The organism is Aeromonas sp. R10-2, assembly GCF_040908445.1.
GTDB lineage: Bacteria > Pseudomonadota > Gammaproteobacteria > Enterobacterales > Aeromonadaceae > Aeromonas > Aeromonas veronii.
In genome coordinates this window covers 1-57671 of sequence record NZ_JBFODS010000064.1, presented here as the reverse complement: position 1 = coordinate 57671, position 57671 = coordinate 1, and the positions used below count along the sequence as shown (strand labels likewise).

Here is a 57671-nt window from a genome sequence, read left to right as displayed (position 1 = left end):
CATCTGCCAGCAATGCTCCGTGGGTTGCAACATCAGCCCGGGTGAGCGTTATGGCGAGCTGCGCCGGATTGAAAACCGCTTCCACGGCAGCGTCAACCACTACTTCCTCTGTGACCGTGGCCGCTTTGGCTATGGCTACGTCAATCTGGCCGACCGTCCGCGCCAACCGCTGCTCAAAGATGGCAACGACCAGCTGACCATCACGGTCGATGGCGCCCTCAACCGCGCCGCCGATGCCCTGCGCACGGCCCGCGGCCTCATCGGCATCGGCTCGCCCCGCGCCTCGCTGGAGAGCAACTTTGCCCTGCGCGAGCTGGTGGGTGAAGCCAACTTCTACGCAGGCGTCGAGCAGGCCGAATGGGCCTGTCAGCTGAAGATGCTGCAGATCCTGCAACAGGGCGGCGTGCCGACTCCGAGCCTGCGGGACATGGAAGAGGCCGACGCCATTCTGCTGCTCGGCGAGGATGTCACCATGAGCGCAGCCCGTATCGCGCTGGCGCTGCGCCAAGCGGTCAAGGGCAAGGCTCGCGAGCTGGCTCGCAAGATGAAGGTGGATCTGTGGCAAGTCGCCGCCGTTCAGACCCTGGGTCAGAACGAGCGCTACCCGCTGCTCATCACCAGCCTCGACACCACCCGTCTGGACGATGTGGCGGCCGACAAGCTGCACGCCCCCTATGCCGATCAGGCGCGCCTTGGCTTTGCCATCGCCCACCTGCTCGACCCGAGTGCACCGGCCGTGAGCGACCTCTGCCCCGAGCAGCAGGCACAAGCGACTCGCTGGGCCGAGCTGCTCGGCAACGCCAGGAAGCCGCTCATTATTGCAGGCTCCACTGCCCGCGATGTGGCGCTGCTTGAGGCGGCCAGCAACATTGCCCGCGCCCTGAAAGGCCGAGGACTGGAAGCCAACATCGCGCTGGTTGGCCAGGAGGCCAACTCGCTGGGGCTGGCCATGCTGGGCGCTCAAACCTTGTCAGACAAGCCGCTCGAAGCCGCCCTTGCGCGTATCGAGTCAGAAGAGGGGTTGGCGCTGGTGACGCTGGAGAACGATCTTTATCGCCGCGCGCCGCGTAACCGGGTGGATGCTGCACTGGCACGGCTGCAGCACCTGCTGGTCATCGACCATCAGGCGACCCCGACCGCCAACAAGGCTGATCTGGTGCTGCCAGCGGCCAGTTTTGCCGAAGCCGATGGCACGCTGGTGAACATGGAAGGGCGCGCCCAGCGCTTCTTCCAGGTCTATGCACCCGCCTTTTACAACGCCGATATTCAGGTGCGTGAAGGGTGGCGCTGGCTGGCGGCGCTGCAAGGGGCGATCGAACGCAAGCCGCTGCGCTGGCAGAACTTCGACCAGGTCAACCATGACTGTGCCACCAGCAATCCGCTGCTGGCTACCATGCTGGAAGCGGCGCCCAATGCAGGCTTGCGGATCCGTGGCATGCGACTGGCCCGTGAGCCGCATCGTTACAGCGGTCGCACCTCCATGCTGGCGGATCAGAACGTCAGCGAGCCGCGGGTAGCGCAAGATCCCGACTCCCCCTTCAACTTCTCCATGGAAGGATATGCCGGAGCCCGTCAGCCACTGCCGCAAGTGCCGTTCGCCTGGGCGCCGGGCTGGAACTCTCCCTCCGCCTGGAACAAGTTCCAGGATGAAGTGGGTGGCAAACTGCGTGCTGGCGATCCGGGTCGCCGTCTGCTGGAAGCAACAGACCCGCAGGCAGAAGGCAAGGAGCTGCTCGGCTGGTTCACCACCATCCCCGCCCCCTTCAAGGCCGCAGAGGCGCTGCAAGTGGTCAATTATGCCCAGCTGTTTGGCGGCGAGGAGCTCTCCGCTCGCAGCCCGGTCATTCAGGCCCGGATGAACGAACCCGAGCTGGTGCTCAATCCCCTTGATGCGCTGCGTCTGGCCCTCCACGGGGGCAGTCAGGTCTCCTTCTCCTGGGGCGGTAGCCACTGGCAACTGCGTCTGCGGCTTAGCGAGCAGCTGAGCGCCGGTCTGGTGGGGCTCCCCCTTGGGGTGAACGGCCTGCCGACGGCCCTGCAACAAGCCTCAATCACTAACCTGCAGGAGGTGATCGCATGAGCGAGTCGCTGATCGATCTGTTGCTGGAGGTGGGCAAGGCACTGATCGTGCTGGTGGGGATCGTGGGGGCCGGCGCCTTCATGAGCTTCATCGAGCGCCGTCTGCTGGCCCTGTGGCAGGATCGCTACGGCCCCAACCGGGTGGGGCCGTTTGGTCTGCTCCAGCTGGCCGCCGACATGATCAAGATGTTCTTCAAGGAGGACTGGATCCCGCCGTTTGCCGATCGGCGGATCTTTATCCTGGCCCCCATCATCGCCTTCACTGCCTTTATTCTGGCGTTTGCGGTGGTGCCCATCACCCCCACCTGGGGCGTGGCGGATCTCAATGTGGGGCTGCTCTACATCCTGGCCATCGCAGGGCTGGCGGTCTATGCGGTGCTGTTCGCCGGCTGGTCGAGCAACAACAAATACTCATTGCTCGGCAGCTTGCGCGCCTCGGCCCAGACCCTCTCCTACGAGGTGTTTCTCGGGCTATCCCTGATGGGGATCGTGATCCAGACCGGCAGTTTCAACCTGCGGGATATCGTCGAGGCACAGGCAGACTTGTGGAACGTGGTGCCCCAGATCCTGGGCTTTGTCACCTTCCTGTTTGCCGGTGTCGCCGTCACTCACCGTCACCCGTTTGACCAGCCAGAAGCCGAGCAGGAGCTCGCCGACGGCTATCACATCGAGTATGCGGGGATGAAGTGGGGTCTCTTCTTCGTGGGCGAATATATCGGCATCGTGCTGATCTCCTCGCTCATCGTGACCCTCTTCTTCGGTGGCTGGCACGGCCCCTGGCTGCCCCCCTTCATCTGGTTTGCCCTGAAGACCGCCTGTTTCATGGTGTTCTTCATCCTGCTGCGGGCCTCCCTGCCTCGCCCGCGCTTTGACCAGGTGATGTCGTTTGGCTGGAAAGTCTGCTTGCCGCTGACCCTGATCAATATGCTGGTCACCGCGGCAGTTGTACTGATAAGTACGCAGTGAGGCACTCAATATGAAAATTGTTAGCATTATTCAGGGTGTCGGCACCCAGTTACGCAGTCTGGCCATGGTCTTCTCCCATGCCTGGCGGCCCCGTGAAACCCTCAACTATCCGGAGCAGGCAGTCTATGCGGCCCCCCGCTACCGCGGTCGCATCGTGCTGACCCGCGACCCCGACGGGGACGAGCGCTGCGTGGCCTGCAACCTCTGCGCAGTTGCCTGCCCGGTCGGCTGCATCTCGCTGCAAAAATCCGAGCGGGAAGATGGTCGCTGGTATCCGGAGTTCTTTCGCATCAACTTCTCTCGCTGCATCTTCTGCGGCCTGTGTGAAGAGGCTTGCCCCACCACTGCCATCCAGCTGACACCGGATTTCGAGATGGGTGAGTATCGCCGCCAGGATCTGGTGTACGAGAAGGAGGATCTGCTGATCAGCGGGCCCGGCAAATACCCGGACTACAACTTCTATCGCATGAGCGGGATGGCCATCGACGGCAAGCCGAAAGGGGATGCCGAAAACGAAGCCAAGCCCATCGATGTCAAGAGCCTGCTGCCCTGAGGAGTCAATCATGGAACTGGCATTTTATGCCTCGGCCCTGGTGGCCATTTACAGCACGCTGCGGGTGATCAGCACCAGCAATCCCATGCATGCGCTGCTCAATCTCATCATCTCCCTCATCGCCGTGGCCATGATCTTCTTCTGCCTGGGTGCCGCCTTTGCGGGCGCCCTGCAGGTGATCGTCTACGCCGGCGCCATCATGGTGCTGTTCGTGTTCGTGGTGATGATGCTGAACCTGGGGAGTGCCCAGGCGCAGGAGAAAAAGTGGCTCACCCCCGTGACCTGGGGGGGCCCAGCCCTGCTCTCGCTGATCCTGCTGGGCTTTCTGGCCCACGGCATTCTCGGGGTGACCGGCGGCCTGATCGGAGTGACCGAAGTGACCGCCAAGCAGGTGGGTGTCGAGCTCTTTGGCCCCTATGTGCTGGCGGTGGAGCTTGCCTCCATCCTGCTGCTGGCGGGTCTGGTAACCGCCTATCACCTGGGTCGGGAAGAGAAGAGCGGTGAAGTGCTCTCCGTCCCGCGCTCTGCTTCCCGCTCTGCACAAGAAGGAGGTCAGCAATGAATGGAATCCCTATGGAGCACGGCCTCCTGCTGGCCGCGGTGCTGTTCTGTATCGGCCTGTGCGGTCTGCTGATCCGCCGCAACCTGCTCTACATCCTGATGAGTATCGAGATCATGATGAATGCCTCGGCACTGGCGTTTGTGGTGGCGGGTAGCCGCTGGGCCCAAGCCGATGGCCAGATCATGTATATCCTGGTGATTTCTCTGGCGGCAGCGGAGGCCAGTATCGGCCTTGCCCTGTTACTGCTGCTCTATCGTCGTTACCACACTCTAAACGTGGACACTGTGAGCGAGATGCGCGGATGAGCCTCTTATATCTGACTTTTCTATTTCCGCTGCTGGGATGGCTGGTGCTGGCCTTCTCCCTCGGCCGGTTTGGCGAGCGTACCTCTGCAATGATCGGGGTGGGCTCCATTGGCCTGTCGGCCCTCACTACCCTGTGGGTGGGCATCGACTTTCTGGGCAACCCGCCCGAGGGGGGCGTCTATGTCCAGCGCCTGTGGCAATGGATGGCGGTGGGCAACTTTACCCCGAGCTTCTCGCTGGCACTGGATGGCCTGTCGCTGACCATGCTGGGGGTGGTGACCGGGGTCGGTTTCTTTATCCACCTGTTCGCCTCCTGGTATATGCGCGGTGAAGAGGGCTACTCCCGCTTCTTTACCTACACCAACCTCTTTATCGCCAGCATGCTGTTTCTGGTGCTGGCTGATGACCTGCTGTTTGTCTACCTCGGCTGGGAAGGGGTAGGGCTGTGCAGCTATCTGCTGATCGGCTTCTACTACAAGGATCGCAAGAACGGCGCAGCGGCCCTCAAGGCATTTGTCGTGACCCGGGTGGGTGATGTCTTCCTCGCAATCGGCCTGTTTATCCTCTATCGGGAACTGGGCACCCTCAATATCCACGAGCTGCTGGTGCGCGCACCGACCCTGTTTGCCGAGGGCTCCCCTGCCCTGTCGCTGGCCTGCCTGATGCTCCTGGGCGGCGCGGTCGGCAAATCGGCCCAGCTGCCGCTGCAAACCTGGCTGGCGGATGCGATGGCAGGCCCGACCCCTGTCTCCGCGCTGATCCACGCCGCCACCATGGTGACCGCCGGTGTCTACCTGATTGCCCGTACCCACGGCCTGTTCCTGCTGGCGCCAGAGATCCTCCATCTGGTCGGACTGGTTGGCGCCATCACCCTAGTGCTGGCAGGCTTTGCCGCGCTGGTTCAGACCGATATCAAGCGGATCCTCGCCTACTCCACCATGAGCCAGATTGGCTACATGTTTCTGGCACTGGGTGTCGGCGCATGGGAAGGGGCCATCTTCCACCTGATGACCCACGCCTTCTTCAAGGCGCTGCTGTTCCTCTCCGCCGGTGCCGTCATCGTTGCCTGCCACCATGAGCAGAACATCTTCAAGATGGGTGGCCTGCGCAAGAGTTTGCCGCTGGTCTATGCCTGCTTCCTGGTGGGGGGCTCGGCGCTGGCGGCGTTGCCGCTGGTCACCTCCGGTTTCTACAGTAAGGACGCCATCCTGTGGCAAGTAGAGGCCTCTGGCCAAAGCGCGCTGCTGTGGGCCGGTCTGGCGGGGGCATTCCTCACCTCGCTTTACACCTTCCGGCTGATCTTTATCGCCTTCCATGGCAAAGAGCAGACCAAAGCCCATGCGGGTCACGGTCTGGCTCACCACCTGCCGCTGCTGGTGCTGCTGGTGCTCTCCACCGGCATAGGCGCGCTGATCACTCCACCGCTGGCAGGCGTACTGCCCGCAGGCCCGGGAGATCATATCGAAGAGGGACGCCATGCACTGGAAATCACCTCCGGCATCATTGCCATTGCTGGCATCGCGCTAGCCGCGTTTCTGTTCCTTGGTGAGCGCCGTCTGGCCACCTCCATTGCCAACAGCGCGCCGGGCCGCCTGCTCAGCACCCTCTGGTTCAACGCCTGGGGCTTTGACTGGATCTATGACCAGCTGTGGGTCAAACCCTATCTGCTGGCGACCCGTCTGGTCGGGCAGGACCCGCTGGACTGGATGATGGGCCTGCCCGCCTGGCTTGCCCTGCGTGGCAACCAGCTGCTGGCCTGGACCGTCACCGGCAAGTTGCGCTGGTATGCCGCCTCCATGGGGATCGGCGCCGTGCTGGTGCTGGCGCTATTGCTGCTGGGGTAACGCGATGAACAACCGGACAATCATACAGCCAGGCTGTTTGCTCTCCCTGATGGAACAGGGAGCGCAATCTCATATGAACTTGAACGAGAGCTGATACCGTGACCTTACTCTGGATCTTGCTAATTCCTTTTATCGGCGGCTTGCTCTGCTGGCAGATGGAGCGTCTCGGCGGGCAGTTTGTCCGCTGGGTAGCCCTGCTCTCCATGAGCGCCAGCCTGCTGCTCTCCTGTGCCATCTGGCTAAGTGGAGACTTCTCCCTTGCCACGACCGGCCTCGACAGCGCGGGCGTCTCTGGTGCTGCCTCCGCCTGGGCCGCCGAGTGGCGCCTGCCGTGGATCCCCCGCTTCGGCATCTCTTTGCATCTGGCGGTGGATGGCCTGTCGCTCTTGATGGTGATCCTCACCTGCTTTATCGGGGTACTGGCCATTCTCTGTTCGTGGAAAGAGATCGTGCAGCGCATCGGCTTCTTCCACCTCAACCTGCTCTGGATCCTGGGCGGCGTGCTCGGGGTCTTTATGGCGCTGGACCTGTTCCTCTTCTTCTTCTTCTGGGAGATGATGCTGGTCCCCATGTACTTCCTGATTGCGCTCTGGGGCCACTCGGTCACTGACGGCAAATCCAGGATCAACGCCGCAACCAAGTTCTTCATCTACACCCAGGTTTCGGGCCTTATCATGCTGGTGGCCATCATCGGGCTGGTGCTGACCCACCAGCATGCCACCGGAGTCTTCACCTTCAACTATCTGGAGCTGCTCAATACCCCGATGAGCAAGGGCGTTCAGTGGCTGCTGATGCTGGGCTTCTTTATCGCCTTCGCGGTCAAGATGCCGCTGGTACCGCTGCACGGCTGGCTGCCGGATGCCCACAGTCAGGCGCCGACCGCAGGTTCGGTGGATCTCGCCGGTATTTTGCTGAAAACCGCCGCCTACGGCCTGCTGCGCTTTGCCTTGCCGCTGTTCCCCGAAGCCTCTGCAGAGTTCGCCCCCTACGCCATGGTGCTGGGCCTGATCGGTATCGTCTACGGCGCCATCGTGGCGTTCGGCCAGACCGACATCAAACGGCTGGTGGCCTACACCAGCATCTCCCACATGGGCTTTGTGATGATCGCCATCTACTCGGGTAGCGAAGTGGCCCTGCAGGGCGCCGTTGTGCAGATGATCGCCCACGGTCTCTCTGCTGCCGGTCTCTTTATCCTCTGCGGTCAGCTCTACGAGCGGTTGCATACCCGGGATCTCCGCCAGATGGGCGGCCTGTGGGGACGCCTGCGCTATCTGCCCGGTGTGATGCTCTTCTTCTCGGTGGCGTCACTTGGCATGCCGGGCACCGGCAACTTTGTTGGCGAGTTCCTGATCCTGGTCGGCAGCTTCCAGGTGGCCCCGGTGAGCACGGCGGTCGCCACCTTCGGTCTGGTGCTGGCCTCGGTCTACTCCCTCATCATGTTGCAGCGCGCCTGCTTTGGCCCCGCCAAGGATGAGAGCATGCTCAAGGGACTGGATCGCCGCGAGCTGACCATGATGATGGTGATTGCGGGCCTGCTGGTTCTGCTTGGCCTCTATCCCCAACCCGTGATTGACACCGCCAGCAGCAGCCTTATCAACGTGCTGCACTGGTATCTGCTGCCGACTGCTGGAGCCCTGCAATGACTTTCTCCGCTTCCCAACTGCTGGCACTGCTTCCCCTGCTGTTGACCACCGGGGCCATGGCGGCCCTGATGCTGGCCATCGCCTGGCGCCGCTGTGTCACTACCGCCTTTACCGTGACCATTGTTGGCCTCAACCTGGCGCTGTTCTCGCTGCCCATCGTGATGGCGCAAGGGGATCAGGGGGTCACCCCGCTGCTGCAAGTGGACAGTTACGCCGTCTTCTACATGGGACTGGTGCTCATCGGCGCCCTGGCCACCTGCACCTTCGGTCAATCGTGGCTGAAAGCCTACCCGGACAACCGGGAGGAGTTCTTCCTGCTGCTGCTGATCGCCACCGCTGGTGGTCTGGTGCTGGCCTGCTCCCGTCACCTCGCCTCTCTCTTTATCGGGATCGAGATGCTGACCCTGCCAATGTTCGGTCTGGTGGGTTACGCCTACCGCGAGCGCCACTCGCTGGAAGCCGCGGTGAAATATATGGTGCTCTCTGCCGCCGCCACCGCCTTCCTGCTGTTTGGCATGGCGCTGCTCTATGCGCAGGCAGGCAGCCTGAGCTTTGCCGCCCTGGGGCAGACCCTGGCCGAGAGCCCGGCTCACCATCCGCTGCTGATGGGCGGTTTGGGGTTAATGCTGGTCGGCTTTGCCTTTAAACTCTCCCTGGCCCCCTTCCACCTCTGGAACCCGGATGTCTACGAAGGTGCCCCGGCACCGGTCGCCACCTTCCTCGCCACCGTCAGCAAGGTGGCGGTTTTTGCCGTGCTGCTGCGCTTCTATCTGGCGGTACCGGCGGCGAGCGATCCCATGATCCACTGGCTGCTGGCAGCCATGGCGGTCATATCCATCATGGTCGGCAACCTGCTGGCCCTGGTGCAGACCAACGTCAAACGGATGCTGGGTTACTCCTCCATCTCCCACTTCGGTTACCTGCTGGCGGTGATCGTGGCGAGCCGATTCGGCCAGATGCCGGTGGAAGCGGCCGGGGTCTACCTGCTGATGTATCTCTTCACCAGCCTCGGCGCCTTTGGCGTCGTCAGCATGATGTCGAGCCCCTATCGCGGCAAGGATGCAGACTCCCTGCACAGCTATCGTGGTCTGTTCTGGAAGCGCCCCTATCTGACTGCCGTACTGACGGTGATGATGTTGTCACTCGCGGGCATCCCGATGACCCTCGGCTTTATCGGCAAGTTCTACCTCATCGGCGTCACCGTCGAGGCGCAGCTTTGGTGGCTCTCCGGTGCCATCGTGCTCGGCAGCGCGCTGGGTCTCTACTACTACCTCAAGGTGATGGTGACCCTCTATCTGCGCGAACCGGGTATGCAGCAGCGCGATGCCAGCGCCGACTGGGCTCTCTCCTCCGGTGGTGTGGTAGTGCTGCTCTCTGCCGTGCTGGTGGTGTTGCTGGGGCTCTATCCCCAGCCGGTCATCAGCCTGGTACAAGGGTTCCAGCACGTGGTATTGCAGTAACCTTTACCGTCGCTACCCCTCATTACCCGCAAAACCGGCAGCCTTGGCTGCCGGTTTTCTATTTGCGGACCGACAGCATCGCGCACTCCGCGAGCCAGCAAATGACAGATCAATCAGCGAGGGTGATGCCCATCATGGTTTTTGCCATACAACCAGAACCGGGCGAGATCCTCATACCCTCTTGAATTCCTTATTGATATATTGGTTATATTCTGGAATGGAGTTCAGATTGATGAAGCAACACTACGTTTGCCAATTTAACCCGACAGAACTGGCTGCCACGCTGGCACCCTTGCAAGGAGGCAAGCTGACCATACTGCTGGCCGAACAGGATTGCGCGCAGGTTCCCCTGTTGCAGCAGTTGTGCCGCGACTTCAACATCGCCCTGGATGGAGCCATTTTCCCCCAGCTGATCGGTGCGCAAGTATTGTTGCCGCAAGGGGGCTGGCTACTGCCCAGAGCCAACCCCTATCACGCCACGCTGCTGCCCCTGACACCGCAGGCCAGCGCAGCATCCCTTGCCCACCGGATTGCGGAACAGGTGGAGAGCATGCTGGCCATCTGGCCAACCCCTTCGCCGCCACCAACCCTGTTTCTGACCTTCGACAACCTCATTCCCAATATCGCCTCCATTCTGGATGCGCTTTATCTGCAACTGGCCAATCGCGTCAACTATGCCGGCGCCAATGCAGGCAGCGGCAGCTTCACCCCCCTTGCCTGCCTGTTCGACAATCAACGGCAACTTGCCTACGGGGTCAACTGCACGCTGCTGCCCAGCAACAGCTTTCCCTTTCTGGAACATGGTTACCAACTCTCGGCCCAACCGATGCTTGCCACCAGCAGTGAAGCGAACAAGATTGCCTACATCGATTGGCAACCGGCCTTTCAAAAATATCAGGGGCTGATCCGCCAGCAATTCCAGCACACTATGGTGCGCGAGGAGCTCTACCGTTTCGTGGTGCACATGCCACTGGGCCTGCTGCGGGCCAACGGGGATGTGATTGTCAGGATCCCCGTCGAGGCAAAAGATGACGGCGCCCTGCTCTGCGCCGGCGAGGTAGCGGAGCACAGCATCCTCACTCTGCTGAAGGCACCAGAGAGTGCCACCGAACATGCCTGCTCACTGGCCAGGCGCCTCAACCAGCAACAAACCCTCACCCGGGCACACTTGTTGGAGGTCTACTACTGCGCAGGACGCCAGCTGCACTTCGACCAGCAGACGGTGACCGAGCTGCGCACCCTGCTGACCCACTCGGGGGCCGGCGATCTGGCAGGAGCCCTCTCCCTTGGCGAAATTGGCAGCGTGCGCCACGGGGATTACCCCCAATTTCATAACGGCGCCATTCTCTGTAACGGGGCAGTGATATGAACAACGACCACGCCATGGCCATCGTCTGCGATCTGGCGCTCTGCATCGGGCGTGAAGTGACGCTGGATGCGCTGCTCACCAAGGTACTGCAACGCTTCATGCATCACTGCGCCACGCCGGTTGGCGCGGTATTGCAGCAACAACGGGAGGGATACAAGCTGCTCAAGGTGATCGGCGACGAGCAGTTGCGTCAGCACACCGGCACCACCCTGACCCTGCCTGGGTGGGTCAGCGAGGAGGAGCACTGCCTGCTGCAACAGACGCTCCCCCTGCCGGGCAGCCGCCCCTACCAATTTGCCTATCGGCTCAAGGTTGAAGGGGGTTATCTCATCTTGCTGCTCGCCCCCCAGCCACATCAGCAGATCGTACCGGTCTGCCATCTGTTCAGCCCGGTGCTCGGCAACCTGGCCCGCGCCATTTCCCTCTGCAAGGACAGCGAGCAGCTCGCCCTGCGTCAGCAGGCCGAACTGAAGGATCTGAAACACTTCAACGAATCCCTGCTCAAGGCCATCCCGATCCCGGTGTTCTACAAAGATATCGAAGGACGATTTCTGGGCTGCAACCAGGCCTTCAATCAGGTGATCGGCCTCGGCAAGGAGGCGCTGCTGGGTCGACGGGTCGAGGAGCTGCTGCCAGTCGGGCTTGCCGAGGCCTACAGCATGCGGGAAGCCGAGTTGCTGCGAAGTCGCCAGCCCCAGTGCATCGAACAGCAGTTGCATGACCGCAATGGCATGCGCTATCAGGTCATCTGTTTCAAGGATCTCTTCTATGACCATCAGGGGATGGTTGCCGGCATCATCGGCACCTTGGTCGACATCACCCGCCTCAAGGAGAGCGAGCGCCACCAGCGTGACCTGCTGTTCCAGACCATCAGTGCCCTCGCCAGCGCCATCAGCCACAAGGATCGCAACAGTGCGGGCCATGAGCTGAGGGTGCGCGATTTGGCACTGGCCATCGGGCAGGCCATGCAGCTGCGGCAAGAGCGGCTGGATGCGCTGGGACTGGCGGCCATGGTGCACAATATTGGCCTGCTGCAGATCCCCACCGAGATCATCACTCGCCCCCGTGAATTGCGGCCGGTGGAGTTCGAACTGATCAAGCAGCACCCCCAGGCCGGCCACGATATTCTCAAACAGATCGACTTCCCCTGGCCCATCGCCACCATAGTGCTGCAGCACCACGAAAACCTCGATGGCAGCGGCTATCCGCAGGGGCTGGCGGGCAACGCCATTTCCCTGGAGGCGCGCATTATCCGGGTGGCCGACTCGCTGATCGCCATGACCTCCCATCGCCCGTTCCGCCGGGCCATGCCCCTGAGTGACGCCTTTGCCGAACTGACCCGCTATGCCGGGATCCATTACGATGAAAAAGTGGTCAACAGCTGTATCGTGCTCTGGCAGACCGGCTACCACTTCGGCCCTCCCATCAGTCAACTTGCAGACAAGGCGGGATAAGATGTCCGAACTCCTCACCTCCTGTGCACTCCCCCACCCACTGACCGATGCTCTCCCCTCCTCGGCGCTGTTGCTGACCCAAGTAATGGATCAGCTTCCCTATCGGGTGCTGCTCAAAGACACCCGATTCAGCTACATTGCGGGCAACCGCCTGCTGGCGGCGGATCTCGCCCTCTCCCCAGAGGCACTGGTGGGCAAGAATGACTGCGACTTTTTTCCCCCCGAACTGGTACAGCGCTATCGGGAGGATGACGCCCGAGTCATGCGCGAGGGGATACACCAGCACATCGAAGAGCCCTATCTGAAGGGGGGAGAAGCCCGCTGGCTCAGCACCACCAAGTTTCCCCTGCGTGATGAGGCGGGGAGCATCGTGGGGGTCGGCGTCTTCTTCGAAGACATTACCGAGCAGAAGTGGCAGCAGGAGAAACTGCAACAGTACAGCTGGACCCAGCAGGCGATCAGCCGCGCCCACCACGCCCTGCTCACACCGGGCGATGAGCCGCAACTGCTGCAGGATATCTGCGATGCCATCGCCGTCGATGACCGTTTTCCGCTGGTCGCAGTGCTGCAAGGCCAGCCAGAACTCGCCCAACCGCCGAGGATCGTGGCGCAGGCAGGCAGTGCCGATGCCTCGGAACAAACGCTGTGGTTGAACGATGAGGCCCTCACCCAGGCCATCCTCCACCAGCGGCGCCTCAATCAGGTGATCTTCCACGAGCGGCCCCATACCGGCCGCCACCCGTTGCGCTCCCGCCTACTGATCCCCTTGCCACTGCAGGAGGATCAGGCCGGTGCGCTGATCATTCACAGCGACCAGCCACGGTTGTTCAGCCAGGAGGAGGAGCAGCTCTTCATCCAGCTGACCGACTACCTCACCTATGGCCTGCAGGCGCGCCATACCCAGCAGGCTTATCTGCGCTCGCAACAGGAGAAGATCTTCCATGCCCGCCAGCTGGAGCTGGCACTGGAAGATGCACTGGGTGCCATCGCCGCCGTGCTGGAGCAGCGCGATCCCTATACCGCTGGCCATCAGAAACATGTGGCCAAGCTGGCCCAAGCCATCGGCCGGGAGCTCAGGCTGGAAGAGAAGCGGCTGCGGGGGATCTATCTGGGCGCCATGGTGCACGATATCGGCAAGATCCAGGTACCGGCTGAAATTCTCACCAAACCGGAACGCCTCACGCCACTGGAGTTTGAGCTGGTCAAGGAGCACCCCGCCATCGGCTATCTGGTGCTCAAGGATATCGACTTCCCCTGGCCCATCGCCCGGATGATCCACCAGCACCACGAGTATCTCGATGGCTCCGGCTATCCGCAGGGGCTCAAGGGAGATGAGATCCTGCTGGAGGCCCGCATCCTCACCGTCGCCGATATCGTCGAATCCATGTCCTCGGATCGCCCCTATCGCGCCGCCCTCGGCATTCCCCAGGCCCGTGAGCAGATCATCCAGATGCGCGGCCATCAGCTCGATGCGGATGTGGTGGATGCCTGTCTGCGGATCCTCGACCGGGGAGACTTTATCCCCCAACCGCTCGGCAAGCCGTAACGACACGGATAAAAAAAACCGGCCAATTGGCCGGTTTCTGTTTTTATGCGCTGGCGCTGTCTCTATTAACCCAGACGAACCCGGGCGTTGCGGAACATCCGCATCCAGGCGCCGTCCTCGCCCCAGTTGTCGGGGTGCCAGGAGTTGGCCACGGTGCGGAACACCCGCTCCGGGTGCGGCATCATGATGGTGGCGCGACCGTCGGTGGTGGTCACGGCGGTGATACCATCCGGCGAGCCGTTCGGGTTGGCCGGGTACTGCTCGGTCACGCTGCCGCGATTGTCGACAAAGCGCAGCCCTACCAGACCGCTCTGCTGCAGTGCATTCAGGTGAGCAGCATCTCGCACCTCGACACGCCCTTCCCCGTGGGAAACGGCAATCGGCATCACCGAGCCTGCCATGCCAGCGAAGAAGGCCGATGGGGACTCCTGCACCTCAACCAGACTGAAGCGGGCCTCGAAGCGCTCGGAGCGGTTGCGTACAAAGCGCGGCCAGAGATCGGCACCCGGGATGAGGTCTCGCAGGTTGGACATCATCTGGCAACCGTTGCAGACACCCAGAGAGAGGGTATCGCCGCGCTCGAAGAAGCGCTGGAACTGCTCACGGGCGTTGTCATTGAACAGGATGGACTTGGCCCAGCCTTCCCCCGCCCCCAGCACGTCACCGTAGGAGAAACCGCCACAGGCCACCAGGGTCTGGAACTCCTCCAGCTTGATGCGACCGGAGAGAATGTCGCTCATATGGACATCGACCGCCGCGAAACCGGCACGATCGAACGCCGCCGCCATCTCCACATGGGAGTTGACTCCCTGCTCGCGCAGCACCGCCAGACGGGGGGAGACCCCACGGGCGATATAGGGAGCAGCCACATCCTCGGACGGGTTGTAAGTCAGCTTGGCATGCAGACCCGGATCGGTGGCGTCCTGACGGGCCGCGTGCTCACTGTCGGCGCACTCGGGGTTGTCGCGCAGGCGCTGCATCTGCCAGCTGGTCTCGCCCCAAATGGTGCGAAGGGCGGTGCGGCTGGCACGATAGACCTCCTGACCGCCCCGCTGCAAGGTGATGAGATCCCCTTCGCGCACGGTACCGAGCACATGGGAGCAGGCCGCCAGACCGTGACCGGCCAGCAGGGTCATCACCGCTTCCTTGTCTTCACGACGCACCTGGATGACGGCGCCCAGCTCTTCGTTGAACAGCGCCGGTAGCAGCTCGCCACCGATGCGATCGAGCTGGATGTCGAGGCCGCAGTGGCCGGCAAACGCCATTTCGGTCAGGGTGACGAACAGGCCGCCGTCGGAGCGGTCGTGGTAGGCGATCAGTTTGCGATCAGCCACCAGCGCCTGAATGGCGTTGAAGAAGCCCTTGAGCTGGACCGGATTGTCGAGATCCGGTGCCTTGTCACCCAGCTGGCGATAGACCTGCGCCAACGCCGAGGCGCCGAGGCGCTGCTTGCCATTGCCAAGGTCGATGAGGATAAGGTCGGTTTCACCGAGATCGGTACGCAGTTGCGGCGTGACTGTGTTGCGCACATCCTCGACCCGGGCAAAAGCGGAGATGAGCAGGGAGAGCGGCGAGGTGACGCTGTGCTCCTTGCCATTCTGCTGCCAGCGGGTCTTCATGGACATGGAGTCCTTGCCCACCGGAATGGTGATACCAAGAGCCGGGCAGAGCTCCTCGCCCACCGCTTTGACCGCCTCATAGAGACCGGCATCTTCCCCCGGGTGACCGGCAGCGGCCATCCAGTTGGCGGAGAGCTTGACCCGCTTCAGCGACCCGATATGAGCCGGCGCAAGGTTGGTGAGCGCTTCCGCCACCGCCATACGAGCGGAGGCGGCGTGGGAGAGCAGCGCCACCGGGGTACGCTCGCCCATGGACATGGCTTCGCCGTGATAGCTGTCGTAGGTGGCTGCGGTGACGGCGCAGTCAGCCACCGGGACCTGACAGGGGCCAACCATCTGATCGCGATTGACCAAGCCAGTCACGCTGCGATCGCCGATGGTGATAAGGAAGGACTTCTCCGCTACGGTCGGCAGACGCAGAACCCGCTCGGCCGCGTCACTCAAAGTGATGCCATCGAGCTGGAGCGCTTTGCCCTGTGCTGGGAGGGTCACCACGTCACGGTGCATCTTGGGCGCCTTGCCGAGCAGCACGTCCAGCGGCAGGTCGATGGGCTGGTTGTCAAAGTGTGCATCCGACAGCGTCAGATGTTTCTCTTCGGTAGCAGTGCCGATAACCGCATAGGGTGCGCGCTCACGCTCGCACAGGGCCTTGAACAGCGGCAACTTGTCCTGCGCCACTGCCAGTACGTAACGCTCCTGGGATTCGTTGCACCAGATCTCCAGCGGGCTCATGCCCGGCTCGTCGCTCTGAATGGCGCGCAAATCGAAACGACCGCCACGCTCACCGTCGTTGACCAGCTCCGGCATGGCGTTGGAGAGACCACCCGCCCCCACATCGTGGATAAAGACGATAGGGTTGTCGTCACCCAGCTGCCAGCAGCGATCGATCACCTCCTGGCAACGGCGCTCCATCTCGGGGTTGTCACGCTGCACCGAGGCAAAGTCGAGATCTTCGGCCGACTGGCCGGAGGCCATGGAGGATGCGGCACCACCGCCCAGACCGATGTTCATCGCCGGGCCGCCCAGCACGATCAGCGCCGCGCCGACCGGGATCTCCCCTTTCTGGACATGTTCGCTGCGGATGTTGCCGATGCCGCCTGCCAGCATGATGGGCTTGTGGTAGCCACGCACCTCGACGCCGTTGTGGCTCGGCACCTCCTCTTCGAAGGTACGGAAGTAGCCGAGAATGGCCGGACGGCCGAACTCGTTGTTAAACGCGGCGCCGCCGAGCGGCCCCTCCTGCATGATGTCGAAGGCACTGACGATACGGCTCGGCTTGCCGAAATCCTGCTCCCAGGGCTGCTCGAAGCCGGGAATGCGCAGGTTGGAGACGGAGAAACCGACCAGACCCGCCTTGGGCTTGGCACCGCGACCGGTGGCTCCCTCGTCGCGGATTTCGCCGCCGGAGCCGGTGGCTGCGCCCGGGAACGGGGAGATGGCGGTCGGGTGGTTGTGGGTCTCCACCTTCATCAGGATATCAACCTGTTCCTGGTGATACTGGTATTCGCCGTTGGCCGGGCTCGGGAAGAAGCGGCCCCCCTGGCTCCCTTCCATCACGGCGGCGTTGTCTTTATAGGCAGAGAGGACATGATCCGGCGTCTGCTCGAAGGTGTTCTTGATCATCTTGAACAGCGACTTGGGCTGCTGTTCGCCATCGATGGTCCAGTCGGCATTGAAGATCTTGTGACGGCAGTGTTCGGAGTTCGCCTGGGCGAACATGTAGAGCTCGATGTCGTTGGGGTTGCGACCCAACTTGGTGAAGTTCTCCACCAGATAGTCGATTTCGTCGTCGGCCAGCGCCAGACCGAGCGCCACGTTGGCTTCGGCCAAGGCTGCGCGACCACCGCCCAGCACATCCACCTGGGTGAAGGGGCGCGGCTCGTGGTGAGCAAACAGGGCGGCAGCTTCGCTCATCTCGGCAAACACCACTTCCATCATCCGATCATGGAGCACGGCGGCAATGGCGCTGCGCTGGGCGTCACTCAGCTCACCCTGCCCCTTGATGGTCAGGTAATAGGCAATACCACGCTCCAGCCGCTTGACCTGTTTCAGGCCGCAGTTGTGGGCGATGTCGGTTGCTTTGGAAGACCAGGGAGAGATAGTGCCGGGGCGGGGGGTAACAAGAAACAGCTGACCGCTGGGGGTGTGTTCGGGGATGGTCGGGCCGTAGCGCAAGAGCTGGCCCAAGGTCGCTCGCTCGGGGGGAGAGAGGGGGCTTGTCAGCTCGGCAAAGTGCACAAACTCGGCATAGACATCCTCTATCTCTACTCCGCTCTCTACTCCACTCTCGTTTCTCATCTGTGCGAAGCGTTGCAGCAGTTTTTGGACACGAAAATCAGACAGTGCTGGGGCACCACGCAAGATATCCATATGACCTTTCTCACCAAGTTTTAAAGTGGGGGGGAATTGAGACGCGCGTATTATAGGGATCTGGCTCACAGCGGACAAACGTTTTTCTCACTTCGTGCAGTGTGACTCTGCGCACACTCTCTGGTATAAAGGTGCCTCTTTTTTGACAAATGCCGATTTTTTCAACAAAGGTACTCACCTACTTGCGCTGCATTTTTCGACTGTTTATCGGGCTGTTGTTGACGCTGACACTGGTTGGCTGCGACTTCTATAGCCCCTCCAGCCAGCTGGAGCAGATCCGCCAGCGAGGCGAGATCCGGGTTGGCACCATCTATGGTCCCACCTCCTATTACCAGCGTGACGACCTCGCCCAGGGGTTCGATTACGAGCTGGCGCAAAATTATGCCGACTGGTTGGGGGTGAAACTCACCATCATCCCGGTCGACACCACTGACCAACTGGTCACCCTGCTGAAAAAGGGCAAACTCGATCTGGCGGCTGCCGCCATCATGGTCACCCCCGAACGGCGCGAGCTGTTTCGCTTCGGCCCGGGCTTCTATCAGGTCTCCCCCAAGCTGGTCTACCGCAACGGCAAACCCAAGCCTGCCTCGTTAAACGATATCAAGGGCAAGCTGGTGGTGGCCGCCGGATCCACCGGGGAAGATCTGCTCAAAGAGATGAGCAAAGAAAATCCGAAACTAGCCTGGAGCACCAGCGACAACGCCGATGTGGAGGAGCTGCTCAAACAGGTGGTGGATGGCAAGATTGACTACACGGTGGTGCAGGATACCGTGCTGGCCCGTACCCAGCGCTACTACCCGGAGCTCACCGAGGGGCTGACCCTGGCCCAGAAGCAGACCGTTGCCTGGGCCATGAGCAAGCTGCCCGATGACAGCCTCTATGCCAGCGTGATCGACTTCTTCGGTCAGCGTTTTATGGATGGTGCCATCGCCAAGCTGGACGAGAAGTACTTCGGCCACGTGCAGAACTTCGACTTTGTCGATACCCGCACCTTCCTCAAGCGCGCCAAGAGCCTGCTGCCCAAGTACCAGCCGCTGTTCCAGACTCACGCCAAGAATATCGACTGGCGTCTGCTCGCCGCCATCAGCTATCAGGAGTCTCACTGGGACCCGCAGGCCCGCTCTTACACCGGCGTGCGCGGCATGATGATGCTGACCGAGCCCACCGCCAAGGCGATGGGAGTCAACGACCGGCTTCATCCGGAAGAGAGCATCAAAGGTGGCTCCCTCTATCTGCAACAGATGATGGAGAAGGTGCCGGATTCGGTGCCCGATGACGAGAAGGTGTGGTTTGCCCTCACCGCCTACAACATAGGTTACGGCCACATGATGGACGCCCGCCGCCTGACCAAAGAGCTCGGCAAGAATCCTGACGCCTGGAGCGACGTGAAAGAGGTGCTGCCGCTGCTGCAACAGGCGCGCTGGCACCGCAAGGTGCGTTATGGCTATGCCCGTGGCAGCGAGGCGCGCAACTATGTCAACAACGTGCGCCAGTATTACCAGAGTCTGCTCTGGCTCGACAACGAGCAGCAGAAGGCACATCAGCGGGAGAGTCTCGACAACGACAGCGAGCCCGAGCTGGCCGAGCGCCCCACCGCCATCGCCGAAGTGGTCAATCAGATCACCATGCGCTAACCAGCCATTATTCGGCTGTTTTCACGCAAACTTCTCTGTTACCATCGATTCACATCGGAGCCTATCCGAAATCGCATTGTTTTCATTATGTTGAGAGATTAAATAACAGCAATTTCGGATGGGCTCCATCAATGACCCAAGGCCGGGATGGCCACCTGAGTTGGGAGGAGACCAAGATGCAAAAACGTAGAAAAATCAGTCTGGTCAGAAAAGCGAAGTGCAGCTGGAGCCCCAGACGCAAACTCAAGCTTAATGACATCAAGCGCAACCTGTGGCGCAGAAATCGATCCTATACCCTGCTTATTGCAGAGCACACAGCATAAACCCGGCATTCGCCGGGTTTTTTTATCTTCTTTCTCACCTGATTATCGTCTTACACCAGCGCCGCCTTGAACTGTACCGACCGCTTGGAGATCAGCGAGTTGCAGTGGTTGCAGAAGTAATCCACTGCGCCGCACGCCTTGAGACGCTCCAGCTCCTGCTGGCAGGTGGGGCAGATGGCCGTGACGTGGACATTGGCCTGACACTGACCACAGGTTTGCTCCTTGCTGCGGGTATCCAGTTCAGCCTGGCATGACGGGCAAAGCAGGGCTTCCATAATCAACTCCTCGAAAAGTGGATCTGCCATGGTCTGGCTCCATGGCAGATCCCCCTCCCCTTATTCCTCACCCTAACATGGCGAGGATAACAAAGCGGCTGCCGGTGAGGGCAGCCGCAAGGACTTATTTCTTCTTCATTTTCAGCAGGCGTTTGCGCTGACGTTCCTGACTCAGGGTCATGGTGTTCTTCTTGCCTTCAAACGGGTTGACCGACTCCTGGAACTCGACCCGGATCGGCGAGCCCATGATCTTGAGGGACTTGCGGAAATAGTTGATCAGATACCGCTTGTAGGAGTCCGGCAAGTCGTTCAGCTGGTTGCCGTGGATCACGATGCGCGGCGGGTTGTAGCCACCGGCGTGGGCATACTTGAGCTTGACGCGGCGACCATTGACCATCGGCGGCTGGTGATCTTCCTGCGCCATCTGCATGATGCGGGTCAGCATGGCCGTGCTGGTACGACGGGTGGCGGACTGGTAAGCCTCCTGAATAGATTCAAACAGGTGGCCGACACCGCTACCGTGCAGGGCGGAGATGAAGTGGACGCGAGCGAAGTCGATGAAGCCCAAGCGACGATCCAGCTCGTTCTTCACATCCTCTTTCACCTTCTGATCCAGACCATCCCACTTGTTCACCACCAGCACCACGGAGCGACCGGCGTGGAGCACATAGCCAAGGATGCTCAAGTCCTGATCGGTGATGGTCTCCTGGGCGTCGATCACCAGCAGGCAGACGTTGGCATCTTCGATAGCTTTCAGGGTCTTGATAACGGAGAACTTCTCCACCGTCTCGTGCACCTTGCCACGACGACGCACACCGGCGGTATCGATGACCACATACTTCTGCTCGTCACGCTCCATCGGAATGTAAACGGAGTCACGGGTGGTGCCGGGCATGTCATAGACGATGACCCGATCTTCACCCAGCATGCGGTTGGTCAGGGTAGATTTACCGACGTTGGGACGACCAACGATGGCGAACTTGATGGGCAGGTCGGCGAACGGGGTCTCCTTGGTGTCCTCTTTGGTATCGAGTTCACCGGCAGCCACCATGCGCAGCAGGGCTTCTTCGTCGAAGTCCTCCTCTTCCTCATCCTGCGCATCTTCATCGGTAGCGGAGTCGACCAGGGTCTCCAGATGGGGAGCCAGGGCCAGTTCCAGCAGGCTCAGCACGCCACGACCGTGGGCGGCCGCGATCTGGTAGACCTCGCCCAGCGCCAGACCGTAGAACTCGGAGACAGCGGAATCACCGTCGATACCGTCGGTCTTGTTGGCCACCAGAAATACCTTCTTGTGGGCCTTGCGCAGGTGCTCGGCAATGGCTTGATCCGCCGCGGTCAGACCGGCACGGGCATCCACCATGAACAGCACGACGTCCGCTTCTTCGATGGCCAGCAGGGATTGCTCGGCCATCTTCAGCTCGATCCCCTCTTCGGTGCCATCGATACCGCCGGTATCGACCACGATAAATTCCAGCTCGCCCAACTTCGCCTGACCGTATTTACGGTCCCGGGTCAGACCGGGAAAATCGGCAACCAGGGCATCCCGAGTACGGGTCAAGCGGTTAAACAGGGTGGATTTCCCCACGTTGGGGCGGCCCACCAGGGCTACTACAGGAGTCATAAAAGCCTCATTCTCAAGACGACAAAGGCTCCGGGTCCGAAGACCAGGAGCCGGATATTCACATTATCGGACGATCAAGGACGCTTGAGGGCGTACAACTTGCCGTCACGGCTCTGCACATACAGGGTCTCGCCATCCACCAGCGGGGCGGCATAGAGACCACTGCTATCGAGCTGCTGCATCGCCTTGATGGTACCGTCGGTACGATCAAGCCAATACAGGTATCCTTCCACATCACCCACCACCACATAGTCACCGAAGATGACAGGTGCAGTGACGGTACGATTTTCCAGCTGGGTGTTGGACCACAGCTCCAGACCGTTGCGACGGTCGATGGCAAACAGGTGGCTGCGGCTGTCGGTCAGCACGATGGCATTACCGGTCATCGCCAGATCGCGATAGCCGGAATACTTGCGCTTCCACACTTCATCACCGGTCATCAGTTTGCGCGCCATCAGCTGACCGTTGTAGGCGATGGCATAGAGCTCATCACCGGCAATCAGCGGGCTGGCATCGACGTCAACCATGCGGTCCAGCTCGGTGGCACCGCGCGGATCAGCCACCTTGGACTGGCGCACAGGCTGGCCGTTGCTCAGCAGGGCGATGCCCACCTTGCCATCGGCACGACCGTAAATCACGGCGCCGTTGGTGATCACCGGTGCACCGGCACTGCGCAGGGTCAGCGGCGGCTGCTCTTCGGAGAGCGACCACTGCATCTTGCCTTCATCAGTGTCGAGGGCGATCAGGCGACCGGAGGTGGTCAACACCACCACGCGGCCATCTTCCACCGCGGGGCTTGCCACCACTTCGCCGGGCACATTGGTCTGCCACAGCACTTCACCGTTCTCTTCGTTCAGGGCGTAGACCACCCCGTTCTCGGAGCCGAGGAACAGCTTGCCGTAACGGGAGACCAGGCCGCCGGAAAGGCGGGCGCTGCGCTTGTCGGCGTTGACCGGCAGGTCGGCCAGATCGACAGTCCAGAGGCGATCGCCACTGGCACGGTCAAAGGCGCTGACATCGCCGTCACGGGCCGCCGCATAGATACGATCCTCTTCCACCACCGGCTTGAGCTGGGAGTAGAAATCACCGATACCATCACCCACAGTAGATGACCATGCGGTGTCGGCAGTGAAGGCAGATTCAACCTTGGGCAGCGGCGCCATCGGGTTGAGATCCTCTTCGGAACTGAACAGGGAGCAACCCTGCAGAGCGAAGGAGACCGCAGCCCCCAGCGCCACCATCTTGAATAGATTACGCATCCGGTGCCTCACCAGTCGCAACGGCCGGCAGGGCCAGATCGTCCATTTTCAGCTTGAGCTCGGCGCTACCCTGCAGGCCGCCGGCATCCGCCGCCGCCTGATAGGCATCACGAGCCTCTTCGGTCTTGCCCTGCTTTTGCAGCACATCACCACGGGCTTCCGCTACCTGCGCCTTGAAGGCCTCATTCTGGATGGTCGCCAGCTTGGCCAGCGCTTCATCTGCCTTGCCCTGATCATTCAGCACACGGGCCAGACGCAGCGCCGCGATGGGACGAATGCTCTCGTCACCCGTGGTCGCCACCAGCTCCAGCTGCTCGGCAGCCAGATCCAGCTTGCCCGCCTTGACGGCAGCGGCAGCCAGTTGCAACGCGGCCAGTTCACCGTAGGAGTCACCCTTGTTGGCGGTGACAAACTGCTGTGCCTGCTCGAAACCGGCGGCATCGCCCTTGGCCAGCTGCTCAATCACCTGGTTGTAAGAGTGGGAGGAGGCCTCCATGGTCTCTTGCTGGTGCTGGTTGTAATAGCGCCAGCCGAACAGACCGACCAGACCGATCACGGTCCCGGCAATCACCGAGGTTCCGTTCTCTTTCCACCACTCCTTGATAACCTCAACCTGTTGTTCTTCGGTGGTATAGACTTCCACAGCTTACTCTCCTTTGGCTGCCAGCAGGGCAATGGCGGCGTCAACCTTGACGGTCTGTTGCTCGGCCTGACCACGCAGATATTTGATAGTGATCTCCCCGTTTTGCACCTCGGTCTCACCAAGGATCAGGGCGATTGCCGCGCCGCTCTTGTCGGCACGTTTGAGTTGTTTCTTGAAGTTGCCACCACCGCAGTGGCTCATGAGGCGCAGGTCCGGCAGGGCATCGCGCAGACGCTCGGCCAGCTGGAAGCCAGCCTGTTCGGTCCCCTCGCCCACCATCGCCAGATAGACATCCACCGCCGGGCGGATATCGGCGTTGAGCTCGAGAGTTTCCAGCATCAGCACCAGACGCTCCATGCCCATGGCAAAGCCCACGGCCGGGGTCGGTTGACCGCCCAACTGCTCCACCAGACCATCGTAGCGGCCACCGGCACAGACGGTTCCCTGGGCACCCAGACTGCTGGTGACCCACTCGAACACGGTCAGGTTGTAGTAGTCAAGACCACGTACCAGACGCTCGTTCACTTCGTATTTGATACCGGCAGACTCGAGCAGGCGCTTGAGCCCCTCGAAGTGGGCCAGGCTCTCTTCGCCCAGATGGTCCAACAGACGCGGGGCACCCGCCAAAATGGCCTGCACCTTTTCATCCTTGGAGTCGAGCACCCGCAGCGGGTTACTGTACATGCGGCGCTGGCTCTCTTCGTCCAGCTGCTCCTTGTACTGCTCCAGATAGGCCACCAGCGCATCGCGGTAAGCGGCACGCTCGGCGCTCTGACCCAAGGTGTTGAGCTGCAGGGTGACATGCTCGCTGATGCCAAACAGACGCCACAGACGGTGGGTCAGCATGATCAGCTCAGCGTCAATGTCCGGCCCGTTGATGCCAAACAGCTCGACACCGAACTGGTGGAACTGGCGATAACGGCCCTTCTGGGGACGCTCGTGACGGAACATGGGGCCCATGTACCACATCCGGCGTTCCTGGTTGTAGAGCAGACCGTGTTCGATACCGGCACGGACGCAGCTGGCGGTCCCTTCCGGACGCAGGCTCAGGCTGTCGCCGTTGCGATCTTCAAAGGTGTACATCTCTTTTTCGACCACGTCGGTCACTTCACCGATGGCGCGCTTGAACAGATGAGTCTGCTCGACAATCGGCATGCGCACTTCGCTGTAGCCATAGCTGGCAACGACCTGGCGCAGGATCTGTTCAACCTTCTGCCATACCGGGCTCTGCTCCGGCAGGCAATCATTCATACCGCGAATAGCTTGGATCTGTTTTGCCACGTTGATACTCGAGAAAAAGAGGTAAAATTTGGCCGCATTATAGGGATTTTCCCCCCCAAGGTAAAATCAGGGAATCCGGATGCGGGATTTAAAATCAGTCACCTGGAAAAAGGGCCACCCAATGTGGCCCTGTTTCGCTCACTCCTTGTCCATCGGGATCCGGTTGGCGGGATCCAGCATGGCGGCGCGGGCGCGAATGCGGCGCTCCAAAGTTGGAATGAGATCCTTGTTGTCGAGCCGATCGACCCGCTGGCCCCCTTCATAGAAGGCACTCTTGTTGGCGGCACCCGCCAGACCAAGATCGGAGACCAGTGCTTCGCCCGGGCCATTCACCACGCAACCGATGATGGAGACATCCATCGGGGTGATGATATCTTCGAGCCGCTCTTCCAGAGCATTGACGGTGGCGATCACATCGAACTCCTGCCGTGAGCAGGATGGGCAAGCGATAAAGTTGATGCCACGGGAGCGAATACGCAGAGATTTGAGGATATCGAAACCGACCTTTACCTCCTCCACCGGATCCGCCGCCAGCGAGATACGCAGGGTATCGCCGATGCCGTCGGTAAGCAGCATGCCCAGACCGATGGCAGACTTCACCGCACCGGCACGGAAACCGCCCGCTTCGGTGATGCCAAGGTGCAGCGGCTGTTCAATCTGCTTGGCCAGCAGGCGATAGGCACCGACTGCCAGGAACACATCGGAGGCCTTGACGCTCACCTTGAAGTCCTGGAAATCGAGGCGATCGAGATAGTCCACGTGACGCATGGCGGACTCTACCAGCGCCTCTGGGGTCGGCTCGCCGTACTTCTCCTGGATATCTTTCTCCAGCGACCCGCCATTGACCCCGATACGGATCGGGATATTGAGGTCGCGTGCACAATCGACCACCGAGCGCACCCGCTGCTCGTTGCCGATGTTGCCCGGGTTGATACGCAGGCAATCGGCACCGTACTCGGCCACTTTCAGGGCGATGCGATAGTCGAAGTGGATATCGGCAACGATGGGGATGCGGGTCTGCTGTTTGATGAGCCGGAAGGCTTCCGCCGCTTCCATGGTGGGCACGGAGACACGGACGATATCGGCACCGACCCGTTCGATCCGCTGGATCTGCTCGATGGTAGCAGCAACATCTGTGGTCTTGGTGTTGGTCATGGTCTGCACGGTAATGGGGGCATCGCCCCCAACCGGTACATTACCAACCATGATCTGTCTGGATTTACGACGAATGATGGGTGATTCGTGAGAAGACATGGGAAACAGATTACTCCTGCGGCAGTGAGAAGCGGGCTGTACGACCGTTGTTGTAACGGCTCATATCAAACGACTGACCCTTGTAGTCAAGCTTGACGGCCATGGGCGCGCCAATGATGAACTTCAGGGGCTCGGCGCCTTCCAGCACCAGCTCGTCGTTGGCCTTCTTCAGACCACTGAACAGGGTCTTGCCGTTGGCATCCTTCACATCCAGCCAGCAATCGGCGGTGAAGCTCATCTTCAGTTGCGGCGCAGTCGCCGGATCCACGACAGCCTCTTCAGATTCGGTGCCATTGGCGCCGGATACCGCTGCATCGGTCGCAGTGCCGACAGCCGCACTGACATCGGTCGGGGCAACAGCCGCAGAAGCAGGCGCCAGGGTAGCAGTCGCATCGGAGATCACCGCAGGGGCAGCTACATCAGTGGCGGCCGGTACGATGGCTGTGCCTTCCACCGGGGCGGTGTTGATTGCATCGGGCGGCGTGATGGCAGGTTCAGCCGGAGTCGAACTGGTTGCACTCATCTCGGTGGCTGCCAGCGCTTCATCACCGGCGGAGCGGCGTGAAGTACTCTGCCACCACCAGGCGACCGAGAGCGCAATCAACACCAGGATCATCAACCAGGTCACCACCTTGAGCCGACTGTCGTTGGCTTGCTGGCGGGAGCGACGGGAGAAGCTCTGCATGTCGATATTGTCGGGAGGGGTCAGACCCAGCTTGTCGTAAGCGGCCAGAATGGTCTCATCGGGGATCCCGACCAGCTTGGCATAGGTACGCAAATAGCCCCGAATAAAGGTATGGGAGGTGTGCTTGTCGTAGGTATCCGATTCGATAGCGGCGATCAGGGTCAGACGAAGGTGAATGCGAGACGCAACCTGTTCTCGTGTCCAGCCAAGCTGTTCACGGGCGTTGCGCAGCAATTGGCCTGGGCCTACTGCCTGGGAGTCGTCTTGGAAATCGTGTTGCTGTTCAATAGTCATTGGCTAAATAACGCTTGGCTTGTTGCGAAGTGGGATATTGCCTTACCAGCTCAGTCCCGAATTGGTGAAGTAATGCCGGCTTGTCCATCGCCTGCGCCAGCCGAAGTCTCAACCAGAGACTCTCCTCGTTCTCGTCTGACACATCGGCAAAACGGGCGAGGTAGGACTGCACATCAGGCAGCTTGCCATCTTTCATGGAAAGCTCGGCCAAGTCCAGCAATAACCCTGGATTGCGGGGATTATACCCCAAGGCCAGGCGATAGTACTCGCCTGCTTTATCATTTCTGCGATTTTGCAGCGCACAAAGTGCCGCATTTTCATAGGTATCGGCAATTTTTACGTAGCCTGGCTGAATAACAGCCTGGTTGAACGCCTGATCTGCCTCGGCATACCTGCCGCGATCACAGAGGAAGGCACCATAGTTGTTCATTGCGTCAGCATTGGACGGATCCATGGCAAGGGCGTTCTTGTAATGGGTCTCGGCTGCCTTGAAATCTCCTACCTTCTGGTAAAAGTAGGCAAAACCGATCTGGATCTGGGGGTTGGAGGGGTCATACTGGAGGGCGCGGTCAAGATTGAACTTGGCCTGCTCGGCATTGCCCTGACGCAGGTACTGGATACCCAGGTCGAGGCGGGTTTGGGCAGCCGCCTTGAGGTCAGGACCCACTTCACGCTGGGTCGAGTTCTGGCCAGCGTAAGTGGTCTCGGTCACACAGCCTGGCAGCGCGCAGAGCGCTGCCACTACGATCAATGTACGTGTATCCATTCCCTGTCTATACAATGGCTTAGCATTTAAACCATTTTGACGGAAATCCCATCCTGTTGCATCCGATTTTTGATAGTTCGCTTGGTACGGTCAATCACGTCACCCACCAGCTGACCACAGGCGGCATCGATGTCATCACCACGGGTCTTGCGGACAATCACGGTGAAACCGTACTCCATCAGCACCTTGGAGAAGCGATCGATACGGCTGTTGCTCGGCTTGCCGTAAGGGTTGCCCGGGAAGGGGTTGAACGGGATCAGGTTGATCTTGCTCGGAGTGTCCTTGAGCACCTTGGCCAGCTCGTGAGCATGCTGCATATCGTCATTGATATGATCGAGCAGCACATACTCGACGGTCACCCGACCACCGTTGGCATTGGATTTGGCCAGGTAACGACGGACACCGGCGAGGAACTCCTCGATGTTGTACTTGTCGTTGATCGGCATGATCTCTGAACGCAGCTTGTCGTTCGGGGCGTGCAGGGAGATAGCCAGCGCCACGTCGATCTGGTCGCCCAGCTTGTCCAGCGCAGGTACCACGCCAGAGGTGGAGATGGTCACCCGGCGCTTGGAGATGCCAAAGCCGTAGTCATCCATCATCAGACGCATGGCGGGCACCACGTTGGCGAGGTTGAGCAGCGGCTCGCCCATCCCCATCATCACCACATTGGTGATGGGACGCTTGCCACCGACCACGCGGGCCGCACGCCACACCTGACCGATGATCTCGGAGACTTTCAGATTGCGGTTGAAGCCTTGTTGAGCCGTGGAGCAGAACTTGCACTCCAGCGCACAGCCAACTTGAGAGGAGACGCAGAGGGTCGCGCGGTCATCTTCCGGGATGTAGACGGTCTCTACCTCCTGATCGCCCACCTGCAGAGCCCACTTGATGGTGCCATCGGCAGAGCGCTGCTCGCGGCTGATCTCGGGCGCCTTGATCTCGGCGATCGCCTTGAGGCGCTCTTTGAGCACCTTGTTGACGTTGGTCATCTGATCGAAATCATCACACCCAAAGTGATAGATCCACTTCATGACCTGATCTGCCCGGAATGGCTTCTCGCCCAGTTCGACGAAAAAGGCACGCATGGCATCCCGATCAAGATCCAGCAGGTTGATTTTTGTTTCGCTCATCAATGGCCTCAGTTCAAACACTTCATCAATTATTGGCTGACGACGTCAGGGGGCGGCATTGTACAAATAATGGGTCTGGCTTTCCACCTGGAGAATAGAGGGATATTGCGTAAACGGCGAAAACAACAAAGGGAGCCGAGGCTCCCTTGGGTCATCATCAACAAAAATCAGCCGCGCGGGCAAATCTCGTTGTCAGAGAAGAAGTAGGCAATTTCGCGGGCAGCGGATGCCGGTGCATCGGAGCCATGTACTGCGTTGCGATCGATGCTCTCGGCATAACAGGCACGCAAGGTACCAGCCAGCGCCTCTTTCGGGTTGGTAGCACCCATGATCTCACGATTGCGACGGATGGCGTCTTCCCCTTCCAGCACCTGCACCATGACAGGGCCAGAGGTCATGAAGCTGACCAGATTGTCATAAAAAGGCTTGCCCTGATGCTCGGCATAGAAACCGGCAGCCTGTTCACTGCTCATGTGCAGCATTTTGGATGCCACCACTTTCAAGCCTGCGCTTTCGAAACGGCTATAGATGGCACCGATCAGGTTCTTGCTGACAGCATCCGGTTTGACGATAGAGAAGGTACGTTCGATGGCCATTGATATCTTTCCTTAACTACAGAGTTTTATTGTTAGAATCCATGTTCGCTGGCGATTATACGTAAACAAAAACCGGAAAAACACACAAACAAGCAACTTTTTATTAAACATCACTCCCTTGCAATCAACATCCACACTCATCTTGACCGAGCAGAGCCGGAAAATATGTGCGCTTGCGCACGATAGTTACCTTAAGCCGCCAAAACCCCATCTTTTGTTCACAATTCGAACAGCATGAAAAAGGCACCCGAAGGTGCCTTGTCTCGCCTATTTGGCTTCCGCCAGCAAGGCCCGCGCTATGGTGCGCATCCCCAGAGTATTAGCTCCCGGCGCCCAGAGGGCATCGCCGTTGTCACTGAAGCAGGCGGCCAGATCGATATGCAACCAGCCCATCCCTTCGTTGGCAACGAAACGGGAGAGGAAACCCGCAGCGTTGGAGGCGCCACCCGGCCCACCCCCCTTCACCGGACGGCTGTTGGCCGTGTCGGCGTAATGGGAAGGGCACTGCTGGCGGTGCCAGGGCTCCAGCGGCAGCGGCCAGGCAGGCTCATGCTCAGCATCGGCATAGGTCATTGCGCGGCTTACCAACCCTTTGTCGAGGCCGAACAGAGCATTGTAGCGCCCACCCAGCGCCATCACGGCTGCGCCGGTCAGGGTCGCGGCATCGATGATCAGCGGTGCGCCGGACTCGCTCGCCAGTTGCAAGCCATCGGCCAGTACCAGCCGCCCCTCGGCATCGGTATTCACAATCTCGACCGTGGTGCCGTTCTTGTAGGTGAGGATGTCGCCCAGCTTGTAGGCGTGGCCGGAGACCAGGTTCTCGGCGCAGCAGAGGATCAGCTTCACCCGCTTGTCGAGCCCGCGCAGCATAGCCAGCGCCAGCGCACCGGTGACAATCGCCGCGCCCCCCATGTCGCACTTCATGGTGAGCATCCCCTCGGAGCTCTTCATGGAGTAGCCGCCGGAGTCAAAGGTGATCCCCTTGCCCACCAGCGCTGCCGCCACCGGCGCCTTGGGGTCACGCCCCGGGTTGAAGTCGAGCTCCAGCAATACCGGTTCGCGCGCACTGCCGCGGCCCACCTGATAGAGGCCGACCCAGCCCGCCTGTTGCAGCGCTTCGCCTTTCAAAATGCGATGACTCACCTTGTCCGGCGCCAGCTCGGTAATAAAAGAGGCCGCTTCCACCGCCAGCTCCAGCGGGCCCAACTGCTCCGGGGTGGCATTGGTCATCTCGCGCACCCAGCGGCCGCAGAGCCAACGCGCTTCCAGCTCCTCTCTGTCCTCTTCCGAGGACATGGCCCACTGCAGTTGCACCTCCGCCTTGGGGGTTTGCAGCCCTTGGGCAAAAGCCCACTGCTGTTCACGCTCCCAGTGACCAGCCAAAGTCACTTTCTGGATCCCCTGCTGGCAGAGGCGACGGGCCGCCTGCTGGATATCGAGCAGAGGATTGGCCGTCACCAGATGGATCACCATGCCGTCGGCACGGTGAGAGAGCAGCGCCCCCTCCCCCCACTCGGCCGGTGCAAATTCACGACTCAGCCAGACATTCATGCGGTCACCTCCTGCAGCCAGCGGGCTATGGTACGCAGACCGTGACCCTTGGCGCCGGTCGCCCAGAGATCGTTGCCCGATTTCTGATAAGAGGCCGCCAGATCCAGGTGCACCCACCCCTTACCCTCATCACGTACGAAACGGGAAAGGAACGCTGCAGCCGTGGTGGCACCGGCCGTGCCTTCGGCTGAGGCGACGTTGCCCAGATCGGCAAAGGCCGAGGTGAGCTGGCTGGCATGCCAGGGTTCCAGCGGCAGCGCCCACGCCTGTTCGTTTTCCACCTTGGCGGCGGCCAGCGCACGCAGCTGTTCGGTCTCATCGAGGGCAAACACCGCATTGTAGTCGCGGCCCAGCGCCATCTTGGCGGCGCCGGTCAGGGTGGCTGCGTCAAGGATATAATCTGCACCGCTGTCGGAGGCCGCCATCAGGCCATCGGCCAGTACCAGACGACCTTCCGCATCGGTGTTCTGGATCTCGACCGAAACCCCATTCTTGTAAGTGAGGATGTCGCCCAGCTTGAAGGCGTGGCCGGAGACCAGGTTCTCGGCGCAGCAGAGAATGAGCTTCACCCGCTGGTTCAGACCGCGGCTGATAGCCAGCGCCAACGCGCCGGTCACCATGGCGGCACCGCCCATATCGGACTTCATCGGCAGCATGTTGTCAGAGGACTTCATGGAGTAGCCACCGGAATCGAAAGTGATCCCCTTGCCCACCAGCGCCGCCACCACGGGTGCATTGCGATCACCGGTCGGGTTGTAGTCAAGCTCCAGCAGCACAGGCTCGCGCTCGCTGCCACGGCCAACCGACCAGATCCCGATATGGCCGGACTCGCGCAGCGCTTCACCGGCGGTGATGCGAGCTGTAACCTGATCCCCGGCCAGACCACGAATGAGCAACAGGGCCGATTCCGCCAGACTCATGGGGTAGATCTCTTCCGGACAGCCATTGGTGATGTCACGTACCCAGCGAGCCGCCTTGAGCAGCGCATCCAGTTCACGGGCTTCCGCGTCGCTCTGCTGGCCAAAATCCAGTTCACGCGCTCCCTTGGCGGCGTAGAACCCCTGGGCGAACGCGTAGCGACGCTCCAGATCCCAGCCTTCACCGACCAGCGTCACCCGCTTGATCCCGCTCGATTCGAGGCGACGGGCGGCGCGCTGAACGGTACGCAGAACATCCTTCTCCTGACCGGCGGCACCAAGATGGATCAGTGCCTCGTCGCCATTGAAACTGAGCTGGGCGCCCTCGCCCCAATAAGCGGCCGCAGCCTGGGTGGATAACGCTACCTTCATCATGTCAGCCATCGTGTTTGCTTCCTTTTTACTGGCACTATGTATAAGCACTCTTTATGGGAAAGAGCTTATTGGCAAAGAGAGAATAACGAATACAAAAAAGGCCGTGCCCCCGAGGGTCACGGCCTTCCACCATATCACTGAAGCACCACAGGATGCTGCACGTGCAATTCACTCATGTGTAATTAATGGCGTTCAGAGGCAAGGTTCAGGGTGTACTTGGGCAGTTCAACCACCAGATCCTCGTCCGCCAATTTTGCCTGGCAGCTGAGACGGGATTCCGGCTCCAGCCCCCAGGCCTTGTCCAGCATGTCGTCTTCCAGCTCGTCACTTGGCTCGAGCGAGTCAAAGCCCTCGCGCACCACGCAGTGGCAGGTCGTGCAGGCACAGGATTTCTCGCAGGCGTGCTCGATTTCGATACCGTTGCGCAGCGCCACATCCAGAATGGTCTCGCCGCTTTGCCCCTCGAGGGCGGCGCCATCCGGACAGAGTACGGGATGAGGAAGAATGATCAGTTTTGGCATATTACACCTTGTTGACGTTTTGTCCGGTCAGCACCTTGCGGATGGAGGCGTCCATCCGGCGGGCTGCAAACTCGCCACTGACAGCATCGGCTGCCTCAATGGCTTCTTTGATTTGATGGGTTGCGCCGCTGTTGCGCATGGTCAGCAGATGGGCGATGGCGGCATCAATCTCGGCACGCTCGGCAGCATTGAGCAGGGCATCGCCATCGGCGGCCAGCGCCGCATTGAGACTCTCGACCACCCGGTCGGCTTCAACCTGCTGCTCGGCCAGCATGCGGGCATCCATATCCTGCTGGGCGTTCTCGATGGAGGCACTCAGCATGTTGAGGATATCCTGCTCCGCCAGCCCGTAAGAGGGCTTGACCTGGATCTCGGCCTGCACGCCGGAGGATTTCTCCATGGCGCTGACCGAGAGCAGACCATCCGCATCCACCTGGAAGGTGACGCGAATATGGGCGGCGCCGGCTGCCATCGGCGGAATGCCGGTCAGGGTAAAGCGGGCCAGGGAGCGGCAATCGGCTACCAGCTCCCGCTCGCCCTGCACCACGTGAATGGCCATGGCGGTCTGACCATCCTTGAAGGTGGTGAACTCCTGGGCGCGGGCAACCGGAATGGTAGTGTTGCGCGGGATCACTTTCTCGGCGAGGCCACCCATGGTCTCCAGACCCAGCGATAGCGGGATAACGTCCAGCAGCAGCATCTCGGCATCAGGTTTGTTGCCCACCAGAATATCGGCCTGGATGGCGGCGCCAATGGCGACAACCTTGTCCGGATCGATGCTGGTCAGCGGCGTACGCTGGAAGAACTCGCCCACCAGTTCACGCACCAGCGGCACCCGGGTGGAGCCACCGACCATCACCACTTCCAGCACTTCCACCTGCTCGAGACCGGCATCGCGCAGGGCGCGGCGACAAGCCAGCAAGGTCCGTTTCACCAGCGGGGTGATGAGTTCATCAAACTGGCTACGGCTCACTGAACCCTGCCAGCCAGCAAAGGTGCACGCCACCTGCTCGGCATCGGTCAGGCCGTGTTTGACGGCAGCGGCCACATCCAGCAGCTCGCGCTGCAGATGGGCATCCAGCTCACCGGAGAGGCCCGCTTGCTCCTTGATCCAGTCCGCCAGCAGGTGATCAAAATCATCACCGCCGAGGGCGGAATCGCCGCCGGTCGCCATCACTTCGAACACACCGCGGTGCAGACGCAGGATAGAGATATCGAAGGTGCCGCCCCCCAGATCGTAAACCGCGATCACCCCTTCCTGACCGGAGTCAAGGCCATAGGCAATCGCGGCCGCGGTCGGCTCGTTGAGCAAACGCAGCACGTGCAGACCGGCCAGACGGGCCGCATCCTTGGTCCCCTGACGCTGGGCATCATCGAAATAGGCGGGCACGGTAATGACCACGCCATCGAGATCGCCCCCGAGTGTCTGGGCGCCACGCTCGGCCAGCTTTTTGAGAATTTCGGCCGAGACCTGTACCGGATTGACCAGCCCCTGACGGGTTTGCAGTTGCGGCATGCCATTGTCGGCGGCAACAAACTGGTAAGGCTGTTGGCGGGTATCGATATCGGCCAGCGCCTTGCCCATCATCCGTTTGACCGAGACGATGGTGTTGTGAGGATCGAGCGCCGCTTCGCGCTTGGCATCAATTCCGACTCGAATGGCGTCGCTTTGATAGTGCACCACCGACGGGAGCAGGTCGCGCCCTTGCTCATCGCAAAGGGTATCGGCGTGACCGCTGCGAACCGCAGCGACGAGAGAGTTGGTGGTGCCGAGATCGATGCCGACGGCACGTTTGTGCTGATGAGGAACAGCGCTCTGGCCGGGTTCGGCGATTTGCAGTAATGCCATGGGTAATGAAACTTCCAGCGTTAAAGGATCAAGACTCGAGAAGCGAGTCTTCGAATCGTTCCAGCTCTTCGAGGAGCTTGTCGACAAACTTGAGTTTGCGAACGCAATCAGCGGCAACGAGATCTTTGCCGGCGGCAAGAGACTCGGTCAGCTGCTGCATCAACATCTGGTGATCATGCCTGATCTCGCTGCGAAAATCCTTGATGGCGCGCTCAGGGTCGGCGTCATCTTTCAGATCGGCCAGACGCTCGCGCCACTCCAGCTGCTGCATCAGAAACGCGGTATCTTGCAGGGTCTGCTGTTCACCACGGATATCGGTGCCACGCAGGGAGAGCAGATATTCGGCACGGCGTAGCGGCGCCTTGAGGGTGGTGAATGCTTCGTTGATCTGGGCGGCACGTTGCACCGCAGCCAGCTGCTCCCGTTCGGGGGCGGTGGCAAAACGATCAGGATGGAATTGGGTTTGCAGCTGGCGGTAGGTATCAGCCAACTGACGGGTATCGAGCTCAAAGCCTTCAACCAGCCCAAACAGCTCGAAATGATTCATGCAAACCTCTTGGAAACGTTCGCCACAACCTCACTCGCCCCTGGCAAATGAGATGTGATTGAACGGGTCATGGGCAACCCGCTCAACCACAGACGAAGGATCATTGACGTCAAACATCTCAGACACTGAAGCTTTCGCCGCAACCACACTCGCCTTTGGCATTGGGATTGTTGAACTGGAAGCCCTCGTTGAGGCCCTCCTTGACGAAATCCAGCTCGGTGCCATCCAGATGGATCAGGCTCTTGGCATCAACAATAATCTTGACGCCCTGCTGCTCGAACACCTGATCCTCATCGGTCAGTTCATCAACGAACTCAAGCACGTAGGCAAGACCGGAGCAGCCGGTGGTTTTGACGCCGAGGCGCAGGCCAATGCCCTTGCCCCGGTTAGCCAGAAAAGAGGAAACCCGTGCCGCGGCGGCATCTGTCATGGTAATAGCCATACTGCTCTCCGGCGCTTAGAGACCTTTCTTCTGCTTGTAATCGGCGATGGCGGCCTTGATGGCGTCCTCGGCCAGAATGGAGCAGTGGATCTTCACCGGTGGCAGGGCCAACTCTTCGGCGATATCGGTGTTCTTGATGCCAGCCGCTTCGTCCAGGGTCTTGCCCTTGACCCATTCGGTCACCAGGGAGCTGGAGGCGATGGCAGAACCGCAGCCGTAGGTCTTGAACTTGGCATCTTCGATGATGCCTTCATCGCTGATCTTCAATTGCAGCTTCATCACGTCGCCACAGGCGGGCGCACCGACCATGCCGGTTGCAACGCTGGGATCATTCTTGTCGAAACCACCGACGTTGCGAGGATTCTCGTAGTGGTCGATTACTTTTTCACTGTAAGCCATATCTCACTCCTGCTAATTCTGTTGCTCACTGACCCGGTGGATCAGTGATGAGCCCATTCGACCGTGTTCAGATCGACGCCGTCTTTGTACATCTCCCACAGGGGGGACATCTCGCGCAGACGACCGATGGAGTCACGAATAAGCTTGACCGCGTAGTCAATCTCTTCCTCGGTGGTGAAGCGACCCATGCTGAAACGGATGGAGCTGTGTGCCAGCTCGTCGTTCAGACCCAGTGCGCGCAGCACATAGGAGGGTTCCAGGCTGGCGGAGGTACAGGCCGAACCGGAAGAGACCGCCAAATCTTTCAGCGCCATGATGAGGGATTCCCCTTCCACATAGGCAAAGCTGACGTTGAGGTTGCCCGGAACACGTTGCTCCAGATCGCCATTGATGTAGACGGCTTCAATATCCTTGATGCCATTCCACAGACGCTGGCGCAGTGCCAAGATACGCTCGCCTTCACTCACCATCTCTTCTTTGGCGATGCGGAAAGCTTCGCCCATCCCGACGATCTGGTGGGTCGGCAGAGTACCGGAACGCATGCCGCGCTCGTGGCCGCCACCGTGCATCTGGGCTTCCAGACGAACGCGGGGTTTGCGGCGAACAAACAGTGCACCGATCCCTTTCGGACCATACACCTTGTGTGCTGAGACGGAGAGCAGGTCCACTTTCAGTGCTTCCACATCTACCGGGATCTTGCCCACACTCTGAACGGCATCCACGTGCAGCAGGATCTTGCGGGAACGGCACAACTCGCCGATGGCGGCAATGTTCTGAACCACGCCGATTTCGTTGTTCACATGCATGATGCTGACCAGGATGGTGTCATCACGCATGGCATTCTCGATCATCTCGATAGTGAACAGGCCGTTGGGCATCGGCTCAAGATAGGTCACCTCGAACCCTTCACGCTCCAGCTGGCGACAGGTATCGAGCACCGCCTTGTGTTCGGTCTTGGAGGTGATGATGTGCTTGCCCTTGCTGGCATAGAAGTGGGCAACACCCTTGATGGCCAGGTTATTGGATTCGGTCGCACCGGAAGTGAAGACGATCTCGCGGGGATCGGCACCGATCAGATCTGCCACTTGATTACGGGCCAGATCCACCGCCTCCTCGGCTTGCCAGCCAAAGCGGTGAGAACGGGAAGCCGGATTGCCGAACAGGCCATCCATGGTGAGACACTGCATCATTTTTTCTGCGACACGCGGGTCCACCGGACAGGTTGCCGAATAATCAAGGTAAATAGGCAGTTTCATGTTTTTCTCCGTCACAGTCCGGGTCATACAGAGTCCCGCTGTGGAAAGCACGTTTATAGTTGGACTTTCAAGCTCACATCGCCGTGTTCTGCCCGATCAACCAGGGACAACACGGTCTTCATTTGTTCATCTTGCTTGCCGGCAATCCGGCGCACATCGGCCTGGCGTACCAGCTCGGCCAGCGTGATATCCCCGAGGAAGCTGGAGATCCGCTCACTCAGGTCGCGCCACAGGGAGTGAGTCAGGCACTGGGTACCGCCGTGGCAACCGCCCTTGCCGAGGCACTTGGTTGCATCGACCGACTCATCGACCGCGGTGATCACCTGACCAACCGAAATCTCGCCTGGAGCCAACCCGAGGCGATAACCACCGCCCGGGCCACGCACGCTGCTCACCAGACCATGTTTGCGCAGGCGGGCAAAGAGCTGCTCGAGATAGGACAACGAGATGCCCTGGCGCTCGGAAATATCGGCAAGGGGGACGGGCCCCTGCTCTGCATGCAGCGCCACGTCGAGCATGGCGGTTACAGCGTAACGTCCTTTTGAAGTCAGTCTCATGTGCCTTACCGTCTTGCGAAGCAATTTAATGGGGCACATGGTCACATACCCGACCAAATCAGTCAAGTATATGGTTGAGTAAATCAGTCGGATTAATCCGGTACGTGCGCTTTCTGCACCGAGGTCAGAATACCGCGCAGAATGTTGAGCTCAGCTGCTTCCGGCCGAGCCCGATTGAACAAGCGACGCAGCTTGCTCATCACATGACCCGGATGGTCATCGGCAATAAAACCGGTCTTCATCAGGGTTTGTTCCAGGTGCTGATAAAACCCTTCCAGCTGGGCGGCACTCGGATAGGCCATCTCATCTTCAGGCTCGGCGGCCTGCCCCTGCAGCCAGCGCATCCGCACTTCGTAACAGAGGGTCTGCACCGCCATGGCCAGATTGAGGGAGCTGTAATCAGGATTGGCCGGAATGGCCACGTGGTAGTGGCACTTTTGCAACTCGTCATTGGTGAGACCGGTGCGTTCACGGCCAAACACCAGCGCGACCGGGTGCTGCATCCCCTCAACCACCGACTTTTCGCCGGCCTCACGGGGATCGAGCATGGGCCAGCTCAGAGTTCGAGAGCGGGCGCTGGTGCCAATCACCAAACCACAATCGGCGATCGCGTCGTCCAGAGCCGGGACGATACGGGCATTGGCAAGCACATCGCTGGCACCAGCCGCCAGGGCGAAGGCATTGTCATCCGGCAAGGCTTGCGGATCAACCAATACCAGCTGGGTCAACCCCATGGTCTTCATGGCGCGTGCCGCAGACCCCATGTTGCCGGTATGAGAGGTGTTTACCAAAACGATACGAATCTGATCCAACATGCCCAGTCAATCTTCAGTCAAAAATGGCGCGCAATTGTAACATAATAGAACACGATGTTGGCACCGTAAAAGCCGAGCCATTTCAGAACAAAACCACCCGTTTGTATAACAAACCAGCATGAGGGAAGTGAGAGGGGGGGACTAAACTTGATGGATATCCGATAAACGGCACAGGAGACAACACACCATGCTTCCTCCCTTTATCTATGAGAGATTGCCCAGCCTCTACCTGTTGGCAGCCATTGCCATGATTACGTTGAGTGAACAGCCCCTGCTCTGGTTTGCAGGCGCCTTGCTGTTTATCGCCGGAGCGGTGACCTGGATGATGCGCTCCAGCTACCGGCGTACCGATCTGATTATCTTTCCGACCAAACGCTGGCTGCAGCCGGAGTGGCTGTATGAAGCGCAGCCCTTCATCTGGCTGGCTGCGGGGCTGGCCATGGCACAGCTGCCCGCCCCTGCGGCACTCATCGCCTTGGTGCCCTGTCTGTGGGCCTGTCGTTGCCTCTGGGCACGGCACCATTATCGTCGCCATGCCCATGGGGTGATTGCCCACTTAAGACGGGATCCCGCCCGGCGCCGTCTGCACCGGAGCCTGCGCTGACTCGGTGCGGGCGCGTTCGATAAACGTCGCCAGATCCATCAGGGGATACTTCATCAGGCTTGGCAAGCCATCGAGATCCAGACTGTCCATCAGGTTTTTCACCTCAAGGCCCAGTTCGGTATCCCCTTCTATCTTCAGCTTGCGCTGGAAAAAGAGCGAATCCGGATCCTCTTTGCGACCGGCAATCAGGATCAGGTCGTTGGCGGTACCGCTGAAGCAGACATCGGCCTTGTCACACTCGCGAGCTACCACCAGCTGGCCATTCTGCTCACTGATAAACCAGCACAGCTCCAGATCAGAGACTTCGACTTTCAGCCACTTGTCTGCCAGAAACTCGAAATCGCCATCTTCGATAGCCTCTTTGAATACCCGGGCCAGCAAACTCTCCATCAGCTGCTTTTGCAGATTGAAGGGAACCAGCTTGAGGGGATGGCGCAAGAAGCGCGGAGCCTGTTCGACCAGGCGGCGTTGCAGTTGTTGAAACACGATAGACTCCCTTTTTTGCGCATTCAAACACAGGGAGAGTGGCAAGATCCTGTTGGAAATCAAACTTGTGCAGGGTTACCTCAAGAAGGGTAAAGCCACATAAAGCTGCCTCAGGTCAAAAAGCGGGAGTGCATGGCTGCATACAATCAGGGCTCGTTTGCCCTTCATATGCACTCTCGGAGCGTACCAATGGAATTACTCTGTCCGGCAGGCAGTTTGCCGGCACTGAAAACCGCCGTGGATAACGGGGCCGATGCCGTTTATATCGGTTTCAAGGATGACACCAATGCACGCCACTTTGCCGGTCTCAACTTTACCGACAGCAAACTGGAGAAGGCGGTAGATTATGTGCATCAACATGGTCGCAAGCTGCATATTGCCATCAATACCTTTGCCCATCCCGGGGCCGATACTCGATGGAAACAGGCGGTTGATCGCGGGGTGGCCCTCGGCGCCGATGCGTTAATCATCGCCGATCTCGCCGTGCTGGATTATGCCAGCCGCCACTACCCCGAGATGGAACTCCATGTCTCGGTGCAGGCCAGCGCCACCAATGCCGCCGCCATTCGCTTCTATCAGCAGCAATTCAATGTCACACGGGTGGTGCTGCCCCGGGTGCTCTCCATGCATCAGGTCAAGCAGCTGGCCCGCGAGACCGATGTTGGCCTTGAGGTATTCGCCTTTGGCAGCCTCTGCATCATGGCCGAGGGGCGCTGCTATCTCTCCTCCTACATGACTGGCGAGAGTCCCAACACCGTCGGCGCCTGCTCACCGGCCAAGTTCGTCCGTTGGGAAGAGACCCCGAATGGTCTCGAGTCGCGGCTCAACGAGGTGCTGATCGACCGCTATGGCCCGGGCGAAAATGCCGGTTACCCGACCCTCTGCAAAGGGCGTTTCGACGTGGATGGCCAGACCTACCACGCGCTGGAAGAGCCCACCAGTCTCAATACCCTGGGTCTCCTGCCCGAGCTGTTCAAGACCGGGATCCAGTCGGTCAAGATTGAAGGGCGCCAGCGCAGCCCCGCTTATGTGGAGCAAGTGACCCGGGTCTGGCGTGCAGCCATCGATGCCTATCAGGCCAATCCCGAGGCCTATCAGGTTAAAGCTGAGTGGGATGCCCAGCTAGCCCGCGTCTCCGAAGGTAGCCAGACTACCCTCGGCGCCTACCATCGTCAGTGGCAATAAGGAGTCCACCCATGCAATTTTCTCTCGGGCCTCTGCTCTTCTACTGGCCCAAAGCCGATACCGAAGCCTTTTACCATGCCGCTGCCGACAGTCAGGCCGACATCATCTATCTGGGGGAGACCGTCTGCAGCAAGCGGCGCGAACTCAAAGTCGATGACTGGATTGCGCTGGCCCGTCAGGTGGCCAACTCCGGCAAGCAGGTGGTGCTCTCGACCCTCGCCCTTATCTCCGCCCCTTCCGAGCTCAAGGAGGTGAAGCGGCTGGTCGACAATGGCGACCTGATGGTCGAAGCCAACGATCTCGGTACGGTGCAACTCGCCTGGGAGGCAGAGATCCCCTTCGTCTGTGGTCCCGCCATCAACGCCTATAACGCAGATGTGCTGCGCATGCTGCTCAAACAGGGGATGAAACGCTGGGTCATGCCGGTGGAGCTCTCCCGTGACTGGCTGATCCAGCTCAATCAGGATCTGGGCCCCCTACGCGACCAATTTGAGGTGGAGGTGTTTGCCTACGGCCATCTGCCGCTCGCCTACTCGGCGCGCTGCTTCACCGCCCGCTCCCTCGACAAACCGAAAGACAACTGCGAGCTCGCCTGCATCAACTACCCCACCGGACGACTGGCCAACAGCCGCGAGGGGCAGCGGGTGTTCAATCTCAACGGGATCCAGACCCAGTCCGGTTACTGCTACAACCTGGGTAACGAGCTGGCTGGTATGGAAGGTCTGGTAGATGTGGTCAGGCTTTCGCCGCAAGGGATGGAGACGCTGGAGATGCTGGCCCGCTTCAAAGTCAACCGGCAGGGCCAGGCTCCCCTCTCCTTGCAGCAAGGAAGTGACTGCAACGGCTACTGGCGCCAGATCCCCGGCATGAGCCTGGTGGAGTAAACCCGCCATACGCCCAACAAAAAGGCCTCATCGCGAGGCCTTTTTACCACTATCTGGCAGTGGTTCAGGAGGGCTGATCACCCTTGTTACGAGCGCTCTGGGCACCTGGCGGCAAGGGCTTGCGCGCCATCAACTCCAGCTCCAGCAGCGCATAGCGGTGCTCGATGAAGTCATAGACGTTGTTAGATAAGGCCAGCTTGAAGTAACTGATGGCCTCCTTGCGGTTGCCTTTGCCCAGCTCGAACTTGCCCAGATAGAAGTAGGTTTCACACAGGCGCTCGGCAAGCTCCCGGTTATCCTTCACCCCTTTCACCACGTTGCCCATCAGCTGGGAAGCGTTGATCTCGCCGGTATAGAGGCGAACCAGATCCCAGTTCCAGGCGTCGTCATCGTACTTGTTGAGACGCTCGCGCATCCGGCTCATGGCGGCCGACGGGTCGAGTTTCTGCTCAGCCAGATAGAGCCAGATCACCCGATAGGGGTCTTCCGGCTGCGCCTCGTAGAAACGCTTCATATCGGCCGCGGCCAGTTCGGGACGGTTGCCGTAATAGAGGGCGATGCCACGGTTGAGATAGGCATAGTCATAGTCCGGCGCCAGTTCGAGGGCGGAATCGAAGGCATCATAGGCTTCGTCGTAATTCTGCTGCTGTACCAGATAGACGCCGATGAAGTTGTAGGCCTCGGCGAAATCCGGTTTCTCCCGCAGGGCACGGTTGAAATCGAGCCGCGCGAGGGAACGCAGACCAACCCGATCAAACACCACGGCACGCTCATAGAACAACTCTGCCCGTTGCTCGGTGGTCAGTTCCATTTCACTGAGCATCTGCCCGAGTCGGGCGAGCGCCAGCTCACTCTGGTAGGAGACCTGCAGGGGGGTCGCCAACACCAGTGAAGCAGGCTGCGGCTTGGGAACCTTGGGGGTGTTAACCTGACTGCTACTGCTGCAACCCCACATGGGAAGCAACAACAGGATACCGAGGAGGTATCCAATCCCTTTCCTGACGTTCAATGAACACTCCGACGCTTACGCTTGACCCCGCATATGGTAAAGGTCAACTGCCGCTTTGTCATGTAGCTGTGCCCCTCTACCTCAAATAAATCAGGATTCGACAGGGTATCCGGCATCGCACCAACCGCGAAACCCGCCGTCGACGCTGATCACCTTGCGATAACCCATCTGTTGCAGGTTGTCCGCCGCCAGAATTGAGCGAAAACCACCACCACAATAGAGGTAGAGCTCGGTCTCGAGATCCGGGAACTGGGTCTCGATATCCCGCTCAATCACGCCACGACCCAGATATCGGGCACCGGGCAGATGGCCTTTGGCCCACTCGCTCTCTTCCCGCACGTCGATCAGGTGAAACGTGCGCCCTTCATCCTGCCAGCGCTTGATCTGGTGAACATCGGTTTCGGTGATGCGGGAGCGGATCCCGTCAACCAGCGCCAAAAAACGGGGATTGTGATGCATGACAAACTCCTGTTGTTTAAATCATGTGCGTCAGCAAACGACACGCAGAGATAAGAAAAGAGCGCCATGAGGCGCTCTTCACTGTTACGGCAGGATTTCCTGTTGATCCGCACCCTCTTTCTCTACCTGGGTGGGCAGCATGTGCTCGCGCTTGACGCCGAGGAACATGGCAAACGCACTCGCCACATAGATGGAGGAGTAGGTACCGAACGCCACACCGATCACCATGGCCACGGCAAAACCGTGGATCAGCGCACCGCCCTTGAGCAGCAGCGCCAGCACCACGATAAAGGTAAGGCCGGAGGTGATGATGGTACGACTCAGGGTCTCGGTCATGGAGAGATCCAGAATGTACTCGGTATCCCCTTTACGCACCTTGCGGAAGTTCTCCCGCAAGCGGTCGAACACCACGATAGTATCGTTCAGGGAGTAACCCACCAGGGTCATCAGTGCCGCCAGTACAGTCAGGTCGAACTCGTACTGGAAGTAGGCAAAGACACCCAGCGTGATCACCACGTCGTGCACCAGGGAGAGAATGCCCCCCAGCGCCAGACGCCATTCGAAACGCACTGCCACGTAGGCCAGGATACAGAGGATGGAGGCCAGCATCGCCAGCGCACCATCGGTCGCCAGTTCATCCCCCACGGAAGGGCCGACAAACTCGACGCGTTTGAGCACTGCGCCCTCGTCGAGCTGCTTGGCAGCCGCCAGCACTTCGTTACCCTGTTGTTCTACCTTGACCCCCTCTTTCGGGGTCAGGCGGAACAGCACGTCACGGCTGGAGCCAAAGTGTTGCAGGGTTGCCCCTTCAATCTTCTGCTCTTCCAGAGCGTCATGGATCTTGTCCAGGCTCACCGACTGCTGGAACCCCACCTCGATAGTGGTACCACCGGTAAAGTCCAGACCCCAGTTCAGCCCCCGATCAAACAGGAAGAACAGGGCTACCACCATCAGCACGGAAGAGAAAACCACACCCGGCTTGGCATAGCGCATAAACGGGATCGGTTTTTCAAAATGTAGAATCTGAAACATCTCTCTATCCTCAGATGGGCAGCTTGTCGATACGCCGTCCACCCCAAGCCAGGTTGATAATGGCACGGGAAACTGTGATGGCAGTAAACATGGAGGCGGTCAGACCAATGCCCAGCGTCAGGGCAAAGCCCTTGATGGCGCCAGTACCGATACCGAACAGGATCACGCAGGTGATCAGCGAGGTCACGTTGGAGTCGGCGATGGTGGAGAATGCCCGATCAAAGCCCAGATGGATGGCTTGCTGAACACCGCGACCGTTGCGGATCTCTTCACGAATACGCTCGTAGATCAGCACGTTGGCATCCACCGCCATACCCAGCGTCAGGACGATACCGGCGATACCCGGCAGGGTCATGGTGGCACCAGGGATCATCGACATGATGCCGACAATCAACACCAGGTTCATACAGAGCGCCAGGTTGGCAACCCAGCCGAACGCGCGGTAGTAGATCCCCATGAACAGCACGATCACCAGCATGGCCCAGCCGATGGCTTCCATACCGCTGTCGATGTTCTGTTGACCCAGGCTCGGGCCAATGGTGCGCTCTTCCACGATCTGGATCGGGGCGATCAGGGCACCGGCACGCAGCAGCAGCGCCAGGTTGTGGGCTTCGTTGGCATTGTCGATACCTGTGATACGGAACTGGCTGCCAAGACGCGACTGGATGGTGGCGACGTTGATCACCTCCTCCTGCTTGCGGAACTTGCGCTTACCATCCGGACCCGGTTGACCGACCGGCTTGTACTCGATGAAAACGGTCGCCATCCCTTTACCGACGTTGTCCTTGGTAAAGTTGGCCATCTTGTTGCCACCCTGGCCATCCAGCTTGATGTTGACCTGGGGACGGCTGTACTCGTCGAAACCGGACTGGGCACCCACGATGTGGTCACCGGTCAGGATCACCCGCTTTTGCAGCACCACAGGGCGACCGTTGCGATCGTTGTAGAGCTTGGAGCTGGGTGGGACACGGCCATCGGCCGCAGCCTGGATGTCGGCAGTCTCATCGACCATGTGGAATTCCAGGGTCGCGGTTGCCCCCAGGATCTCCTTGGCGCGGGCGGTATCCTGAATACCGGGCAGTTCAACGACAATGCGCTCGGCGCCTTGCTGTTGTACCAGCGGCTCGGCCACACCCAGTTCGTTGACCCGGTTACGGATGATGGTGATGTTCTGCTCGAGGGCGTACTTCTTCACTTCCTTGATCTTGGCTTCGCTCAGACCAGCCAGCAGGATAAACTCATCCCCTTTCTGCTCGGTAGTGAAAGTCAAATCAGGGTTCTGACGACGCAGATGAGAAACGGCGCGTTCCTGATCGGCTTCGTCACGGAAGATCACCTGCACCTGATCACCGACCCGGCGCACGCCGGAGTAACGGATCTTCTGGGTGCGCAGCTCGGAGCGGAAATCCTGCACCATCTGCTCTTGCTGCTTGGTCAGTGCTTCGGCCATGTCCACTTCCATCAGGAAGTGCACACCACCGCGCAGATCAAGACCCAGCTTCAGAGGCGCCGCACCGATGGCTTCGAGCCAGGCGGGAGTGGAAGGTGCCAGGTTGAGTGCGGTAATGAAGTTGTCGCCCAGCTTGTTGGCAACGATATCACGCGCCTTCAGCTGGTCTTCGGTGTTCTTGAAACGGATCAGGATAAAACCGTGCTCGAATGCAGCATGTTTGACCGGGATCTTGGCCGCTTCAAGGGTCTCTTTCACCAGATCAAGAGTATCTAGCTTGACTTCGGCACCACGGCTGGCAGAAACCTGCAAAGCCGGATCTTCGCCGTAAAGATTGGGGGCTGCATATAGAAAACCGATGGCGATCACCAGGATCACCATCAGGTATTTCCACAGCGGATAGCGATTCAACACGCTGTGCTCCTTGGGAGATTAAAGGGACTGGATAGAACCCTTGGGCAGAACGGCAGAGACGAAGTCCTTTTTGATGGTGACTTGAGTCTGGTCGTTCAGGGCGATCACCAGGTAATCGCTGTCTGCAGCCACTTTGGCAATTTTGCCAACCAGGCCACCGGAAGTGAGCACTTCATCACCCTTGGACAAGGAGCTCATCAGATTGCGGTGATCCTTGGCACGCTTGGCCTGGGGACGATAGATCATGAAGTAGAAAATCAGGCCGAATACGGCCAGCATGATGATCATTTCCATACCACCACCCTGTGCACCCGGTGCTGCGCCTTCTGCATACGCCTTGGAGATAATGCTCATTTAACAACCTCTTATTGATGTAGATTTAAAAAAACAAAATTATATGTTGTTGTTATTTAACGTCATTTTCAGCTAACGGAGGCACAGGCTTCCCTTGCCGACGGTAAAACTCTGTTACAAAGTCGTCTAATTTACCCTGCTCGATCGCGTCCCGCAAACCCTGCATCACACGCTGGTAGTAACGCAGGTTATGAATCGTATTCAGACGGGCACCGAGGATCTCGTTGCACTTGTCCAGATGGTGCAGGTAGCTACGGCTGTAGTTCTTGCAGGTGTAGCAATCGCATTCGGCATCTAGGGTGCTGGTGTCGTTGCGGTGCTGGGCATTGCGGATCTTCACCACGCCATCGGTGGTGAACAGGTGGCCGTTGCGGGCGTTGCGGGTCGGCATGACGCAGTCGAACATGTCGATACCACGGCGCACCCCTTCCACCAGATCTTCCGGCTTGCCGACACCCATCAGGTAGCGCGGCTTGTCAGCCGGAATTTTCGGGCAGACGTGCTCGAGGATGCGGTGCATGTCCTCTTTGGGTTCACCCACCGCCAGACCACCGACCGCATAACCGTCGAAACCGATCTCCAGCAGCCCCTTGAGGGAGACATCCCGCAGATCTTCGTAGACCGAGCCCTGAATGATGCCGAACAGGGCGTTCTTGTTACCCAGCGCATCAAACTTTTCACGGGAGCGCTTGCCCCAGCGCAGGGACATCTCCATGGACTTGCGCGCTTCTTCATAAGTGGCCGGGTACGGGGTGCACTCGTCGAAGATCATCACGATGTCGGAGCCCAGATCGTACTGGATCTCCATGGACTTCTCGGGGTCGAGGAAGATCTTCTCGCCATTGATGGGGTGACGGAAGTGGACGCCCGCTTCGGTGATCTTGCGAATATGGCCCAGGCTGAACACCTGGAAACCACCGGAGTCGGTCAGGATCGGGCCCTGCCAGTTCATGAAGTCATGCAGATCGCCGTGGGCACGCATCACTTCCTGACCCGGGCGCAGCCAGAGGTGGAAGGTGTTACCCAGCAGGATCTGGGCGCCGGTTTCACGCACTTCTTCCGGGGTCATCCCCTTGACGGTGCCGTAGGTCCCGACCGGCATAAAGGCCGGCGTTTGTACCACACCACGTTCGAAGACCAGTTGACCGCGACGGGCACGGCCGTCGGTGGTTTTCAGTTCAAATTTCATTGCTACCTCGGTTGCGTCAGATAAACAGTCTGACAATAGGAGGGCCGCTCACGGCCCGGTAAATAAGCTGAAGCTTATGCTTCAACCTGGCGACGGGTGACGAACATGGCGTCCCCGTAGCTGAAGAAACGGTACTGCCCGGCCACGGCTGCCTGATAGGCCGCCATCACGTTGTCATAACCGGCAAAGGCGCTGACCAGCATGATCAGGGTCGACTCCGGCAGATGGAAGTTGGTGACCATGGCATCGACGATCTGGAACTGGTAGCCAGGGAAGATGAAGATATCGGTGTCACTAAAGAAGGGCGCCAACGGTTTGCCCTGGGCCAGGGTGACCTTGGCCGCGCTCTCCAGCGAACGGACCGACGTGGTCCCCACCGCAATCACCCGGCCACCACGGGCACGGGTGGCCGCGATGGCATCTACCACCTCTTGCGGCACTTCCGCATACTCGGAGTGCATGTGGTGATCTTCAATCTTCTCAACCCGCACCGGCTGGAAGGTCCCCGCCCCTACATGCAGGGTGACGAAGGCCGTTTCAACCCCTTTGGCCCGAATTTTCTCAAGCAGCGGCTCATCAAAGTGCAGGCCGGCGGTCGGCGCGGCAACGGCGCCCGGCTTTTGATTGTAAACGGTCTGGTAGCGCTCCTTGTCGGCATCCTCGTCGGGACGGTCGATATAGGGGGGCAGCGGCATGTGGCCGATGGCCTCCAAAATCTCCAGCACCGGACGCGGGTCGAGGAAGTGGATCTCGAACAGGGCGTCGTGGCGGGCGCGCATCTCTGCCTCCACACCACCATCCATGATCATCCGGGTGCCGGGCTTGGGCGCCTTGGAGGCACGGACATGGGCCAGCACGCTGTGATCGTCCAGAATGCGCTCGACCAGTACCTCCAGCTTGCCGCCGCTGGCCTTCTGGCCAAACATGCGCGCCGGAATGACACGGGTGTTATTGAATACCAGCAGGTCACCCGGATTGAGCTGATCCAGCACATCCACAAATTGACCGTGGCGCAGGGCGCCAGTCTGACCATCGAGCTGCAACAGGCGGCTGGCGGTACGCTCTGCCATCGGATAGCGGGCAATCAGCTCGTCTGGCAGATCAAAATGAAAATCGGATACTTGCATCTTTCACCTCGGGGGGAATCGGCGGCTAGTCTAGTTATCCCCATCTTCCAAGGCAACCCAAAAGACCAAAAACCCAAGAGAGACAAGGGGTAGCGAGCAATATTGAGACACACCTCCGGTTAATGATTCTTTAATGTTCTGTATTGACCCTGATCATGTTTTGCCAGTTGGGGCTGGGCTAGGGTGAAAGCAGATACACAAGGAGGCCCACCATGATGACCCTATCCGAAATCATGACCGAACACCCCTTCACTCTGGGTCCGTCAAACAGTGTCAAACAGGCGATGGACCTGATGCAGCAGGAGCGGATCCGCCACATTCCCATCGTCGACGAGCAGCACCACCTGCTGGGGTTGGTAACCCTCACCGATATCCTGGCCACCCGGGAATCCAAGCTGCTGCTCATCAGCCCGGAGCGGGAAGCCGAATTTACCGACAGCGTGCAACTCGACGAGATCATGACACGGCAAGTGGCGAGCGTAGATCCTCACGCCGGCATCAAGGAGGCGGCACTCTACCTGCAGCGGCACAGATATGGCTGCCTGCCGGTCCTCAAAGGACGCAAGCTCATCGGCATTGTCACCGAGTCGGACTTCATTGCCGTGGCCATCAACCTGCTGGAATTGATGGAAGAGCAGGAACCACCTACCGACTTTTGATAGATTTACATGTAATTAAATTACAATAAAAGCGTTTCAGCCGTCAAAATGAGCTGAAATGATGAAACACTTTCATTTTGATTGAAAAATTACACCAAATACTTGCCTTGTGATCTGTGTCACACTATCATCCTCTCATGCAATAGTTGCCGAGGGGGAGACGAGGGATTGTGCACCCATTATCTTCCTCTCATATGTCTGCAAGTTTGCACACCCCGTAGTTAGTCTTTGCTGTAAAGCATTTGTTTATATAGCCATTCCTTGTTTGATGACCCGGCCCTGTCGTTGCGATAGCGCCGGGATTTTTTTATCTGCGCCTTTCTGCCTCCCCTTGCCAGCACATCCCCATCGCTGCAAGCAGCTGCCTCAACCTCCTGCGCCACCTGTTTGCACCACCGTTTATCTCATCGCGTCATCGTGACTCTGCACACCCCTTCTTATGCCTTGAAAAGGCGATGTAGCGCACAGATATTGAACCACGACAAGGAGTTATCTCAGTAGGCCTGAGATATTCATGTTAGGTACAGCCATAGTGAGCTATCTAATAAGTAGATTTAAGCGATTCAAAATTGCGGCTTTTATCGATTAGCTGAAGCCCCTATGATGAATCCATCGAAAGTTAAGCGCCTCGTCTGGCAAGAGTCTTCAACACCAGACCGGCATATATACATCACCAAGGAGCAATTACATGTCTACCTACATCAACACTGAAATCAAGCCGTTCAATGCTACCGCCTACCACAATGGCAAATTCGTTCAGGTGTCTGACGCTGACCTGAAAGGCAAGTGGTCCGTGGTCTTCTTCTACCCTGCTGACTTCACCTTCGTTTGCCCGACCGAGCTGGGCGACCTGGCTGACAACTACGCTGAATTCCAGAAACTGGGCGTCGAGATCTACTCTGTCTCTACCGACACCCACTTCACTCACAAAGCATGGCACGACACCTCTGACACCATTCAGAAGATCCAGTACCCGATGATTGGTGACCCGACTGGTACCATCACCCGCAACTTCGGTGTGATGATCGAAGAAGCTGGTCTGGCTGACCGCGGTACCTTCGTGATTGACCCGCAGGGCATCATCCAGATCGTCGAGATCAACGCTGGCGGCATCGGCCGTGACGCACTGGAACTGCTGCGCAAAGTCAAAGCAGCCCAGTACGTTGCCTCCCACCCGGGTGAAGTGTGCCCGGCTAAATGGAAAGAAGGCGAAGCCACTCTGGCCCCGTCCCTGGACCTGGTAGGCAAGATCTAAGCCTCCCGCTTCCAAGACCGGCCCGCATAAGGGCCGGTTTTGTTTCCGGCCCCAAGCAAAGGCGCCGGTCTGCTTTACGGCTTACATCTCACGCCGACCCGCAATCACAAGAAGGAATTCGAAGATGTTGGATACCAACCTCAAACAACAGCTGAACACCTATCTGCAGTACATCGTCAATCCCATCGAGATCAGCGTGTCCGGCAACGACAGCGACAAATCTGCAGAGCTGCTGGCACTGGCCAGCGAGATCGCCGAGATGTCCCCCAAGATCACCCAGACCTCTGGCACTGCCGCTCGCAAGCCTTCCATGAGTGTCGCGCCGCAGGGCCAAGCCCCGCGCGTTCACTTCGCCGGCATCCCCATGGGTCATGAATTTACCTCTCTGGTGCTCGCCCTGCTGCAAAGCGGCGGCCACCCCTCCAAGGCCGATGCGGCTGTGCAGGAGCAGATCCGCAATCTCAAGGGTGAGTTCCACTTCGAGACCTATATCTCCCTCTCCTGCCACAACTGCCCGGACGTAGTACAGGCCCTCAACCTGATGGCGACCCTGAACCCCGGCATCACTCACACCATGATCGACGGCGCCCTGTTCCAGGAAGAGGTCGCCGAGCGTCAAATCATGGCGGTACCGAATGTCTACCTGAACGGCCAACCGTTCAGCCAGGGCCGTATTTCACTCGAAGAGATCGTCGCCAAACTCGACACCGGCGCCGCCGAGCGCAAGGCTGCCGAGCTGAATGAGAAAGATCCCTACGACGTACTGGTGGTGGGCGGTGGCCCGGCTGGCGCCGCAGCGGCCATCTATGCCGCCCGTAAAGGCATTCGCACCGCCATCGTTGCCGAGCGTTTCGGTGGTCAGGTGATGGACACCGTCGGTATCGAGAACTTTATCTCCGTGCCCTACACCGAAGGCCCCAAGCTGGCCGCCAGCCTGGAGCAGCACGTCAAAGAGTACGGCGTGGAAGTGATCACCGAGCAGCGCGCCGCCGCTATCAGCAAAGATGGATATGTGAACGTGGATCTCGCCTCTGGCGCCACCTTGAAGAGCCGCGCCGTGATCCTGGCTACCGGTGCGCGCTGGCGTGATCTGAACGTACCAGGCGAGCTCGAGTACCGCACCAAGGGTGTGGCCTACTGCCCGCACTGCGATGGTCCCTTCTTCAAGGGCAAGCGAGTAGCTGTGATCGGTGGCGGTAACTCCGGCATCGAGGCAGCGATCGACTTGGCTGGCATCGTCGAGCATGTGACTGTGGTGGAGTTCGCCGACACCCTGCGAGCCGATGAAGTGCTGCAGAAGAAGGCTCGCTCCATGGGCAATATCGACATCATCATGAGCGCTCGCACCACCGAAGTGATCGGTGATGGCAGCAAGGTGGTCGGTATGGACTACGAAGATCGAACCACAGGCGAGATCAAACACCTGGCGGTGGCTGGTATCTTCGTCCAGATCGGCCTGGTACCGAACACCGAGTTCCTGAAAGGGAGCGAGATTGCCCTGACCCGCTTTGGCGAGATCGAGATCGATACCAAAGGGGCGACCTCCCTGCCCGGCGTCTACGCCGCAGGGGACGCCACCACGGTACCGTTCAAGCAGATCATCATCTCCATGGGTGCTGGCGCCACCGCCGCACTGGGTGCGTTTGATTACCTCATCCGCAACCCGGCGCCGGAAGCGACCAAAGCTGATGCTGTGACCGCCTGATAAAACCAGCGCAACAAAAAGCCGACGCTCGATTAAGTAAACACGAGCGTCGGCTTTTTTATATCTGCATCGATGCGCAATAAAAACCCCGCAGCAAATGGCGGGGTTGTTCATGACTGGACTTAAACGACGGGCATCACTCCAGCAAGAAAACAGCCTCGATATTATCACTTACCGTGATCTGCTGTTGTTGATAGCTGTTGTCCGCCATATCCGGCGCGGGAGCAGCCATCGCCATGGCCTGCACCACCTTCAGGTTGCGGCTGTAGGCGGTAATGGGTGAAGCATTGCGGTACTCCACACTGTAGACCTTGCCAAGCTTCATCCCGAACGCCTTGGCCAGAGATTCAGCCTTGGTTTTGGCATCCTCAACGGCATTCAAACGGGCCTGCTCCTTGATGACCTGCGGCGATTTCAACCCGTACTCAATCTGGGATACGGACTCCAGCCCGGCTTTGAGTGCGGTATCCATCAGGGGGCTCAATTTATCCAGTTGATAGAGTTTGACCGCCAATTGCCGCTGGGCACGATATCCCAGCAATACCGGCTTCTTGTTCTCGCCATACTGATATTCCGGCGAGACCATCAGGTTGCCAGCCTCAACATCGCTGCGCTTGATCCCCAACCCTTCCAGTTGGCTGAAAAAGGCTGCGACCTTGGTATCGACCTGCTGCTTGGCCTTGAGGCCCTGCTTATCCAGTGCACTCACCGCCACATTGAGGGTGAGCATATCGGGTTCGGTCTTCTGCTCGGCATAACCGCTCACCACCAGATGGGGCGCTTGCGGCACTTCAATCGCCAGCAGCGGAGCACTGACAACCAGAGCGGAAAGAGTAAGAAGGGGACGCCACATAGAAAAAACCTCAATCGGAAAGATTGAGGCCATTATGCCCGTGCAGCTACGGGATTTATATATCGTGCAAGGGGGGGAGTTGATCCAGTATCTGATTGGTCAGATCGAGACTAATGGTGACCATGCTGCCGGGATCCTGGCTCTGGTTTGCCATATCCAGCGCAGGAGCCACGCCACAGACCAACACCTCATCATCGAAATGGAACGAGTCCCACGACAGAACGAGTCCTTGCACCGCCTGTCCGATATTGGTGCCACCACTATCCTCCTCCATCGCAGACCAAGGGATGGTATCAGATGGTCCTAGCAAATCTTGCAACAACGGAGAGTGAAAACTGGCCAGCGGATACTCCTGCTGCCCCTGATGATGGCCAACCAAAATCATGTTATGGGCAGACTCGGTATCCATGACCGGCACATAAGTGATAGAGGCCGTAGCGAAGTCAACATAGAGCGAGCCCGCTACATCACCGGCCTCATTCTCAATCTCCATCCCATCCAGCCGATCCCCCGCGATCGAGGCCTGATAGCCAAACTGGCCTGCGCAGGTAATGTTCCCCTGTCCATCCCAGCTATAACGGATGCCATCAATGTCGACCCAGTTGAATGACTGCATGATTACCCCTCTCCTCTACTGCCGCTATCTTATCCATCCACCTTGAGAAAAAACAGGGGCCAGAGAGAGCCAGGCCCCATTCGCTGGTTACGGATCAACCTTGAGATTGCCGTCATCAAGCAACTGCTTAATGATATCGTGGTTTGATGTCAACCCACCATTATGATCCAAGTCCAGACTGCCCTGGAACTGCACCGTCAGTTGGGAGCCTCCAGTAGTCAGCCCATTAGTATCAATGGTCAACTTGTTAGCCGTGGCATCAAACTTCAAGTAGTTGTTCAGTATTGTTGCCAGATCATTGTTATTCGCGACTGAGGGAACGCCAACAAGCAGATCCGACAGATCGAGAACATCACCACCGTTGCTCGTTTTGCCCAACGAAAAGTCGGTAATGGTATCGGTACTACCATCCGCATTGCCAGCAATCCACTTGAAGGTATCACTGCCAGTACCGCCCGTCATGGTCTCACTGCCTAAGCCTCCGATCAGCAGATCGTTGCCATCTCCTCCTTGCAATATGTCATTACCAATCCCACCGATCAGTGTGTCATTACCAGCTTCTCCATAGAGGGTATCATTGCCGCTGCCACCATCCAGCGTATCGTTGCCCTTGCCACCCACCAGGCTATCCTTGCCCAACATTCCGTACAACAAGTCATCACCATCACCGCCAGACAAGATATTGTCCAGACTGTTGCCCGTGATGCTGTCATTGAAATCAGAGCCGATAGCATGTCCTTGCGTGCTGTTGAAGGTTACGTTCACGCCGCTGACGGCGTTGTCATAATCCAGGGTAAAGGGCGCTTCCGGCAACAGGTTAAGGGCTATGTTGCTGCGCACCGCATCGTCATCCCCGTCCGTCAACGTGATAGGCAATTGTAAACTGAGCGGCACCCCGGGGGTCGCAACACTGGATCCAAAGTCCCCAATCTTGAAGGTATTACCACCTGCATGATGGAACTCCAAACTGTTATAACCATCCGCGGTATAGGCTGCCAGCTTGGTATTGGAGACAACCCCATCCACTGTCGCAACATAGGCAACACCAGCTCCAGGATCATCATCAGTAAACTTGACTGTAAAGTCTTTACCTCCCACATTAACGGTTTGGGACATGCCAGCCCCGATGCTCACAATCCTGGTCGCACCGTTGTAGCTGATTGCCACGGCAGTCAGCGACTCCTTAGTACCATCGCCGATGTCGTTATCACTATCTACATCCTGACGAGCAACCAGCCTTACGCTGGAACTGCTGGTTATCGCTGTCATCAATGCGGAAGCACCATTGACATCGTAATGTGCCTCGAAAGCATGAGTAGCTGGATCCCCATATGACCCACTGCTCCCAGGGGAACCTGTCAGATCGACAACAAAGTCGATCCGCATAGCCTCACCGATGCCGATAGATGCGCCTCCGCTGATCCCCCCGCTATGGGCTGTGGTATTGACTGTGCCGCCGTCCACCCCACCCGTCATCGCCGTCAGCAGCAGATCCTTGCTGTCATTCGCCGCAGCGGTGAATCCAGCCCAAGGCCCGTTGCCACCGACGAAGTTATAGCCGCCACCATTAAAGTCTATCGTGGTCTGTCCGCCATCCACCTCTCCTATCATCTGGACCTGGTAGGTGGCAGAGGCGGGCTGCAAGGTCGCGATGAAGACAGTCCCAGCAACTGTTGCGGCCGTCAGTATGGTTCCGTTTGCTGATAACGTATACGTAATGGGTAAGCCACCCGACGTCATTCCGCTAATGAAACCATTAAGTACACTGCCAAAACGGATGCTCCCACCATCCGCACCATAGTTGTTTGCCAAGGTACCATCACCATCCAGCAGGAAGGTGCCAGTCACCCCGGATTGATTCAGCATAACGCCCACGGCTGGCGTCATAACAACCGGCACGTCATCTTCAACCTGTACGATGAAATTTCGAACCAGAGTCACGCTGTCCACGCCTTCGTGGGCAGTAATCGCACTGGAGAGATTTAGCGCTTTCAGTTCCAGATCGTTGCCATCCATCTCGGCATGATCTATTGGCCCTTCCAGGGTGAAGGTGTAATCCCCATCAGTCTCGACAACCAGCGTAAAGATAGGTTTGCTGCCAGCCTTCGCCACTAGGGTATCGACTCCGACACCATGAATGATGCTGTAGGTGATCGCCACGCCACCTGAAGTCAGAACAGGCAAACCGGCTGTACTACCGACACCGAAATTGACACCCACGCTATCAACCACCAAATGGGCGAGGGAACCAGCTACTGTGGTCAAGGTAGGATTGTTACCAGGCAGCCCGGTTGGTAAACCATCCTCAAACACCGAGGCCATAATCGGAGTGGTATCCAGCACCAGTATCTTCAGCAACGCGCTGGATTTGTCTCCATCACCATCAATGATGGTGTAGGTAAAGCTCTCCTGTGTATCGACAGCCACATCATTGGGCGGTGTGTAGGAGTAAGTGCCGTCTGCACTCACGATCAAACGCCCACCCAGAGGTGTAGTGATGGGGCCTGTCGTCCCTCCTTGCACCAGGAAAGTCACCACATTGCCATTAACACTATCAGCAACACCCACATAATCACCCGGATTGCTGACAGTAAAGCTGACCTGCAAAACAGTTGAGGGACCATCGGCACCGGCACTGTCTACGCCAGCACTGGCATCCACATCAGTGATCACATTGCCAGTGGCAGGAGGCGGCACAGTCGCCTGCAAAGTGGCATCCAGGTCATAGATATTGTTGACCAGCGTCACCGCATCTCCGTTGTCTTCCACCAGTCCCAGCTGGGCGATCGCCGAGGCATTGCCGCTCACGTTCAGACCAACGGCGTAAACTTCAACGTTGTTGTTGTTCACAAAGCTGGTCCAGCCGGCGGGGACATTGCCTTCATTGGGCGCGCCATCCGACAGGAAATAGACCTTGGTTTCATACCCGACAAAGGCTGGGTTTGCCAAATCCGTTGTCAGTTGATTCTGTGCCAGTACCAGGGGGGCGTTGTAGTTGGTACCACCGCCATCCGTCGGCAAACCGGAAATGCTGGCCTTGGCCACATCAGGATCACTGGTTTGTGGGATCAGGACTGCACCACTGGCAAAATCAATGACCGTAATGACCAATGGAACCCCCAGCGCCACATACGAGTCGATCATGTGGTTCAGGGCATCCTTGGCCAGTTCCAAGCGATTGGGAGAACCAATGGTGTTAGTACCAATCTGCCATAGCATACTGCCTGATGTGTCGATCACCATGACGAGGTTGAACGGTGGCAAACCAGTCTCAGCAATGACAACACAGTTATCTTGGGCGACCGGTACGTCATCGATGATGGCGATCGTCAAGCTGCCGCTGTCTGTGCTGCCACCCACCCCGTTCACGGTCACTCCCACCACGTCCGTCAGGGTGGTGTCATTCGCTGGTTGCGTGTGTGTCTGCGCCGCATTAAGTGTGTAGCTGTAGGTGATCGTCGCGCTCTTGTCCCCGTCGGCGCTGCTGTAACCAATCACCTTGAGGGTGCCTTCCCCCGTGTTGATCCCTGCCGATGGCGCACCGACCGAGAAGGTCTTGAGCGTCGCCACCGAGAAGGTCACGCCACCAATCACCACCTCCTTGATCCCATCGCTGGCCGAGACCTGGAA

Annotated in this window: 50 protein-coding genes (1 of these 50 running past the window's edge); 18 read left to right on the top strand and 32 right to left on the bottom strand. The window is 59.1% G+C overall.

The window, feature by feature from the left end; translation table 11 throughout:
- From nuoG to AB5Y97_RS13420, 11 genes are all read left to right on the top strand, one after another.
- Nucleotides 1-2080: the 3' portion of an NADH-quinone oxidoreductase subunit NuoG gene (gene nuoG / locus AB5Y97_RS13470; RefSeq protein WP_201946084.1), read on the top strand. 677 nt of this gene lie to the left of the window's left edge; 2080 of the gene's 2757 nt are visible here — the last part of the coding sequence; the start codon falls outside the window, past its left edge; the stop codon is at nt 2078-2080.
- On the top strand, nt 2077-3045 hold the full coding sequence (gene nuoH / locus AB5Y97_RS13465) for an NADH-quinone oxidoreductase subunit NuoH (protein WP_005337244.1): 969 nt from the start codon (nt 2077-2079) through the stop codon (nt 3043-3045). Before nuoG ends, nuoH begins: the two co-directional genes overlap by 4 nt.
- 10 nt (nt 3046-3055) lie before the next feature.
- Entirely contained in the window at nt 3056-3598 is a 543-nt protein-coding gene (nuoI, locus tag AB5Y97_RS13460) for an NADH-quinone oxidoreductase subunit NuoI (protein WP_005337245.1), read from the top strand.
- A 10-nt stretch (nt 3599-3608) separates the two neighbouring features.
- Nucleotides 3609-4160 carry an NADH-quinone oxidoreductase subunit J gene (gene nuoJ, locus AB5Y97_RS13455; protein ID WP_201946083.1) on the top strand — a complete coding sequence of 184 codons (552 nt, stop codon included), beginning with the start codon at nt 3609-3611 and terminating at the stop codon, nt 4158-4160.
- The gene (gene nuoK / locus AB5Y97_RS13450; protein ID WP_005337247.1) at nt 4157-4465 is read left to right on the top strand and encodes an NADH-quinone oxidoreductase subunit NuoK; all 309 of its coding nucleotides are present in this window, start codon (nt 4157-4159) and stop codon (nt 4463-4465) included. The genes nuoJ and nuoK overlap by 4 nt, the downstream gene beginning before the upstream one ends.
- Nucleotides 4462-6309 carry an NADH-quinone oxidoreductase subunit L gene (gene nuoL, locus AB5Y97_RS13445; protein ID WP_201946081.1) on the top strand — a complete coding sequence of 616 codons (1848 nt, stop codon included), beginning with the start codon at nt 4462-4464 and terminating at the stop codon, nt 6307-6309. The genes nuoK and nuoL overlap by 4 nt, the downstream gene beginning before the upstream one ends.
- A 98-nt stretch (nt 6310-6407) precedes the next feature.
- The gene (gene nuoM / locus AB5Y97_RS13440; protein ID WP_201946080.1) at nt 6408-7952 is read left to right on the top strand and encodes an NADH-quinone oxidoreductase subunit M; all 1545 of its coding nucleotides are present in this window, start codon (nt 6408-6410) and stop codon (nt 7950-7952) included.
- The gene (gene nuoN / locus AB5Y97_RS13435; protein WP_368158156.1) at nt 7949-9412 is read left to right on the top strand and encodes an NADH-quinone oxidoreductase subunit NuoN; all 1464 of its coding nucleotides are present in this window, start codon (nt 7949-7951) and stop codon (nt 9410-9412) included. Before nuoM ends, nuoN begins: the two co-directional genes overlap by 4 nt.
- A 232-nt stretch (nt 9413-9644) precedes the next feature.
- Nucleotides 9645-10781 carry an FIST C-terminal domain-containing protein gene (locus AB5Y97_RS13430; RefSeq protein WP_201946076.1) on the top strand — a complete coding sequence of 379 codons (1137 nt, stop codon included), beginning with the start codon at nt 9645-9647 and terminating at the stop codon, nt 10779-10781.
- Nucleotides 10778-12235 (top strand): HD-GYP domain-containing protein, encoded by a 1458-nt coding sequence (locus AB5Y97_RS13425; RefSeq protein ID WP_201946074.1) that lies wholly within the window; start codon nt 10778-10780, stop codon nt 12233-12235. Before AB5Y97_RS13430 ends, AB5Y97_RS13425 begins: the two co-directional genes overlap by 4 nt.
- 1 nt (nt 12236) lies before the next feature.
- On the top strand, nt 12237-13781 hold the full coding sequence (locus AB5Y97_RS13420; RefSeq protein ID WP_201946073.1) for an HD domain-containing phosphohydrolase: 1545 nt from the start codon (nt 12237-12239) through the stop codon (nt 13779-13781).
- Nucleotides 13782-13846: 65 nt separating this feature from the next.
- On the opposite strand, the gene purL is transcribed toward AB5Y97_RS13420, so the two are convergent.
- Nucleotides 13847-17770, bottom strand: a complete 3924-nt coding sequence (purL, locus tag AB5Y97_RS13415) for a phosphoribosylformylglycinamidine synthase (RefSeq protein ID WP_368158153.1) — start codon at nt 17768-17770, stop codon at nt 13847-13849.
- Nucleotides 17771-17919: 149 nt separating this feature from the next.
- Here purL and mltF point away from each other — a divergent pair, with 149 nt between their 5' ends.
- Nucleotides 17920-19404: a membrane-bound lytic murein transglycosylase MltF gene (mltF, locus tag AB5Y97_RS13410; protein ID WP_005344877.1), complete on the top strand. Its 1485-nt coding sequence runs from the start codon at nt 17920-17922 to the stop codon at nt 19402-19404.
- 373 nt (nt 19405-19777) lie between these two features.
- On the opposite strand, the gene AB5Y97_RS13405 is transcribed toward mltF, so the two are convergent.
- The 20 genes from AB5Y97_RS13405 to trmJ all read right to left on the bottom strand — a co-directional run bounded on the left by AB5Y97_RS13405 (nt 19778) and on the right by trmJ (nt 38760).
- Nucleotides 19778-20002, bottom strand: coding sequence for a zinc ribbon domain-containing protein (locus AB5Y97_RS13405; RefSeq protein ID WP_042056368.1), 225 nt, complete (start codon nt 20000-20002; stop codon nt 19778-19780).
- 124 nt (nt 20003-20126) lie between these two features.
- Nucleotides 20127-21623 (bottom strand): ribosome biogenesis GTPase Der, encoded by a 1497-nt coding sequence (der, locus tag AB5Y97_RS13400; protein ID WP_005333794.1) that lies wholly within the window; start codon nt 21621-21623, stop codon nt 20127-20129.
- 74 nt (nt 21624-21697) lie between these two features.
- Complete coding sequence (gene bamB, locus AB5Y97_RS13395; RefSeq protein ID WP_005333796.1) at nt 21698-22882, bottom strand: outer membrane protein assembly factor BamB; 1185 nt, start codon at nt 22880-22882, stop codon at nt 21698-21700.
- Nucleotides 22875-23525: a tetratricopeptide repeat protein gene (locus tag AB5Y97_RS13390; protein ID WP_021229680.1), complete on the bottom strand. Its 651-nt coding sequence runs from the start codon at nt 23523-23525 to the stop codon at nt 22875-22877. The genes bamB and AB5Y97_RS13390 overlap by 8 nt, the downstream gene beginning before the upstream one ends.
- Before the next feature lie 3 nt (nt 23526-23528).
- Nucleotides 23529-24806 carry a histidine--tRNA ligase gene (hisS, locus tag AB5Y97_RS13385; protein WP_076491781.1) on the bottom strand — a complete coding sequence of 426 codons (1278 nt, stop codon included), beginning with the start codon at nt 24804-24806 and terminating at the stop codon, nt 23529-23531.
- Between the two features lie 138 nt (nt 24807-24944).
- A complete protein-coding gene (gene ispG, locus AB5Y97_RS13380; RefSeq protein WP_005333801.1) occupies nt 24945-26060 on the bottom strand; it encodes a flavodoxin-dependent (E)-4-hydroxy-3-methylbut-2-enyl-diphosphate synthase in 1116 nt (371 codons plus the stop codon).
- A gap of 10 nt (nt 26061-26070) precedes the next feature.
- Nucleotides 26071-27039 carry a cytoskeleton protein RodZ gene (gene rodZ, locus AB5Y97_RS13375; RefSeq protein ID WP_368158149.1) on the bottom strand — a complete coding sequence of 323 codons (969 nt, stop codon included), beginning with the start codon at nt 27037-27039 and terminating at the stop codon, nt 26071-26073.
- The gene (gene tapF, locus AB5Y97_RS13370; RefSeq protein WP_085943024.1) at nt 27029-27820 is read right to left on the bottom strand and encodes a PilW family type IVa pilus biogenesis/stability lipoprotein TapF; all 792 of its coding nucleotides are present in this window, start codon (nt 27818-27820) and stop codon (nt 27029-27031) included. Before tapF ends, rodZ begins: the two co-directional genes overlap by 11 nt.
- A gap of 11 nt (nt 27821-27831) precedes the next feature.
- On the bottom strand, nt 27832-28935 hold the full coding sequence (locus AB5Y97_RS13365; protein WP_005344856.1) for a bifunctional tRNA (adenosine(37)-C2)-methyltransferase TrmG/ribosomal RNA large subunit methyltransferase RlmN: 1104 nt from the start codon (nt 28933-28935) through the stop codon (nt 27832-27834).
- 167 nt (nt 28936-29102) lie between these two features.
- Nucleotides 29103-29531, bottom strand: a complete 429-nt coding sequence (gene ndk / locus AB5Y97_RS13360) for a nucleoside-diphosphate kinase (protein WP_005333805.1) — start codon at nt 29529-29531, stop codon at nt 29103-29105.
- Nucleotides 29532-29798: 267 nt separating this feature from the next.
- Nucleotides 29799-31082, bottom strand: a complete 1284-nt coding sequence (gene pepB / locus AB5Y97_RS13355) for an aminopeptidase PepB (protein ID WP_005359802.1) — start codon at nt 31080-31082, stop codon at nt 29799-29801.
- The gene (gene pepB, locus AB5Y97_RS13350) at nt 31079-32383 is read right to left on the bottom strand and encodes an aminopeptidase PepB (RefSeq protein ID WP_120414051.1); all 1305 of its coding nucleotides are present in this window, start codon (nt 32381-32383) and stop codon (nt 31079-31081) included. Before pepB (AB5Y97_RS13350) ends, pepB (AB5Y97_RS13355) begins: the two co-directional genes overlap by 4 nt.
- Nucleotides 32384-32556: 173 nt before the next feature.
- On the bottom strand, nt 32557-32895 hold the full coding sequence (fdx, locus tag AB5Y97_RS13345; RefSeq protein ID WP_005333808.1) for an ISC system 2Fe-2S type ferredoxin: 339 nt from the start codon (nt 32893-32895) through the stop codon (nt 32557-32559).
- 1 nt (nt 32896) lies between these two features.
- On the bottom strand, nt 32897-34744 hold the full coding sequence (gene hscA / locus AB5Y97_RS13340) for a Fe-S protein assembly chaperone HscA (protein ID WP_005351033.1): 1848 nt from the start codon (nt 34742-34744) through the stop codon (nt 32897-32899).
- 28 nt (nt 34745-34772) lie between these two features.
- Entirely contained in the window at nt 34773-35291 is a 519-nt protein-coding gene (gene hscB, locus AB5Y97_RS13335) for a co-chaperone HscB (protein ID WP_042013204.1), read from the bottom strand.
- A gap of 118 nt (nt 35292-35409) precedes the next feature.
- Complete coding sequence (gene iscA / locus AB5Y97_RS13330; protein WP_005333812.1) at nt 35410-35733, bottom strand: iron-sulfur cluster assembly protein IscA; 324 nt, start codon at nt 35731-35733, stop codon at nt 35410-35412.
- A gap of 15 nt (nt 35734-35748) precedes the next feature.
- The gene (iscU, locus tag AB5Y97_RS13325) at nt 35749-36132 is read right to left on the bottom strand and encodes a Fe-S cluster assembly scaffold IscU (protein WP_005333813.1); all 384 of its coding nucleotides are present in this window, start codon (nt 36130-36132) and stop codon (nt 35749-35751) included.
- Between the two features lie 41 nt (nt 36133-36173).
- Nucleotides 36174-37388, bottom strand: coding sequence for an IscS subfamily cysteine desulfurase (locus AB5Y97_RS13320; protein WP_013723838.1), 1215 nt, complete (start codon nt 37386-37388; stop codon nt 36174-36176).
- Nucleotides 37389-37441: 53 nt separating this feature from the next.
- Nucleotides 37442-37945, bottom strand: coding sequence for a Fe-S cluster assembly transcriptional regulator IscR (gene iscR, locus AB5Y97_RS13315; RefSeq protein ID WP_026035025.1), 504 nt, complete (start codon nt 37943-37945; stop codon nt 37442-37444).
- 92 nt (nt 37946-38037) lie between these two features.
- Nucleotides 38038-38760, bottom strand: coding sequence for a tRNA (cytosine(32)/uridine(32)-2'-O)-methyltransferase TrmJ (gene trmJ, locus AB5Y97_RS13310; RefSeq protein WP_201946066.1), 723 nt, complete (start codon nt 38758-38760; stop codon nt 38038-38040).
- A gap of 187 nt (nt 38761-38947) precedes the next feature.
- On the opposite strand from trmJ, the gene AB5Y97_RS13305 reads away from it, so the two are divergent.
- On the top strand, nt 38948-39364 hold the full coding sequence (locus AB5Y97_RS13305) for a hypothetical protein (RefSeq protein ID WP_368158147.1): 417 nt from the start codon (nt 38948-38950) through the stop codon (nt 39362-39364).
- Here the strand turns inward: AB5Y97_RS13305 and AB5Y97_RS13300 are convergent.
- Nucleotides 39317-39850 carry an SCP2 domain-containing protein gene (locus tag AB5Y97_RS13300; protein WP_005344837.1) on the bottom strand — a complete coding sequence of 178 codons (534 nt, stop codon included), beginning with the start codon at nt 39848-39850 and terminating at the stop codon, nt 39317-39319. The two genes, AB5Y97_RS13305 and AB5Y97_RS13300, sit on opposite strands and share 48 nt — an antisense overlap.
- A 189-nt stretch (nt 39851-40039) precedes the next feature.
- Here AB5Y97_RS13300 and AB5Y97_RS13295 point away from each other — a divergent pair, with 189 nt between their 5' ends.
- Nucleotides 40040-41035, top strand: coding sequence for a peptidase U32 family protein (locus tag AB5Y97_RS13295; RefSeq protein ID WP_064341956.1), 996 nt, complete (start codon nt 40040-40042; stop codon nt 41033-41035).
- An 11-nt stretch (nt 41036-41046) separates the two neighbouring features.
- Nucleotides 41047-41919: a U32 family peptidase gene (locus AB5Y97_RS13290; RefSeq protein WP_368158145.1), complete on the top strand. Its 873-nt coding sequence runs from the start codon at nt 41047-41049 to the stop codon at nt 41917-41919.
- A 64-nt stretch (nt 41920-41983) separates the two neighbouring features.
- On the opposite strand, the gene nlpI is transcribed toward AB5Y97_RS13290, so the two are convergent.
- The 7 genes from nlpI to queA all read right to left on the bottom strand — a co-directional run bounded on the left by nlpI (nt 41984) and on the right by queA (nt 48953).
- Nucleotides 41984-42928 (bottom strand): lipoprotein NlpI, encoded by a 945-nt coding sequence (nlpI, locus tag AB5Y97_RS13285; protein ID WP_005351017.1) that lies wholly within the window; start codon nt 42926-42928, stop codon nt 41984-41986.
- A gap of 90 nt (nt 42929-43018) precedes the next feature.
- Nucleotides 43019-43387: a rhodanese-like domain-containing protein gene (locus AB5Y97_RS13280; protein WP_019446086.1), complete on the bottom strand. Its 369-nt coding sequence runs from the start codon at nt 43385-43387 to the stop codon at nt 43019-43021.
- A gap of 84 nt (nt 43388-43471) precedes the next feature.
- Complete coding sequence (secF, locus tag AB5Y97_RS13275; protein WP_005337322.1) at nt 43472-44419, bottom strand: protein translocase subunit SecF; 948 nt, start codon at nt 44417-44419, stop codon at nt 43472-43474.
- A 10-nt stretch (nt 44420-44429) separates the two neighbouring features.
- On the bottom strand, nt 44430-46283 hold the full coding sequence (gene secD / locus AB5Y97_RS13270) for a protein translocase subunit SecD (protein ID WP_201946061.1): 1854 nt from the start codon (nt 46281-46283) through the stop codon (nt 44430-44432).
- A gap of 18 nt (nt 46284-46301) precedes the next feature.
- Complete coding sequence (gene yajC / locus AB5Y97_RS13265; RefSeq protein ID WP_005337327.1) at nt 46302-46637, bottom strand: preprotein translocase subunit YajC; 336 nt, start codon at nt 46635-46637, stop codon at nt 46302-46304.
- A 52-nt stretch (nt 46638-46689) separates the two neighbouring features.
- Nucleotides 46690-47826: a tRNA guanosine(34) transglycosylase Tgt gene (tgt, locus tag AB5Y97_RS13260; protein ID WP_069555774.1), complete on the bottom strand. Its 1137-nt coding sequence runs from the start codon at nt 47824-47826 to the stop codon at nt 46690-46692.
- A gap of 74 nt (nt 47827-47900) precedes the next feature.
- Entirely contained in the window at nt 47901-48953 is a 1053-nt protein-coding gene (gene queA / locus AB5Y97_RS13255; protein ID WP_201946059.1) for a tRNA preQ1(34) S-adenosylmethionine ribosyltransferase-isomerase QueA, read from the bottom strand.
- A 212-nt stretch (nt 48954-49165) separates the two neighbouring features.
- Here queA and AB5Y97_RS13250 point away from each other — a divergent pair, with 212 nt between their 5' ends.
- The 3 genes from AB5Y97_RS13250 to ahpF all read left to right on the top strand — a co-directional run bounded on the left by AB5Y97_RS13250 (nt 49166) and on the right by ahpF (nt 52572).
- Nucleotides 49166-49612 carry a CBS domain-containing protein gene (locus AB5Y97_RS13250; RefSeq protein WP_013723842.1) on the top strand — a complete coding sequence of 149 codons (447 nt, stop codon included), beginning with the start codon at nt 49166-49168 and terminating at the stop codon, nt 49610-49612.
- 688 nt (nt 49613-50300) lie between these two features.
- On the top strand, nt 50301-50867 hold the full coding sequence (ahpC, locus tag AB5Y97_RS13245) for an alkyl hydroperoxide reductase subunit C (protein ID WP_005337335.1): 567 nt from the start codon (nt 50301-50303) through the stop codon (nt 50865-50867).
- 124 nt (nt 50868-50991) lie between these two features.
- Complete coding sequence (ahpF, locus tag AB5Y97_RS13240; protein WP_076495810.1) at nt 50992-52572, top strand: alkyl hydroperoxide reductase subunit F; 1581 nt, start codon at nt 50992-50994, stop codon at nt 52570-52572.
- Between the two features lie 136 nt (nt 52573-52708).
- Here ahpF and AB5Y97_RS13235 read toward each other — a convergent pair whose 3' ends face one another.
- From AB5Y97_RS13235 to AB5Y97_RS13225, 3 genes are all read right to left on the bottom strand, one after another.
- Complete coding sequence (locus tag AB5Y97_RS13235; RefSeq protein ID WP_021229694.1) at nt 52709-53425, bottom strand: SIMPL domain-containing protein; 717 nt, start codon at nt 53423-53425, stop codon at nt 52709-52711.
- Nucleotides 53426-53480: 55 nt separating this feature from the next.
- Nucleotides 53481-54041: a hypothetical protein gene (locus tag AB5Y97_RS13230; protein WP_368158140.1), complete on the bottom strand. Its 561-nt coding sequence runs from the start codon at nt 54039-54041 to the stop codon at nt 53481-53483.
- Nucleotides 54042-54128: 87 nt separating this feature from the next.
- Nucleotides 54129-57638, bottom strand: coding sequence for a VWA domain-containing protein (locus AB5Y97_RS13225; protein WP_368158138.1), 3510 nt, complete (start codon nt 57636-57638; stop codon nt 54129-54131).
- Nucleotides 57639-57671 lie beyond the last annotated feature (33 nt).

Coding starts and splice junctions, on each gene's coding strand:
- nuoH (WP_005337244.1), top strand. CDS start 2,077: ATGAGCGAGTCGCTGATCGATCTGTTGCTGGAGGTGGGCAAGGCACTG.
- nuoI (WP_005337245.1), top strand. CDS start 3,056: ATGAAAATTGTTAGCATTATTCAGGGTGTCGGCACCCAGTTACGCAGT.
- nuoJ (WP_201946083.1), top strand. CDS start 3,609: ATGGAACTGGCATTTTATGCCTCGGCCCTGGTGGCCATTTACAGCACG.
- nuoK (WP_005337247.1), top strand. CDS start 4,157: ATGAATGGAATCCCTATGGAGCACGGCCTCCTGCTGGCCGCGGTGCTG.
- nuoL (WP_201946081.1), top strand. CDS start 4,462: ATGAGCCTCTTATATCTGACTTTTCTATTTCCGCTGCTGGGATGGCTG.
- nuoN (WP_368158156.1), top strand. CDS start 7,949: ATGACTTTCTCCGCTTCCCAACTGCTGGCACTGCTTCCCCTGCTGTTG.
- AB5Y97_RS13430 (WP_201946076.1), top strand. CDS start 9,645: ATGAAGCAACACTACGTTTGCCAATTTAACCCGACAGAACTGGCTGCC.
- AB5Y97_RS13425 (WP_201946074.1), top strand. CDS start 10,778: ATGAACAACGACCACGCCATGGCCATCGTCTGCGATCTGGCGCTCTGC.
- AB5Y97_RS13420 (WP_201946073.1), top strand. CDS start 12,237: ATGTCCGAACTCCTCACCTCCTGTGCACTCCCCCACCCACTGACCGAT.
- purL (WP_368158153.1), bottom strand. CDS start 17,770: ATGGATATCTTGCGTGGTGCCCCAGCACTGTCTGATTTTCGTGTCCAA.
- mltF (WP_005344877.1), top strand. CDS start 17,920: ATGCCGATTTTTTCAACAAAGGTACTCACCTACTTGCGCTGCATTTTT.
- AB5Y97_RS13405 (WP_042056368.1), bottom strand. CDS start 20,002: ATGGAAGCCCTGCTTTGCCCGTCATGCCAGGCTGAACTGGATACCCGC.
- der (WP_005333794.1), bottom strand. CDS start 21,623: ATGACTCCTGTAGTAGCCCTGGTGGGCCGCCCCAACGTGGGGAAATCC.
- bamB (WP_005333796.1), bottom strand. CDS start 22,882: ATGCGTAATCTATTCAAGATGGTGGCGCTGGGGGCTGCGGTCTCCTTC.
- ispG (WP_005333801.1), bottom strand. CDS start 26,060: ATGTCTTCTCACGAATCACCCATCATTCGTCGTAAATCCAGACAGATC.
- rodZ (WP_368158149.1), bottom strand. CDS start 27,039: ATGACTATTGAACAGCAACACGATTTCCAAGACGACTCCCAGGCAGTA.
- AB5Y97_RS13365 (WP_005344856.1), bottom strand. CDS start 28,935: ATGAGCGAAACAAAAATCAACCTGCTGGATCTTGATCGGGATGCCATG.
- ndk (WP_005333805.1), bottom strand. CDS start 29,531: ATGGCCATCGAACGTACCTTCTCTATCGTCAAACCGGATGCTGTCAGC.
- pepB (WP_005359802.1), bottom strand. CDS start 31,082: ATGAATGTCTGGCTGAGTCGTGAATTTGCACCGGCCGAGTGGGGGGAG.
- pepB (WP_120414051.1), bottom strand. CDS start 32,383: ATGGCTGACATGATGAAGGTAGCGTTATCCACCCAGGCTGCGGCCGCT.
- fdx (WP_005333808.1), bottom strand. CDS start 32,895: ATGCCAAAACTGATCATTCTTCCTCATCCCGTACTCTGTCCGGATGGC.
- hscA (WP_005351033.1), bottom strand. CDS start 34,744: ATGGCATTACTGCAAATCGCCGAACCCGGCCAGAGCGCTGTTCCTCAT.
- hscB (WP_042013204.1), bottom strand. CDS start 35,291: ATGAATCATTTCGAGCTGTTTGGGCTGGTTGAAGGCTTTGAGCTCGAT.
- iscA (WP_005333812.1), bottom strand. CDS start 35,733: ATGGCTATTACCATGACAGATGCCGCCGCGGCACGGGTTTCCTCTTTT.
- iscU (WP_005333813.1), bottom strand. CDS start 36,132: ATGGCTTACAGTGAAAAAGTAATCGACCACTACGAGAATCCTCGCAAC.
- AB5Y97_RS13320 (WP_013723838.1), bottom strand. CDS start 37,388: ATGAAACTGCCTATTTACCTTGATTATTCGGCAACCTGTCCGGTGGAC.
- iscR (WP_026035025.1), bottom strand. CDS start 37,945: ATGAGACTGACTTCAAAAGGACGTTACGCTGTAACCGCCATGCTCGAC.
- trmJ (WP_201946066.1), bottom strand. CDS start 38,760: ATGTTGGATCAGATTCGTATCGTTTTGGTAAACACCTCTCATACCGGC.
- AB5Y97_RS13305 (WP_368158147.1), top strand. CDS start 38,948: ATGCTTCCTCCCTTTATCTATGAGAGATTGCCCAGCCTCTACCTGTTG.
- AB5Y97_RS13295 (WP_064341956.1), top strand. CDS start 40,040: ATGGAATTACTCTGTCCGGCAGGCAGTTTGCCGGCACTGAAAACCGCC.
- AB5Y97_RS13290 (WP_368158145.1), top strand. CDS start 41,047: ATGCAATTTTCTCTCGGGCCTCTGCTCTTCTACTGGCCCAAAGCCGAT.
- AB5Y97_RS13280 (WP_019446086.1), bottom strand. CDS start 43,387: ATGCATCACAATCCCCGTTTTTTGGCGCTGGTTGACGGGATCCGCTCC.
- secF (WP_005337322.1), bottom strand. CDS start 44,419: ATGTTTCAGATTCTACATTTTGAAAAACCGATCCCGTTTATGCGCTAT.
- yajC (WP_005337327.1), bottom strand. CDS start 46,637: ATGAGCATTATCTCCAAGGCGTATGCAGAAGGCGCAGCACCGGGTGCA.
- tgt (WP_069555774.1), bottom strand. CDS start 47,826: ATGAAATTTGAACTGAAAACCACCGACGGCCGTGCCCGTCGCGGTCAA.
- queA (WP_201946059.1), bottom strand. CDS start 48,953: ATGCAAGTATCCGATTTTCATTTTGATCTGCCAGACGAGCTGATTGCC.
- AB5Y97_RS13250 (WP_013723842.1), top strand. CDS start 49,166: ATGATGACCCTATCCGAAATCATGACCGAACACCCCTTCACTCTGGGT.
- ahpC (WP_005337335.1), top strand. CDS start 50,301: ATGTCTACCTACATCAACACTGAAATCAAGCCGTTCAATGCTACCGCC.
- ahpF (WP_076495810.1), top strand. CDS start 50,992: ATGTTGGATACCAACCTCAAACAACAGCTGAACACCTATCTGCAGTAC.
- AB5Y97_RS13235 (WP_021229694.1), bottom strand. CDS start 53,425: ATGTGGCGTCCCCTTCTTACTCTTTCCGCTCTGGTTGTCAGTGCTCCG.
- AB5Y97_RS13230 (WP_368158140.1), bottom strand. CDS start 54,041: ATGCAGTCATTCAACTGGGTCGACATTGATGGCATCCGTTATAGCTGG.